The 55,924-nt window shown below is 61.8% G+C and carries 55 protein-coding genes and 1 tRNA gene (1 of these 56 cut by a window edge); 21 read left to right on the top strand and 35 right to left on the bottom strand.

Features of this window, described 5'->3' with window-relative positions; genetic code table 11:
* Positions 1-260: 260 nt before the first annotated feature.
* Both M2A_RS14250 and M2A_RS14255 read right to left on the bottom strand, forming a co-directional pair.
* Positions 261-1,634 (bottom strand): PleD family two-component system response regulator, encoded by a 1,374-nt coding sequence (locus tag M2A_RS14250; protein WP_045448860.1) that lies wholly within the window; start codon positions 1,632-1,634, stop codon positions 261-263.
* A 3-nt stretch (positions 1,635-1,637) separates the two neighbouring features.
* Positions 1,638-2,003 carry a response regulator gene (locus tag M2A_RS14255; RefSeq protein ID WP_045448862.1) on the bottom strand — a complete coding sequence of 122 codons (366 nt, stop codon included), beginning with the start codon at positions 2,001-2,003 and terminating at the stop codon, positions 1,638-1,640.
* 181 nt (positions 2,004-2,184) lie between these two features.
* Between M2A_RS14255 and M2A_RS14260 the strand changes: the two genes are divergently transcribed.
* Genes M2A_RS14260 through M2A_RS14275 form a run of 4 tightly spaced genes read left to right on the top strand, consistent with a single transcriptional unit; the run spans position 2,185 to position 5,437 of the window.
* On the top strand, positions 2,185-2,463 hold the full coding sequence (locus M2A_RS14260; RefSeq protein WP_045448864.1) for a DUF3572 domain-containing protein: 279 nt from the start codon (positions 2,185-2,187) through the stop codon (positions 2,461-2,463).
* Positions 2,464-2,490: 27 nt separating this feature from the next.
* Positions 2,491-3,183: a hypothetical protein gene (locus M2A_RS14265; RefSeq protein ID WP_052379517.1), complete on the top strand. Its 693-nt coding sequence runs from the start codon at positions 2,491-2,493 to the stop codon at positions 3,181-3,183.
* 12 nt (positions 3,184-3,195) lie between these two features.
* The gene (locus M2A_RS14270; protein WP_045448867.1) at positions 3,196-4,110 is read left to right on the top strand and encodes an ROK family protein; all 915 of its coding nucleotides are present in this window, start codon (positions 3,196-3,198) and stop codon (positions 4,108-4,110) included.
* A 34-nt stretch (positions 4,111-4,144) separates the two neighbouring features.
* A complete protein-coding gene (locus M2A_RS14275; RefSeq protein WP_045448869.1) occupies positions 4,145-5,437 on the top strand; it encodes a DNA polymerase IV in 1,293 nt (430 codons plus the stop codon).
* On the opposite strand, the gene M2A_RS14280 is transcribed toward M2A_RS14275, so the two are convergent.
* Positions 5,407-6,183 (bottom strand): EipB family protein, encoded by a 777-nt coding sequence (locus M2A_RS14280; protein ID WP_197052957.1) that lies wholly within the window; start codon positions 6,181-6,183, stop codon positions 5,407-5,409. The genes M2A_RS14275 and M2A_RS14280 overlap by 31 nt on opposite strands.
* A 196-nt stretch (positions 6,184-6,379) precedes the next feature.
* Between M2A_RS14280 and M2A_RS14285 the strand changes: the two genes are divergently transcribed.
* Together M2A_RS14285 and M2A_RS14290 are read left to right on the top strand one after the other, a co-directional pair.
* The gene (locus M2A_RS14285) at positions 6,380-7,345 is read left to right on the top strand and encodes a 2-hydroxyacid dehydrogenase (protein ID WP_045448873.1); all 966 of its coding nucleotides are present in this window, start codon (positions 6,380-6,382) and stop codon (positions 7,343-7,345) included.
* Between the two features lie 168 nt (positions 7,346-7,513).
* Positions 7,514-8,296, top strand: coding sequence for a GGDEF domain-containing protein (locus M2A_RS14290; RefSeq protein ID WP_052379518.1), 783 nt, complete (start codon positions 7,514-7,516; stop codon positions 8,294-8,296).
* Positions 8,297-8,320: 24 nt separating this feature from the next.
* Here the strand turns inward: M2A_RS14290 and M2A_RS14295 are convergent, their stop codons facing one another.
* Complete coding sequence (locus M2A_RS14295) at positions 8,321-9,370, bottom strand: agmatine deiminase family protein (RefSeq protein WP_045448876.1); 1,050 nt, start codon at positions 9,368-9,370, stop codon at positions 8,321-8,323.
* Positions 9,371-9,486: 116 nt separating this feature from the next.
* Between M2A_RS14295 and M2A_RS14300 the strand changes: the two genes are divergently transcribed.
* The 4 genes from M2A_RS14300 to M2A_RS14315 all read left to right on the top strand — a co-directional run bounded on the left by M2A_RS14300 (position 9,487) and on the right by M2A_RS14315 (position 13,405).
* Positions 9,487-9,969 (top strand): RidA family protein, encoded by a 483-nt coding sequence (locus tag M2A_RS14300; protein ID WP_045448879.1) that lies wholly within the window; start codon positions 9,487-9,489, stop codon positions 9,967-9,969.
* A gap of 75 nt (positions 9,970-10,044) precedes the next feature.
* A complete protein-coding gene (locus M2A_RS14305) occupies positions 10,045-11,229 on the top strand; it encodes a GNAT family N-acetyltransferase (RefSeq protein ID WP_045448883.1) in 1,185 nt (394 codons plus the stop codon).
* A 28-nt stretch (positions 11,230-11,257) separates the two neighbouring features.
* Complete coding sequence (locus M2A_RS14310) at positions 11,258-11,677, top strand: HIT family protein (RefSeq protein ID WP_045448885.1); 420 nt, start codon at positions 11,258-11,260, stop codon at positions 11,675-11,677.
* Between the two features lie 33 nt (positions 11,678-11,710).
* Positions 11,711-13,405, top strand: coding sequence for a hypothetical protein (locus tag M2A_RS14315; RefSeq protein WP_052379519.1), 1,695 nt, complete (start codon positions 11,711-11,713; stop codon positions 13,403-13,405).
* A 77-nt stretch (positions 13,406-13,482) separates the two neighbouring features.
* On the opposite strand, the gene M2A_RS14320 is transcribed toward M2A_RS14315, so the two are convergent.
* The gene (locus M2A_RS14320; RefSeq protein ID WP_045448887.1) at positions 13,483-13,851 is read right to left on the bottom strand and encodes a VOC family protein; all 369 of its coding nucleotides are present in this window, start codon (positions 13,849-13,851) and stop codon (positions 13,483-13,485) included.
* Between the two features lie 209 nt (positions 13,852-14,060).
* On the opposite strand from M2A_RS14320, the gene M2A_RS14325 reads away from it, so the two are divergent.
* On the top strand, positions 14,061-14,267 hold the full coding sequence (locus M2A_RS14325) for a hypothetical protein (RefSeq protein ID WP_045448889.1): 207 nt from the start codon (positions 14,061-14,063) through the stop codon (positions 14,265-14,267).
* 52 nt (positions 14,268-14,319) lie between these two features.
* On the opposite strand, the gene clpA is transcribed toward M2A_RS14325, so the two are convergent.
* Together clpA and clpS are read right to left on the bottom strand one after the other, a co-directional pair.
* Positions 14,320-16,707 (bottom strand): ATP-dependent Clp protease ATP-binding subunit ClpA, encoded by a 2,388-nt coding sequence (clpA, locus tag M2A_RS14330; protein ID WP_045448891.1) that lies wholly within the window; start codon positions 16,705-16,707, stop codon positions 14,320-14,322.
* Positions 16,708-16,782: 75 nt separating this feature from the next.
* Positions 16,783-17,160 carry an ATP-dependent Clp protease adapter ClpS gene (gene clpS / locus M2A_RS14335; RefSeq protein ID WP_081875654.1) on the bottom strand — a complete coding sequence of 126 codons (378 nt, stop codon included), beginning with the start codon at positions 17,158-17,160 and terminating at the stop codon, positions 16,783-16,785.
* 531 nt (positions 17,161-17,691) lie between these two features.
* Here clpS and M2A_RS14340 point away from each other — a divergent pair.
* Positions 17,692-19,242 (top strand): D-alanyl-D-alanine carboxypeptidase, encoded by a 1,551-nt coding sequence (locus M2A_RS14340; RefSeq protein ID WP_052379520.1) that lies wholly within the window; start codon positions 17,692-17,694, stop codon positions 19,240-19,242.
* Between the two features lie 8 nt (positions 19,243-19,250).
* Here the strand turns inward: M2A_RS14340 and M2A_RS14345 are convergent, their stop codons facing one another.
* Both M2A_RS14345 and M2A_RS14350 read right to left on the bottom strand, forming a co-directional pair.
* Entirely contained in the window at positions 19,251-19,721 is a 471-nt protein-coding gene (locus M2A_RS14345; protein WP_045448893.1) for a DnaJ domain-containing protein, read from the bottom strand.
* A gap of 51 nt (positions 19,722-19,772) precedes the next feature.
* Positions 19,773-20,729, bottom strand: a complete 957-nt coding sequence (locus M2A_RS14350) for a division plane positioning ATPase MipZ (RefSeq protein ID WP_280113608.1) — start codon at positions 20,727-20,729, stop codon at positions 19,773-19,775.
* 268 nt (positions 20,730-20,997) lie between these two features.
* On the opposite strand from M2A_RS14350, the gene M2A_RS17555 reads away from it, so the two are divergent.
* From M2A_RS17555 to M2A_RS14365, 3 genes are read left to right on the top strand one after another with little or no spacing between them, the layout of a single operon-like run.
* A complete protein-coding gene (locus M2A_RS17555) occupies positions 20,998-21,735 on the top strand; it encodes a hypothetical protein (protein ID WP_147446287.1) in 738 nt (245 codons plus the stop codon).
* 35 nt (positions 21,736-21,770) lie between these two features.
* Entirely contained in the window at positions 21,771-23,132 is a 1,362-nt protein-coding gene (locus M2A_RS14360) for a glutamine synthetase family protein (protein WP_045448897.1), read from the top strand.
* On the top strand, positions 23,129-24,520 hold the full coding sequence (locus M2A_RS14365; RefSeq protein ID WP_045448898.1) for an aldehyde dehydrogenase family protein: 1,392 nt from the start codon (positions 23,129-23,131) through the stop codon (positions 24,518-24,520). Before M2A_RS14360 ends, M2A_RS14365 begins: the two co-directional genes overlap by 4 nt.
* Before the next feature lie 8 nt (positions 24,521-24,528).
* Here M2A_RS14365 and M2A_RS14370 read toward each other — a convergent pair whose 3' ends face one another.
* Complete coding sequence (locus M2A_RS14370) at positions 24,529-24,942, bottom strand: hypothetical protein (RefSeq protein ID WP_045448899.1); 414 nt, start codon at positions 24,940-24,942, stop codon at positions 24,529-24,531.
* A gap of 127 nt (positions 24,943-25,069) precedes the next feature.
* Between M2A_RS14370 and M2A_RS14375 the strand changes: the two genes are divergently transcribed.
* Positions 25,070-26,233: an iron-containing alcohol dehydrogenase gene (locus tag M2A_RS14375; RefSeq protein WP_045449010.1), complete on the top strand. Its 1,164-nt coding sequence runs from the start codon at positions 25,070-25,072 to the stop codon at positions 26,231-26,233.
* Positions 26,234-26,319: 86 nt separating this feature from the next.
* On the top strand, positions 26,320-27,186 hold the full coding sequence (gene panC, locus M2A_RS14380) for a pantoate--beta-alanine ligase (protein WP_197052958.1): 867 nt from the start codon (positions 26,320-26,322) through the stop codon (positions 27,184-27,186).
* A 72-nt stretch (positions 27,187-27,258) separates the two neighbouring features.
* On the opposite strand, the gene M2A_RS14385 is transcribed toward panC, so the two are convergent.
* From M2A_RS14385 to M2A_RS14395, 3 genes are read right to left on the bottom strand one after another with little or no spacing between them, the layout of a single operon-like run.
* Positions 27,259-27,693, bottom strand: coding sequence for a DUF1489 family protein (locus tag M2A_RS14385; protein ID WP_045448901.1), 435 nt, complete (start codon positions 27,691-27,693; stop codon positions 27,259-27,261).
* Positions 27,690-29,705 carry an acetyl/propionyl/methylcrotonyl-CoA carboxylase subunit alpha gene (locus tag M2A_RS14390; protein WP_045448903.1) on the bottom strand — a complete coding sequence of 672 codons (2,016 nt, stop codon included), beginning with the start codon at positions 29,703-29,705 and terminating at the stop codon, positions 27,690-27,692. The genes M2A_RS14385 and M2A_RS14390 overlap by 4 nt, the downstream gene beginning before the upstream one ends.
* A gap of 6 nt (positions 29,706-29,711) precedes the next feature.
* Positions 29,712-31,319 carry a carboxyl transferase domain-containing protein gene (locus M2A_RS14395; RefSeq protein ID WP_045449014.1) on the bottom strand — a complete coding sequence of 536 codons (1,608 nt, stop codon included), beginning with the start codon at positions 31,317-31,319 and terminating at the stop codon, positions 29,712-29,714.
* An 84-nt stretch (positions 31,320-31,403) separates the two neighbouring features.
* Here M2A_RS14395 and M2A_RS14400 point away from each other — a divergent pair, with 84 nt between their 5' ends.
* Both M2A_RS14400 and M2A_RS14405 read left to right on the top strand, forming a co-directional pair.
* Complete coding sequence (locus M2A_RS14400; protein ID WP_045448906.1) at positions 31,404-31,799, top strand: hypothetical protein; 396 nt, start codon at positions 31,404-31,406, stop codon at positions 31,797-31,799.
* 3 nt (positions 31,800-31,802) lie between these two features.
* Complete coding sequence (locus tag M2A_RS14405) at positions 31,803-32,774, top strand: CE1 family esterase (RefSeq protein WP_045448908.1); 972 nt, start codon at positions 31,803-31,805, stop codon at positions 32,772-32,774.
* Between the two features lie 3 nt (positions 32,775-32,777).
* Here the strand turns inward: M2A_RS14405 and M2A_RS14410 are convergent, their stop codons facing one another.
* Positions 32,778-33,971, bottom strand: a complete 1,194-nt coding sequence (locus M2A_RS14410; protein ID WP_045448910.1) for an acetyl-CoA C-acyltransferase — start codon at positions 33,969-33,971, stop codon at positions 32,778-32,780.
* Positions 33,972-34,049: 78 nt separating this feature from the next.
* Here M2A_RS14410 and M2A_RS17560 point away from each other — a divergent pair, with 78 nt between their 5' ends.
* On the top strand, positions 34,050-34,940 hold the full coding sequence (locus tag M2A_RS17560) for a phosphatase PAP2 family protein (RefSeq protein WP_052379522.1): 891 nt from the start codon (positions 34,050-34,052) through the stop codon (positions 34,938-34,940).
* Here M2A_RS17560 and M2A_RS14420 read toward each other — a convergent pair.
* The 8 genes from M2A_RS14420 to M2A_RS14455 all read right to left on the bottom strand — a co-directional run bounded on the left by M2A_RS14420 (position 34,937) and on the right by M2A_RS14455 (position 41,683).
* On the bottom strand, positions 34,937-35,713 hold the full coding sequence (locus M2A_RS14420) for a thioesterase family protein (protein WP_045449018.1): 777 nt from the start codon (positions 35,711-35,713) through the stop codon (positions 34,937-34,939). The two genes, M2A_RS17560 and M2A_RS14420, sit on opposite strands and share 4 nt — an antisense overlap.
* 248 nt (positions 35,714-35,961) lie before the next feature.
* Positions 35,962-37,131: an isovaleryl-CoA dehydrogenase gene (locus M2A_RS14425; RefSeq protein WP_045448911.1), complete on the bottom strand. Its 1,170-nt coding sequence runs from the start codon at positions 37,129-37,131 to the stop codon at positions 35,962-35,964.
* Positions 37,132-37,186: 55 nt separating this feature from the next.
* Positions 37,187-38,131, bottom strand: coding sequence for a Kelch repeat-containing protein (locus M2A_RS17565; RefSeq protein WP_052379523.1), 945 nt, complete (start codon positions 38,129-38,131; stop codon positions 37,187-37,189).
* A 23-nt stretch (positions 38,132-38,154) separates the two neighbouring features.
* Complete coding sequence (mgtE, locus tag M2A_RS14435) at positions 38,155-39,537, bottom strand: magnesium transporter (protein ID WP_045448912.1); 1,383 nt, start codon at positions 39,535-39,537, stop codon at positions 38,155-38,157.
* Between the two features lie 177 nt (positions 39,538-39,714).
* Positions 39,715-39,801 (bottom strand) — tRNA-Leu (locus M2A_RS14440).
* 91 nt (positions 39,802-39,892) lie between these two features.
* On the bottom strand, positions 39,893-40,684 hold the full coding sequence (locus M2A_RS14445) for a phosphoadenylyl-sulfate reductase (protein ID WP_244444465.1): 792 nt from the start codon (positions 40,682-40,684) through the stop codon (positions 39,893-39,895).
* Entirely contained in the window at positions 40,681-41,229 is a 549-nt protein-coding gene (locus M2A_RS14450) for a precorrin-2 dehydrogenase/sirohydrochlorin ferrochelatase family protein (RefSeq protein ID WP_045448914.1), read from the bottom strand. Before M2A_RS14450 ends, M2A_RS14445 begins: the two co-directional genes overlap by 4 nt.
* A gap of 184 nt (positions 41,230-41,413) precedes the next feature.
* Positions 41,414-41,683 carry a FliM/FliN family flagellar motor switch protein gene (locus M2A_RS14455; RefSeq protein WP_045448916.1) on the bottom strand — a complete coding sequence of 90 codons (270 nt, stop codon included), beginning with the start codon at positions 41,681-41,683 and terminating at the stop codon, positions 41,414-41,416.
* A gap of 47 nt (positions 41,684-41,730) precedes the next feature.
* On the opposite strand from M2A_RS14455, the gene lipB reads away from it, so the two are divergent.
* Positions 41,731-42,453, top strand: a complete 723-nt coding sequence (gene lipB / locus M2A_RS14460; protein ID WP_045448918.1) for a lipoyl(octanoyl) transferase LipB — start codon at positions 41,731-41,733, stop codon at positions 42,451-42,453.
* Between the two features lie 4 nt (positions 42,454-42,457).
* Here the strand turns inward: lipB and M2A_RS14465 are convergent, their stop codons facing one another.
* The 13 genes from M2A_RS14465 to rpsK all read right to left on the bottom strand — a co-directional run.
* Complete coding sequence (locus tag M2A_RS14465; protein WP_045448920.1) at positions 42,458-43,426, bottom strand: bactofilin family protein; 969 nt, start codon at positions 43,424-43,426, stop codon at positions 42,458-42,460.
* 58 nt (positions 43,427-43,484) lie between these two features.
* Positions 43,485-44,552 (bottom strand): beta-N-acetylglucosaminidase domain-containing protein, encoded by a 1,068-nt coding sequence (locus M2A_RS14470; RefSeq protein ID WP_197052959.1) that lies wholly within the window; start codon positions 44,550-44,552, stop codon positions 43,485-43,487.
* Between the two features lie 22 nt (positions 44,553-44,574).
* Entirely contained in the window at positions 44,575-46,596 is a 2,022-nt protein-coding gene (locus tag M2A_RS14475; RefSeq protein WP_045448923.1) for an acetyl-CoA carboxylase biotin carboxylase subunit, read from the bottom strand.
* 9 nt (positions 46,597-46,605) lie between these two features.
* On the bottom strand, positions 46,606-48,138 hold the full coding sequence (locus tag M2A_RS14480; RefSeq protein WP_045448925.1) for an acyl-CoA carboxylase subunit beta: 1,533 nt from the start codon (positions 48,136-48,138) through the stop codon (positions 46,606-46,608).
* Between the two features lie 214 nt (positions 48,139-48,352).
* Entirely contained in the window at positions 48,353-49,132 is a 780-nt protein-coding gene (locus tag M2A_RS14485; protein WP_081875652.1) for an ATP12 family chaperone protein, read from the bottom strand.
* The gene (locus M2A_RS14490; protein WP_244444466.1) at positions 49,129-49,845 is read right to left on the bottom strand and encodes an HAD-IA family hydrolase; all 717 of its coding nucleotides are present in this window, start codon (positions 49,843-49,845) and stop codon (positions 49,129-49,131) included. The genes M2A_RS14485 and M2A_RS14490 overlap by 4 nt, the downstream gene beginning before the upstream one ends.
* Positions 49,842-50,834: an RluA family pseudouridine synthase gene (locus M2A_RS14495; protein WP_045448927.1), complete on the bottom strand. Its 993-nt coding sequence runs from the start codon at positions 50,832-50,834 to the stop codon at positions 49,842-49,844. The genes M2A_RS14490 and M2A_RS14495 overlap by 4 nt, the downstream gene beginning before the upstream one ends.
* Positions 50,831-51,211 (bottom strand): fluoride efflux transporter CrcB, encoded by a 381-nt coding sequence (gene crcB / locus M2A_RS14500; protein WP_197052960.1) that lies wholly within the window; start codon positions 51,209-51,211, stop codon positions 50,831-50,833. The genes M2A_RS14495 and crcB overlap by 4 nt, the downstream gene beginning before the upstream one ends.
* Complete coding sequence (locus M2A_RS14505) at positions 51,208-52,512, bottom strand: replication-associated recombination protein A (protein WP_045448929.1); 1,305 nt, start codon at positions 52,510-52,512, stop codon at positions 51,208-51,210. Before M2A_RS14505 ends, crcB begins: the two co-directional genes overlap by 4 nt.
* A gap of 56 nt (positions 52,513-52,568) precedes the next feature.
* Positions 52,569-54,005, bottom strand: coding sequence for a DegQ family serine endoprotease (locus M2A_RS14510; RefSeq protein WP_244444467.1), 1,437 nt, complete (start codon positions 54,003-54,005; stop codon positions 52,569-52,571).
* Between the two features lie 206 nt (positions 54,006-54,211).
* Positions 54,212-54,631 (bottom strand): 50S ribosomal protein L17, encoded by a 420-nt coding sequence (gene rplQ, locus M2A_RS14515; protein WP_045448932.1) that lies wholly within the window; start codon positions 54,629-54,631, stop codon positions 54,212-54,214.
* Between the two features lie 52 nt (positions 54,632-54,683).
* The gene (locus tag M2A_RS14520) at positions 54,684-55,700 is read right to left on the bottom strand and encodes a DNA-directed RNA polymerase subunit alpha (protein ID WP_045448934.1); all 1,017 of its coding nucleotides are present in this window, start codon (positions 55,698-55,700) and stop codon (positions 54,684-54,686) included.
* 103 nt (positions 55,701-55,803) lie between these two features.
* Positions 55,804-55,924, bottom strand: the 3' portion of a protein-coding gene (gene rpsK / locus M2A_RS14525; protein WP_045448939.1) for a 30S ribosomal protein S11. The gene runs 269 nt beyond the window's last position; only the last 121 of its 390 coding nucleotides appear in the window; its start codon lies off the right edge, out of view; it ends in the stop codon at positions 55,804-55,806.

A 55,924-nucleotide genomic window follows, 5' to 3' on the forward strand; every position in this document is an offset into this window, starting at 1 on the left:
GGATATAGGGATAGCACGAAGCCACCGGGGAATGAAGCGAGATAATAGCTAGGCTTAATATGTCATTGTTTTATAATAAAAAATTAAGGTTAACGAACGGCTTTAAGCCGCAGAAAACAGCCATTTCTCAAGATGAATACCAGCCGGCCCCGCTCCCCGCCCCAAAATGGGACGGCGGCGGGATGGCCTGATTACAAGAGAAATTTGAGACTGGAACAGGCCCCTGAAAGGCCGCCCCCAGGAGCGCTTCAAGGACCGCTTCAAGCGGCCTCGGCGACCACCCGGTTACGGCCTTCGCGCTTGGCGCGGTAAAGCGCCTGGTCGGCCCGTTCGAGCAATGCGGAGGCATCGTCGGCAATGCCGAGCGTCGCGGCGACACCGATGCTGACGGTGATCTTCAACTCCACCGCACCTTGCGCTGCAGCAAAAGCCCGGTCGGCAATTTGCTGGCGCAGCCGTTCGGCAATCGAATAGGCAAGCGCCACATCCGTGTCGGGCATGACGACGACGAACTCTTCCCCGCCCAGCCGGCAGGCAAGATCGACGCCGCGCACATTGGCCTGCATGCGCCGGGCAAATTCCTTCAGCACATCATCGCCCACCGCATGGCCGTGCGTGTCGTTGACCGGCTTGAAATAGTCGATATCGAGCACAAGCAGCGAGACGGGTTTGCCGGTCTCGTTATGCTGCGCCACCAGCGTGCCCAGATGGTGGGTCATGTAACGGCGGTTATAAAGCCCGGTCAGCGGGTCCGTGATGGCCGCCTCGAGGCTTTCCTGCACCGTCTGGCGCAGCTGATCCTGATAGCGCTTGTGGCGCAGCTGCGTCTTGCAGCGGGCCAGAAGCTCGCTGCGGTCCAGCGGACGCAGCAGATAATCGTTCACGCCGATGTCGAGCGCGCGCACGAGGCGGGGCATGTCCCCCTCTTCCACGAGTGCCAGCACGGGAATATTACGGGTCGCATCGAGCGATTTGAGCTGCGAGCAGAGCCGCAACCCGTCCACTTCCTGCAGCGACAGGCTGATGACGATGAGGTCGTAGTGATTGTCCTGCACGACGGACAAAAGCCGGTTCGGATCGCCGAGCACGGCCACATCATGCACTTCCGCTAGCGTTTCGGCGATGCGGCGGCAGGAAATTTCACGGTCGTCGAGAAGCAGCACGCGGCCTTTGATTTCGCAGCTCGGCCCCTCCGGCTCGCCCGGTTCCACAAGGCCGATGCGCTGGCCCGTGCTCTCGCGCATGCGCAGCTCGTCCATAAGCATTTTCAGCCGCACCAGGCTTTTCACGCGGGCGAACAGCGCCACGTCGTTCACCGGTTTGGTGAGAAAATCGTCGGCGCCGGCTTCCAGCCCCTGCACGCGGTCGCTTTGTTGATCGAGCGCCGTCACCATGATCACGGGAATATGCTTGGTGTGCGCGTCGGCGCGCAGACGACGGCAGACTTCAAAGCCGTCCATACCGGGCATCATGACGTCGAGCAGAACGATGTCGGGCAGCTCTTTCTGCGCAACTTCCAATGCTTCCGGTCCGGAAGCCGCCTGCAGCACCTCGAAATACTCAGCCGATAACTTAGCGTCGAGTAGCTTTAGGTTGGCCGGGACGTCGTCGACAATGAGAACTCTGGCCGTCACCTCTTACCCCAAAAAACGCTGAACGGTTTCCAGAAATTGCGTGACCGAAATCGGCTTGGCGATATAGGCCTCGCACCCCCCTTCACGGATCTTTTCCTCGTCGCCCTTCATGGCGAATGCCGTCACGGCAACCACCGGGATGGAGCGCAAATTATCGTCTTCCTTCAACCACTTGGTGACTTCCAGCCCAGACACTTCCGGCAGCTGGATATCCATGAGAATGAGGTCGGGATGATTGGCGCGGGCGATTTCCAGAGCTTCGATACCGTCCCGCGTCTGCAAGGTGGTATACCCGTGGGCATCCAGCAGGTCGTGGAACAGCTTCATATTGAGCTCGTTGTCTTCCACGATAAGAACCGTTTTCGACATTGCGTTCGAAGCTCCCCTGGGAAAAACATCCGGTTGCCAGGCGGATTAGGTTCCGGCTGGCTTGTTACAGTTGAACTCAATATCGTTAACTAAGTCTTTAAAGACAGACTGGAAGAAGCAGTTCTTTGCCGAAACCCGCCGGATACTTAAAATTGTCTTTCGCAGGAAAAAGGGCCCGTAAATGCAGAAAGATACCGCCGAAACCATCGCCCTGCAGGGCCTTGCCTTTATCGCGGAAAATGAAAGTGAACTCACTGCTTTCCTGGAGGCGACCGGCGTCGATATTAAGACTTTAAGGGCCAATGCCTCCAGCCCCCATATCCTGGCCGGCGTCATCGACTTTTTGATGATGGACGACAAGCGCCTCCTTGCATTTTGCGAAGAGGCGGGCCTGCCTCCCGAAACACCGGGCGAGGCCCGCCAGGCCCTGCCCGGCGGCGACCTGCCTCACTGGACTTGAGGCCCCGCCCGGGCGATAAAACCTCCCATGAAAGCTCCTGAACCAGACTTCCTCGCCCTGGATGCAGCGGTGCGGGCCCAGATCGACGCGCTGGACCTTGCCCCCGGACGCCCCCTCATCATTTCCGATGCCGATGAAGTGCTTTTGCAATTCGTGCAAGGGCTCGAAATCTATCTGGAGCGCCAGGGCCTCTGGCTCGATCTGCAGAGCTTCGCGCTCACCGGCAATGTGCGCCGCATCGGCACGAATGAGCGCATTCCCGCTTCCCGGATGCCGGATATCCTCGGCGGCTTCTTTGCCTCCGAAACCGCCTCGCTGAAAGCGGTGCCGGATGCCGCCGAAACCCTCGCCGCCCTTTCCAAACGCGCGCAGATCGTGGTGCTCACCAATGTGCCGCAGGATCAGCGCGCGGCGCGCGCCGCCTGCCTGGCGGGCCAAGGGCTCGATTATCCGGTCATCGCCAATACGGGCCTGAAAGGCGGCGCGGTGCGCTATCTGGCCGAGGCGGCGGGCCGCGCGCCGGTCTTCTTCCTCGATGATATCCCGCATAACATCTCGGCCGTCGCCAAGGCGCATGAGGAAAGCCAGCGCATTCATTTCATCGCCGATGAGCGCCTCGCCAAACTGCTCCCGCCTTGCGCCGACAGCCATTTCCACACGACAAAATGGCAACTGGCAGGCGATTTCATCCATTCCCGGCTGGACGAAACCGGCTTTTAAACGGCACGCCCCATGCGCATCGGCATCGATCTTGGCGGCACGAAAATCGAAGGCATTCTGCTTGCCCCGGATGGCCGGGTGCTGGCCCGCGAGCGGCGTGAGACACCGCGCGGGGATTATCCTGCCACGCTGGAGGCCGTTGCCGCGCTCTGCGCCGCGCTGAAGAAACAAGCCGGCGGCAAAGCCACGATCGGCATCGGCATGCCCGGCGCGCCCTCGCCCGCCACGGGCCTCATCAAAAACGCCAACTCCACCTGGTTGATCGGCAAGCCCTTGCAGACCGACCTTGAAGCAAGCCTCGGCCAGCCCGTGCGCCTTGCCAATGATGCCGACTGCTTTGCCCTGTCGGAAGCCGCCGATGGCGCGGGCGCAGGTGCCCGCTCCCTCTTCGGCGTCATTCTGGGCACCGGTGTGGGCGGCGGCCTCGTCTATGAAGGCCGCCTCATCAATGGCCCCAATGCCATTGCCGGTGAATGGGGCCACAATCCCCTGCCTGCGCCGCAGGAGGCAGAATTGCCCGGTCCCGGCTGTTATTGCGGGCGGCAAGGCTGCATCGAAACCTGGCTTTCGGGCCCCGGCCTTGCGGAAGACCATTTCCGCCTCACCGGGGAGAAGGCGGAACCCCATGAGCTGGCATCGCGCGCCGCTTCAGGCGATCCGGCAGCCGAAGCCACGCTGGCGCGCTATGCCGATAGGCTCGCCCGCGCGCTGGCCGGGGTGATCAATATTTTCGATCCGGAAGTCATCGTGCTCGGCGGCGGGCTTTCCAACCTCACCTTCCTTTATGAGGCTGTGCCCGCCCGCTGGGCGCGGTATATTTTCTCCGATCAGGTAGCAACGCGCCTCAAGCCCAATCTGCATGGCGATTCCAGCGGTGTGCGCGGGGCGGCCTGGCTATGGAGCGAAGCGGAAGCTGCCGCGCTTTAAGGCGCTTGCCGCAAAAAAGCATCAAGGGAGCCGAATGGAAACCGGGCTGTGCCGGGACTGTTTCACGGTGCTGCCGGAGGGCGCGAAACGCTGCGCCTCCTGCGGGCGGCCCCGGCTTGTCTTCCACCCGGAGCTTTTCTCCCTCTCCATCGCCCATCTCGATTGCGACGCTTTTTATGCGGCGATCGAAAAGCGCGACAATCCGGAGCTGCGGGACAAGCCGCTGATCATCGGCGGCGGCAGGCGCGGCGTCGTCAGCACCGCCTGTTATATCGCCCGCACGAAGGGCGTCGGCTCCGCCATGCCCATGTTCAAGGCCCTGGCCAAATGCCCGGAGGCAGTGGTCCTCACCCCCAACATGGAAAAATACGCCAAGGCGGGCAAAGAAGTGCGCCAGCTCATGCGCGAGCTGACACCGCTTGTCGAACCGCTTTCCATCGACGAAGCCTTTCTCGATCTCACCGGCACCGAGCGCCTGCACAAAGCCCCGCCCGCCGTTTCCATGGCCAAGCTTGCCAAACGCATCGAGGCGGAAATCGGCATCACCGTGTCGGTCGGTCTCAGCTACAACAAGTTTCTGGCCAAGATCGCCTCCGACCTCGACAAGCCGCGCGGCTTTTCGGTCATCGGTGAAGCCGAGGCGCTGGACTTCCTCGCGGATAAACCCGTCTCGCTTATCTGGGGCGTCGGCAAGGCCTTGCAGGCAAAGCTCGAGCGGGACGGCATTACCCGCATCAAGCAACTGCGCAATTACGAAGAGAACGATCTCCTTGCCCGCTACGGCGTGATGGGGCGGCGGCTTTTCCGTCTTGCCCATGGCCAGGACGCGCGCATCGTCAGCGCCGAGCGGGAAGCGAAAAGCATTTCATCCGAAACGACTTTCTCGAATGACATTTCCTCTTTTGCCGAACTCGACAAACGTCTTTGGCCGCTTTGTGAAAAACTGTCCGCACGCATGAAAGCCGCCGGCCTTGCCGGACAGACCGTGGTGCTGAAACTGAAGACGAAAGACTTTAAAACCCGCACCCGCAATCAGCGCCTGTCCGACCCGAGCCAGCTTGCCGAAGTTCTGTACCGCACCGCCTCGCCGCTGCTTAAGAAAGAATGCGACGGCAAAACCACTTTCCGCCTGCTCGGCGTCGGCTTTGCAACGCTCACCGATGGCGATCTTGCCGACCCGCCGGACCTGCTCGATCCCGCAGCGGCGCGGCGCGCAGCGGCTGAACGCGCGATGGATGCAATGCGCACAAAATTCGGCAAAGACATCATCACGATGGGGCGTGGCTTCAAGGCGCCTCAGCGCTCGCAGGGCTCCGACGGCAAATAGTCGAGGCTGCTCAGCCCCGCATCCACTTTGAAATCGATGTAATCCATCTTCAAGGCGCTGGAAATCCCGTTCGCGTAAAGATGATAGGCCACCTGGTATTCCGGCACGCCGTCAACGCGGGAGGGATGGTGATAAGAAAGCTGAACGCGCCACCATTCCTGCGACGCCATATCTTTCGCCGCTTCCTCACTCATTTCCACGCTTTCAAGCGTCGCGTCATCTCCCCGGCTCTTGCCGATAAAGGCCGAGGCGAGAAAGGCCGTATCAACCTCCGCTCCCTCATAGATCGGCCGGCTATAGGTCGTATCGCCCGCTTCCGCCGTTTCCACCAGGGCAAGGGAAAAGGCGCTCGGGAAAACGGTTTCCGGCGCAAGCGCCAGATCCGGCGCATTCGGCTCCTCGAAATGCACCGCAGGCGTCCCCTCTTTCGAGGCATGGCCCTTGATGCGTTCGATTTCCTCACCGTTCATGAAACGCTGAAAGTCGAATTCGAAATTCTGCCCATCCGCCGCCTCAGAGCTTCTGAAACGCAGATCGCGCACCACTTGAATGTCGTCCATCGTCGCGACACGCATGACGAGACGCTGGGCGAGCTTGTAGCCGGTGCAGGCATTGCCCGTCCATTCCAGCACCATGCGCCCGGAAAGGTCGGCAATGTCCGCCGACATTTGGGAACTGTCGAGCTTAAGCTCATAAACGGCCCGGTGCGGTTGAAACTCCCCTGCCAGGGCTGTGGAAGCCAGCATGACCGATGCAGCACACGAAGCCAGAGCCGCTTGCCGCAAATGCCGTCCAAACAATCTCATCTTACATCCTCTCCCGTAAGGAGCTCTCCCGTAAGGGGCTCTCCCTTAAGCAGCCTTGCGAAGCGGCGGGTTTTTGCCGATCTTGTCATTGGCCTGTCCGAACCGCCGAATTATGCCAGAAAGAAAGCCTGCTTGCATGTCCTTGCCGCGCGTCCTCGTCACCCGCAAATTGCCCGCCGATGTGGAAGCGCGGCTGAAACGGGATTACGCCCCGCTTTTGAATGAAGAGGACCGGCTTTTCAGCGCCGGGGAGCTTGCCGCCCGCGCTAAGGATATGGACGCGGTCCTGGCGACGGTGACGGACAAGCTCGATGCCGCCGCGATAAACGCCCTGCCCGAAAGCGTGCGCATCATCGCCACCTTCTCGGTCGGCTATGACCATATCGACGTCGCTGCAGCGGCACAGCGCGGCATTACCGTGACGAACACGCCGGGCGTGCTCACCCATGCCACCGCCGATATCACGCTCCTCCTCATTTTAGGCGCAGCGCGCGGCGCAGGCTGGGGCGAAGCGATGATCCGCCAAAAGACATGGCAGAACTGGGCGCCGAGCGGCCCGCTCGGCACGGATGTGACGGGCAAAAGGCTCGGGATACTCGGCATGGGCCGCATCGGCCAGGCCGTGGCCGCACGGGCGCGCGCCTTCGGTATGGAGATCCATTACCACAACCGCACCCGCCTTTCCGAAGCCGGGGAGCAAGGCGCGCATTACCATGAAAGCCCGGAGGCGCTATTCGCCCAATCGGACATTCTTTCCGTCAATTGCGCCTCCACCCCGCAGACACGCGGCCTCGTCAATGCCCGCACGCTCGCCCTTCTGCCCGAGGGCGCGATTGTCGTGAACAGCGCACGCGGCGACATTGTCGAGGACGAGGCGCTGATCGCGGCCTTAAAAAGCGGCAAAGTGGCCGCCGCCGGGCTCGACGTTTATGCGGGCGAGCCCGACATTCACCCCGGCTATCGCGGCCTTTCCAACACGTTTCTTCTGCCACATCTGGGCAGCGCGACGCGCGAGACACGCAATGCCATGGGCTTTTGCGCCCTCGACAATCTCGACGCCTTTTTCGCCGGAAAAGAGCCGCCGAACCCCGTCACGCCGTGAGGCATTTTGCCCTGCCAACCTTGCCCACCGGCAGCAAAGGGGGAACTTTTTGCCTATTTCCACATAAAGAAGAGCTTCTAAACCCTTGGATTTATGGGGATTCGCATTTGGCACATGGCTTGCGCTGGCATTGGCGGGGATGACAAAGGGCAATGCCAGGAGAAAACGATGGGGCTCGCCAAGGCAGATAAGACAACCACGCTCGATACAAAACGAGCGGCTCCCGCAACCGGGCAAAGCATTCACCCGGTGATCGATACGCTGGAAATGCGGATGCGCTGCGCATTGCTGCGCGATGCCGGGCGCGCGGAGACGCCCGAAGAAGTGATCCGCCGGGCGCTGGATTATGCCTCCGAGGCCGAGCAGCGCATCAGCGAGCTATCGGCCCGCGTCAAACTGCTGGAATCGCTCACCGTCACGGATGAGCTGACCGGCCTTTTGAACCGGCGCGGCTTCCAGGACATACTCTACCGCAACCTTGCCAGCGCCACGCGGCATAATGAGACGGGCGTCCTGGCTTTTATCGATCTCGACGACTTCAAACTCATCAACGACACCTATGGCCACGCGGCTGGCGATGCGGTGCTGCGCAAGATCGGCCAGTTCCTGCGCCGGAATATCCGCACCACCGATTATGCGGCGCGGCTTGGCGGCGATGAATTCGCGCTGCTTTACGTACGCGGCGAACATGCCCGCGCAAGAGAGCGCGCGCGCGAGCTGAACGAAAAGCTCAACGGGCTCATCGTGCCCTGGGAAGGCCAGGCGATCGAGGTGCATGCCAGCATCGGTATGGCAAGTTACGACAAGGATTCCACGGCGATGGAACTGCTGGAGCTTGCCGACCGGGCAATGTACCGGGACAAGAGCCGCGCGCGCAAGAAAACGCCCGCCCGCCGCAAAAACGCTGTCACGCGGACCCGCGCTGCATCACGGAAAAAGGCCAGCGCATAAGCCTGGCCTTATCCATCCACCCTTTTATCCGTCTGCCAAAGCTGCAGGCTGCGCCAGCACCGCCGCGTGCAAGGAGCGGCCTGCCCAGGCGAGATCGCCCGCCGGAACACTGACGGCTTTGCGGCCCGGAAATAGCTCCGCTAGAATATCGCGCGCCCGCGCATCATGCGCATCGCCATATGCGGGCACCAGCAGCCCGCCATTTACCGGATAGAACCCGACATAAGAAAACTGCGCGCCGCGCCCTTCCGTTCCGGCAAAAAGATCGCGGGTGAGCGGCACATCGACGATCTCCAGTGCCCTGCCCCGCGCATCCTTTGCCGCTGAAAGCTGGGCGCGCGCATCGGCCAGCACTTCGGCTTGGACCGGGTCCGCCTCACTTCCGCATGCAACCGCAACACGGGCCGGGCCGGTGAACGCGGCAACCTGGTCCACATGACCGCCCGCTTCATCCTGCGCCATGCCGCCGCCCAACCAGATGATACGCCGGGCACCGCAGAACATGGCCAGCGCTTCTTCGATTTCGCGGTGCGAATGTTCGCGGTTGCGGTTGCTGTCGAGCAGCACCGCCTCCGTCGCGATCAACGTGCCCGACCCATCCGCGCAAACCGCGCCGCCTTCCAGCACAAGCTCGCCTTCATAGCGTTTCAGACCGATCTCATCGAGCAGCTTGCCCGCCAGACGCCGGTCATTGTCGATATGGCGGAAATGCCCGCCCAGCCCGTCATATTGCCAGTCGATACCGGCAACACCGCCCATCCCGTCGATCACGAACATCGGCCCGTTATCGCGGATGCGCCCATCGTCCTGCGCCATGACATGCAATTCGACCGCGCTGTCGCGCCCGCAGGCAAAACGCGCGGTGGCCTCATCTTCTGGCCGCACGATGAGGCTCACGGGCTCGAACTCGGCAACGGCCCGCACGAGCCCTGCATAAGCGGCATGGGCCTGCGGCAGGCTTTCACCCCAGACATCCGCGCGGGCCGGCCACTCGACCCAGGTGCGCTCATGCGGTTCCCATTCGGCGGGAAGAAAAAATCCATCGGTGAGCGGGCTTTGATAAATGGGCTCCATGATGCTCCGGAACTGTTGCGAATGAGAATTACGGTGTAGGTTGAAGCGAGCACAGAGGCAGCCTTTAACGCAATGAAAAAAGCCCCAGATAAGGGCAAACACTATCGGGAAAGATCATGGCAGGACCGGCAACGTCAGACGAAATCGAAAAACGCTTGAGCAATCTTGGTATCGCACTGCCTGCGCCGTCGGGCGCGGCGGGCAATTATGTGCCCTATGTGATCAGCGGCCAGCAGCTCTTCATTTCCGGTCAGGTGCCGCTTTCCCCCGAGGGGCTGAAGTTTCAAGGCAAGGTCGGAGACGCCTTCAGCCTGGAAGAGGGTCAGGAAGCGGCCCGGCTCTGCGCCATCAATATTCTGGCCCAAGCCAAAGCGGCCTGCGGGGGCGATCTTGCGCGCCTTCGCCGCTGCGTCAAACTCAGCGGCTTCGTCAATTCCACCCCGGATTTCGACCAGCAGCCCGCCGTGATCAACGGCGCCTCGGACCTCATGGTCGCGGTGCTCGGCGAGGCGGGCCGCCATGCGCGCACGGCGGTGAGCGCGGCGAACCTGCCCTTCAATGTCGCCGTTGAAATCGACGCCATCTTCGAAATCGCGTGAACGCCCCCGCCCGTCATTTGCCTTGCCGCGCGGCAGCGCTAGACTCCTTTGCCGGAGGACCCCCCGGAGGACCTTATGGGCGATGAAGAACAAGTCGTGATCCGCGTTGTACACGCCATCGGCGAGGTGAAAGCGGAAGAATGGGATGCCTGCGCCAACCCACCGGGCGAGCCGCGCAATCCCTTTATCTCCCATGCCTTTTTGAAAGCGCTGGAAGAAAGCGGCTCGGCCACCCGCTCAACCGGCTGGGCGCCCTATCATCTCGTGATCGAGGAGCCGGGCGGCAGGCTGGCAGGCTGCCTGCCCATGTATCTGAAGAACCATAGCCGGGGCGAATATGTCTTCGATTACGGCTGGGCCGATGCTTTTGAGCGCGCGGGCGGGCGCTATTATCCGAAGCTCCAGGTCTCGGTGCCCTTTACGCCCGCCAGCGGCAGGCGGCTTCTTGCCCGCCCCGGCCCGGCGCGCGCCCATATCGAAAAAGAGCTTCTGGCAGGCGCCATGGAAGTCTGCCGCCAGCTCGAGGCCTCTTCCATCCACTTTACTTTTCTCCCCAAAGAGCAATGGGACGAGCTTGGCAAGATCGGTCTTCTGCAGCGCACCGATCAACAGTTCCACTGGACGAACAGGGATTACGCGGCCTTCGACGATTTCCTCGCCGATCTTGCCTCGCGCAAACGCAAGAACCTGAAAAAGGAGCGCGCACGCGCTTTGGAAAACGATATCGAAATCGAATGGGTGACGGGCGCGGAACTCACCGAAGATCACTGGGACGCGTTCTTCATGTTCTACATGGACACCGGCGCGCGCAAATGGGGCACGCCCTACCTCACCCGCGAGTTTTTCAGCCTGATCAACGAGACCATGGCCGACGACACGCTGCTCATCATGGCAAAGCGCGAGGGGCGCTATATTGCCGGGGCCTTGAACTTCATCGGCTCGGAGACGCTCTTCGGGCGCAATTGGGGCTGCATCGAGGATCATCCCTTCCTGCATTTCGAATGCTGCTACTATCAGGCCATCGATTTTGCAATCTCGCGGGGCCTCAAAAAGGTCGAAGCCGGGGCGCAGGGCGCGCATAAGCTGGCGCGCGGCTATCTGCCCGAACATACCTATTCCGCCCATTACATCGCCAATCCGGGCCTGCGCGAGGCGGTGGGCGATTATCTGGAGCGCGAGCGCGCCTATATCGATCAGGATATCGAGATGCTTGGCGCGCACTCCCCCTTCAGGCACGATACGGGAAACGAAGAAATCTAATCTGACGCCAGAACAAGGGAGAAACCCGATGGCCTATGATGACAGCAATGTCTTCGCGAAAATCCTTCGCGGGGAAATGCCCTCCATCGCGCTTTACGATGACGAGATGACCTATGCCTTCATGGATGTCATGCCGCAGGCGCCGGGGCACTGCCTTGTCATTCCGAAATTTCCCGCCGAAAACCTTTTCGATCTCGACGCCGACTATGCCGCCGCCATGGCGCGCACGGTGAAAAAACTCGCGCCCGCCGTGAAAAAAGCCATGGACGCGCCGGGCATCATGATCGCGCAGCTGAACGGGGCCGAGGCCGGTCAGACCGTCTTTCACATCCACACCCATATCATTCCGCGCTGGAACGGCATCGACCTGAAACTCCATGCCCGCGAGATGGCGGATATGGACGAGCTGAAAGCGCAGGCGGAAAAAATCAAAGCCGCGCTGAACTGAACGCCGCCGGCTTCGGCATCAAAGGGGGAGAGAATGGACAAGAAGAACAATCTGAAGATCGCGGCAGGCTTTGCCGCCGCGCTCGCTCTGGCAGCCTGCGACGACCAAAAAGCGGCGGAAGATACTGCGCCGGAGGAAATGCAGGCTCCTGCCGCGCAAGAAGAAAGCGCCGCGCCCGCCTCTTATAAACTTGAAAATGTCGTGCCGGGTTCCGCCTTCCACGGCATTCACGGCATCACCGAAACCTCCGACGGCAAATTGCTTGCGGGCAGTGTGCTCGGCCGCGCGATCTACGAGATCGACAAGGAGACGGGCACCGTCAGCATCTATGAAGCCCCGCCCACCGGCATGGCCGACGATCTGGAAGAAGGCCCGGACGGTGCACTCGGCTGGACCGCGTTTCTCGACGGCAAATATTATCTGCGCACCAAAGACGGCGAACTGCGCACCCTTGCCGAAGACCTGCCGGGGCTCAACTCCACCGCCTGGAACATGGAAGGCCGGCTCTTTGCAACGCAGGTCTTTCTCGGCGATGCGCTTTATGAGCTCGACCCGCAAGGCGTCGCTCCGCCGCGCAAGATCATGGAAGGCATGGGCGGCCTCAACGGCTTCGATTTCGGCCCGGACGGCAAACTTTACGGCCCGCTATGGTTCAAGGGCGAGATCGTCCGCGTCGATGTGGATGAAGCCACGCTCGAAACCGTGGCAACGGGCTTTAAGACACCCGCTGCCGTTAATTTCGATTCCAGAGGCAATCTCTGGGCCGTCGATACGGCGGAAGGCGCGGTCTATAAAGTCGATATCGACGATGGCGCCCGCGTGAAAGTCGCCGATGTCGATGCCGCCATCGACAATCTGGCGATCACGGCGGACAACCGGCTCTTCATCACCAATATGGCGGATAATGCCATCATCGAAATCGACACCGAAACGGGGGAAAGCACCCCGCTCGTCAAAGGTAAGCTGGCCGTCGCCGCCGATCTTGCGCTTGTGGAGGAAGACGGCCGCGAAGTGCTTTATGTCGGCGACGTTTTCGCGCTGCGCAAGGTCGACATTGCCGATGGCAGCGTCAGCGAAGTGGGCCGCGTCTTCGGTTCCAATATCGATTATCCGATTTCCGTTGCCGCGGCGCACGGGCGCATAGCGGTTGCCGGCTGGTCGGCCGGCGCCGTGCAGGCATTCGAGATCGGCGCGGCGGAGCTACCCGGTCCCCATCACGGTTTCAATGCGCCGACCGACGCCCTGCCCCTCGCGGATGGCAGCCTTCTCGTTGCCGAATATGGCCGCGGCGCGCTGGTGAAAGTCGCGGCGGATGATTGGAAAAACCGCACGGATTTCGTCACCGGCCTCAAAGGCCCCGCCAATCTCATGCAAGGCCCCGATGGGCGGATCTACCTGAGCGAGCAGCTTGCCGGACGCATCTCCACGCTCGATCTTGAAACCGGCACATTGACCCCCGTGGCAGAAGGGCTCGAAGGGCCGGAAGGGTTCGACATCGATACGGCAGGCAATCTCTATGTCGCCGAAGTCGGCGCGCGCCGGATCGCCCGCATCGACCTGTCCACATCTCAGAAAACCGTCATCGCCGAAGACCTGCCTATCGGCTTCGGCTTTGAAGGCGATGTCCTGCCGCTCAACGTGCCGACCGGCGTTGCCGTTGCCAAGGACGGGTCGGTCTATTTCACCTCCGACATCGAAGCGGCGCTCTATAAACTCACGCCGCAATAAGCGCGTTTTCCAGGCACCAAAAAAAGGCGGGACCCGGTAAGGGACCCGCCTTTCTTTTCAGCTTCCCGCCTCATGGCTTAGCCGAGATGGAACACCACCAGCTTGTTGCCGTCGAGATCGCGGAAATAACCGCCATAGAAATTATCCGTGCGCGGGCCGGGATCGCCTTCATTCGTCGCGCCAAGCTCCAGCGCTTTAGCGTGGAACTGGTCCACCACTTCGCGTGACGGCGCGGCGATGGCCGGCATCACGCCGTTGCCGACCGTGGCGGGGCTGCCGTCATGCGGCTTCGTCACAGCCAGCATCGCGCCATTGCCATTGCCCCACATTACGAAACGGCCCGGATCCGTCGCGGCCTGTTTGGCGCCCACCAGCGGCACAAGCTGCTCGTAGAAAGCCACCGCTTTATCCAGGTCGTTCGTCCCGATCATCAAGTAACCCAGCATCCCTGTTCTCCTTCATTGTCGCGGCGGTTCTATGCCCGCCTTCAGGTGGCATCACTTAACAGCATCCACGCTCGCCCCTGCAAGCGGTCAGGCCAATTCCCCGGCAGATAAAATAACGTGGCGGCGGGGCCAATTCATCACAATTGCGTGTTGTCAATTTGGCCTGGAAAAGTCCATGCAGCGTCTTTTGTCAAAGAGGGGGATGAGACATGTGGGCGATCGTCGCCGTTACCTTGCACCTGCTCGCCGGGCCGGATGTATATGTCATTACGGATGCAGGCACATTTGAAACGAAGGAAGCCTGCGAGGCGGAAATCGCAAAATCCGTTCCGGCAAAACTCGAAGGCGCGGCGCTGGAAGAATACAAAGCCGGCAGCCGGGGCTATATGTGCATCAAGGCCATCGAGCCGAAATAAGCAGCCCATCTGCTGAAAAGAAAAGGCCGCCCTCACCGGGGCGGCCTTTCGTTTATTCGACCATGAGCGGCACTTTGGGGACGGAAGACCCGCCGCCCGGCGAATTGCCGCCGTCGCCGCCCGGCTTTTTCGGACCCGAGCCCTTGCCGTTCTTCTGCGAACGTTTTTTAGGCGGCGGGGCCGGCTCGAATTCGAAGCTGAGCGCATCGTTCTTGACGATGACGCGCACCACGCCGCCATGCTTCAACTCACCGAAGAGCACTTCATCGGCGAGCGGCTTCTTGATGTGCTCCTGAATGACGCGGGACATGGGCCGCGCGCCCATCTGCTGGTCATAGCCATGACCGACAAGCCATTGCGTCGCCTCCGGCGTCAGCTCGATGGTGATGTGACGGTCGGCAAGCTGCGCTTCGAGCTGCATGACGAATTTCTCGACCACGCGGGCAATGACCTCTTCGGGCAGATTGCCGAAGGGGATTACCGCATCGAGGCGGTTGCGGAATTCGGGCGTGAAGAGCTTCTTCACCGCTTCCTCGTCTTCCCCTTCCCGCTTGGTGCGGCCGAAACCGATCGGCTCTTTCGCCATATCGCTGGCGCCCGCATTGGTGGTCATGATCAGCACCACATTGCGGAAGTCGATCTGCTTGCCGTTATGGTCGGTCAGCTTGCCGTGATCCATCACCTGCAAGAGGATGTTGAAGAGATCCGGATGCGCCTTCTCGATCTCGTCGAGCAAGAGCACGCAGTGCGGATGCTGGTCGACACCGTCGGTCAGAAGTCCGCCCTGGTCGAAGCCGACATAGCCGGGCGGCGCGCCGATGAGACGCGACACCGTGTGCCGCTCCATATATTCGGACATGTCGAAACGTAAGAGCTCGACGCCCATGATGCTGGCGAGCTGACGGGCAACCTCGGTCTTGCCGACGCCGGTCGGACCGGAGAAGAGATAGGACCCGATCGGCTTTTCCGGCTCGCGCAGGCCCGCCCGCGACAGTTTGATCGCGGAGGCAAGCGCATCGATCGCTTCGTTCTGGCCGAAGACCACGCGCTTGAGCTCGTTGCCCAGATCGCGCAGCTTTTCCGTGTCGCTCTTGGAAACGGATTTCGGCGGAATGCGCGCCATCGTGGCGATGACTTCCTCGATCTCCTTCACACCGATGGTTTTCTTGCGCCGCGATTCCGGCAGGATCATCTGCCGCGCGCCCGCCTCGTCGATCACATCGATGGCTTTGTCCGGCAATTTGCGGTCCGCCATATATTTCGACGACAGCTCCACCGCCGACTTCACCGCTTCATTGGTGTAGCGCAGCCCGTGGAACTCCTCGAAATAGGGCTTGAGGCCTTTGAGAATCTTGATCGTGTCGGGCACCGACGGCTCGGTCACGTCGATCTTCTGGAAGCGGCGCACCAGCGCACGGTCCTTTTCGAAGTGCTGACGGTATTCCTTATAAGTGGTCGAGCCGATGCAGCGCAGCGTGCCGCTGGCAAGCGCGGGCTTGAGCAGGTTGGAGGCATCCATCGCCCCGCCGCTCGTCGCGCCAGCGCCGATGACGGTGTGAATCTCGTCGATGAACATCACCGCGCCCGGATAATCCTCAAGTTCCTTGATGACCGCCTTGATGCGCTCTTCGAAATCGCCGCGATAGCGCGTACCGGCCAGCAGCGTGCCCATATCGAGGGAGAAGATCGTGGCGTCTTTGAGAACTTCCGGCACCTCGCCATTGACGATCTTGCGGGCAAGGCCTTCGGCAATCGCCGTCTTGCCGACGCCGGGATCGCCGACGAAAAGCGGGTTGTTCTTCTGGCGGCGGCAGAGAATCTGGATTGTGCGTTCGACTTCCTTGTCGCGCCCGATCAAGGGGTCGATCTTGCCCTTCGACGCTTTCTCGTTGAGATTGACGCAATAAGCTTCCAGCGCTTCCGTCGTGCCTTTCGCGCCGCCTTCTTCCGTCACAGCCTCTTCCTCGACGCCGCGCACGGGGCGGGCCTCGTTCATATCGGCGCGCTTGGCGATGCCGTGGCTGATATAGTTCACCGCGTCATAGCGCGTCATATCCTGCTCTTGCAGGAAGTAAGCGGCATGGCTCTCGCGCTCGGCGAACATGGCGACCAGCACATTGGCGCCCGTCACTTCTTCGCGGCCGGAGGATTGAACGTGAATGACGGCGCGCTGAATGACGCGCTGGAAGCCTGCCGTCGGCTTGGCTTCCTCGCCATCGTCGATGATGAGGCTCTGCAATTCGTTGTCCACATATTGGACAAGCTGCTGGCGCAAATGTTCCAGATCGACATTGCAGGCGCGCATGACCGCTGCCGAGTCCCGATCGTCGATCAAGGCCAGCAACAGGTGTTCAAGCGTGGCGTATTCGTGCTTTCGCTCATTAGCCAAAGCCAACGCTCTGTGAAGACCTTCTTCGAGACTACGGGACAATGATGGCACGTGTTTGTTCCTGCTATCTGAATGTTACCGTTTGAAAGCGCGTCCCTCTCTCCTCAACCTTTTGTCTCGGCAGCGCTAATCCCGTTCCATCGTACACTGTAACGGGTGTTGATGTTGGCGTGAAAAATCCACGACTTGAGTCACTTTGGTTTCGGCGACTTCATATGTGTAGACACCGCAGATGCCGACCCCGTGCTGATGCACATGCAGCATGATCTGCGCGGCCTCTTCCGGGCCCTTGTTGAAAAACCGCTCCAAAATATGAACGACAAACTCCATGGGCGTGTAATCGTCGTTGAGCAGCAGCACCTTGTACATGGACGGCTTCTGGGTCTTGGGCTTCGTCTTGGTTATGACGCCCGTCCCCGTGCCGCCCTGCCCGCCGATATCCTCGTCGCCGTCTTCCGAAAGGCGCCAAGGCGAAAAAGACGGGAAAACAGGTTGAAGAGCCATGCCATGCGGCGCCTGCCCGCCGGTGGCGAGCCCCGCCGAACGCTCCGACATTTCAGAAATATCCAGCTTAATCAACATCTTAGCGTGTCGTTCCCGCATAACTTCCCGTAAAATCACCGAAACGGAATTCCCCGTGCTCATATTACATAGGAAAAATTCAAACTAATGAAAGAGCCGCATTCAAGGTGCGCCTCTCCGAAAGCCGCGCAAATCCTGCGAATTCACGCAGCAAGCCTGCCATGAACCGCCCGGTCCGGACAAGCAGCCCGCCCGGCTTGCCCGCGTTCGAGGCCGATTTCGCGCCGCGCGTGCCCAGATTGCAAATAAAGTTAAAGACAAATTTTTACCTTAACGAAGGGGTAATTACGCCTCCCCTAATGTGGATCCCTGAAAACGGTGCAGAAATTGCAGGATTTTTCCTGCGGCATCTTGGATTTTACACAAACTGACAGTACTGTGATGCAGGGATCAGGGGTTTTTGTAACTGAGCGGGTTTCCATGTGGGGGAAAGCGCGAATCGGTGCGTCTAGGGTGTCTTTTTGGGGGATTGTCAGCGCAGCCATTCTGGCGCTGAGCCTGTTCTTCGCGCCTGCCGCGCACGCCAATAGTAAATATGCGGCCATCGTCATCGATGGCTACACGGGGAAAGTCGTGTTCTCCCGGAACGCGGATAATGCCCGTTACCCTGCCTCCCTGACCAAAATCATGACCCTTTATATGGTGTTCGAGGAGCTGGAAGCCGGGCGCCTGTCGCTCGACACGCGCATGAAAGTGTCGCGCCGCGCCCAGGGCCAGGCCCCCTCCAAGCTGGGGTTGAAAGCGGGCCAGTACATTCGCGTCGATGACGCCATCAAGGCGCTGGTGACGAAATCCGCCAATGACGTGGCAACCGTGGTGGCCGAGCATATCGGCGGCACCGAAAGCGCCTTTGCCCGGAAAATGACGGCAAAGGCGCGCGAGCTCGGCATGCGCCGCACCCGTTTCATGAACGCCTCGGGCCTGCCCAATACGCGCCAGAAAACCACGGCCCGCGACATGGCCAAACTCGGCCAGCGAATCCGCGAGGATTTTCCCGAGTATTATGATTATTTCCAGACCGAGCGCTTTTCCTGGCGCGGGCGGACCTATTCCAACCACAACAATCTGCTGGGCAAATATGGCGGCACGGTCGGCATCAAGACGGGCTATACCCGCGCTTCCGGCTTCAACCTGACCGCCGCCGTCGAGCGGGACGGCAAATATCTGATCGGTGTCGTCATGGGCGGGCGCAAGGCGCGCAGCCGCGACAACCACATGGTGAAGATTCTCGATGATGCCTGGAACCGGGTGCAGCCGGGCAATCCGGGCACCTTGATGGTGAAGGCGCCGCTGCCGATCGAAAAGCCGCCGGTGACCTTCGCCGCCAATTTGCCCGACACGTCCGATCCGGCCTTGATGGCCTCGCTCGACCTGCCGGGCGGCGCTTCTGCCCGCAGCGCGCAGCGGGCCAACACCGAATTCCTGCCGCTCGAGCCGCCAGCCGAAGAAGAATTGCCGCTGCGCCGCGCCTCACTGAGCGAGCCGGCCGTTCAGCCGCAACCACAGAACTCCGCCGCACGCATCGCCAAAGCGGCCCTGCGCGAGGCGGCCGAGCCGCTTGAAAAAGTCGGCAATCTGATCGCCCCTGCCGCCCATGCGCATACGGGCAACGCCCATGGCGCCGCAGGGAGCACGCGCACAGGCAGCACACGCAATGTCGCCCTGCCGCCGCCGCCCAAGCAGCAGCCCTCGCTTGTCGGCTCGCTCTTCCCGCCGGAAAGCTGGGTCATCCAGATCGGGGCTTACCGTGACCCGGCGCAGGCCGTGGACCGTATCCGCGAGGCCATGCAAGCCGCGCCCGGCGAGCTTTCCAACGCCGTGCCGGTAACGGTGCCGGTGATGACGGGCGATACCACGCTTTACCGCTCGCGCTTCGGCGGCTTTGATGAGCTGACCGCGCGCAACGCCTGCGGCCAACTTGCCCGCGTGAACATCAGCTGCATCGCACTGCCGCCATCCGGCTGGTCGGCCGCCTCCGCCCGCCGCGCGCCCAATAACGGCTGAGCCTAAGCCTATTTCTTGAGAAGCACGTCTTTCGCCTCGTTGATTTTCGAGGCGAGATAGGTCGTCCCTTCCCTGTCGGGATGGACCTTGCCGAGCAATTTGCGGTGCGCCTGTTTGATCTCTTCTGCCGAAGCGCCTTCTTGAAGGCCTAGCACCTCCAGCGCCTCCGCCCGGCTCATCTGCCCCTGCCGCGGAGGCCTGCCGCCCGCCCCGCCTGCAGCCCCGCCGGAGGCATTGCCTCCGAGCTGGCCGAAGGGCCCGAAACCGCCGAACCCCAAAAGCCCCGCCGCCGCGCCGAACAGCACGACAGCCAGGCCGATCCGGCCGGTCAGCGCAAGGCCGAGCCCGACGATAATGGCCGCAGCCGCGCCAAGCGTGCGCGCCCGGCTGACGACCCGCGCGCTATCGGCATAGGCCACGCGGTAAAGCAGCCAAAGCACCCCCGCCAGCAACACCCCGCCCAGAACGAACCAGATCATCCAGTGTCCTTTCGCATCATGGCGGCCCGGTGCCTCTTCTTTCAGGGCCTGCTAGCCTTCTCCCGCCATTTCGGCCAGAGGCAGGTCCAGCGTCTCGATAAGCTGGCGCACTTCGGCCCGCGCCGCCACATGCGACATGGACCAGGCGCCGCCCTCTTTCAAGTCGAGCAAGGTAAGGCCCGAGGGAAACATCTCACGGAAGATCACCCGTTCCCCGAAACCGGGCGCGAGGCGGAAGCCGATCCGGTCCGCCAGTGCTTCGAGCACGCCTTCAAGGCGGCGCTTGTTCTTGGCGTCCAGCATGGACAGCCGGTTGCGCATCACCACCCAATCGATGCTGCCGCCATCGGCCATGGCGCGGCGCTTGCGGCTTTCCCAGACCATTTCCGAATAAACGCTGGGCCCCTTGATCTCATAGGTTTGCGGATCGACGCGGGCCAGCAGATCGAAATCGACGAAACTGTCATTCATCGGCGTGATCAGCGTGTCGGCAACCGCATGGCCGAGCCGGGAGAGAAAAGAGTCCGACCCCGGACAATCGATCACCACGAAATCATGCGCGGCGGAGGCGCGGGCAAGGCCGGCCTGAAAACGCTCGCGCTCATCTTCCTGGCGCTCGGCGACCGTCTCCTTATCGGAAAGCTCGATCACCTGATGATCCGGCATGGCAAGGCGCACGCCGTTCGACTGCGACCAGGCCGCGCGGTTTTCCACATAGCGGGTCAAGGAGCGCTGACGGCTGTCGAGATCCATGGAGGCGACGCGGAAACCTTCTTGAAGCAGAACGGCGATGACATGCATGGCGCTCGTCGTCTTGCCCGAGCCGCCCTTTTCATTGCCGAGCACGATCACATGCGCCCGGCGGCCGCCGCTGCCCGCCTTTTGAGGTTCTTCCGGTCTCTGCCCGCCTTCCATGCGGCCACTCTCCCCGGTTCTCCCGGATATACCGCCCCGCGCCGTTTCCAGCGCGCCGCTTTGCCCGTCCACCATGCCCTTACCCCGACTCATAACCCCGATACTGCCACGGGCGGCGGAGTTTGTTGTGCCCCTTTTGGCAAGTCAACCGGCATTGCGCCTGCCCTTCATTGCGCGCCAAGGGCGCATAAGCGGCGGGAAACCCCGTTTACAGCTTCGGCCCGGCACTTATCCCCGCCTCCACCTGCATGGGCGATACTGGAGCCTCAACGGTGAAACGCAGGCGCGGCTTGCTGGCCGCCTGCCAGCCGTTAAACTGATTCAACGCGGAGACTCACCGCGCACCCGAAAGGAGCCGGATTTGTTCGTTATCCCCATGCGCCGCCCCATCGCATTCCTTTTTGCAGGATTACTCCTCGCGCTTTGCGCCGGGTTTGCCGGTGACAAAGCCCAGGCAGCGGAAACAGACACGCAAAAAGCCCATTTCCGCGTCGTGCGGGTGGACAGCAACGACGTCTTGAACATGCGCATCGTGCCCGATCCTTATGCGGCAAAAGTCGGCGCCATTCCGCCGGATGCGCGCGGCATCGAGGCGACGGGCCGCACGGCCAAGCGCGGCGATTACATCTGGCGGGAAATCATGTACCGGGACGTGACGGGCTGGGTGAACAGTCACTTCCTCGTGCGCGACCGGGCGCAAAGCGCCGGTGCCCCGCCCCAGATCGATCCCGAAGCCGAGATCACCGGCAGCACATCCGGCACCAGCGTTTTTCTGGAACCTTTGAGCTGCGCGGGAACGGAACCCTTTTGGGGCATGCTTTTGAAAGGCCGTGAGACCGTGCTGGACTCGCTGGCCGATGGTCCCTTGCAGATCGATCTTTCGCCTGCCCGCCAGTCGCCGCAAATGTCCACCGCCTGGGCAATCGATGCGCGCACGAAGGCTGAGAACAAACCGGTCTCCATCATCATCCGCCGCACCAACCAATGCTCGGACGGGATGTCGGACATCATCTTTCCATACGAAACATTCATCACCATCAGCGGCGGGCCGTTTTATGCTGGTTGCTGCAACACCGCATCGGGTAGCGGCAAGAATTAGCGCCGCCTCCCAAAAGAGGCGGATCAGGAGGGGTTATGCGGGGAATGCTCAGTGTCGATCAATTGTCCGATCTCGTTGCCGCAGGAGAGATCGACACGGTCATTACCTGCATGCCGGATATGCAGGGCCGGCTTGTCGGCAAACGCATGACGGGCAGCTTCTTTCTCGATAGCGCCATCAAGGAATCCCATAGCTGCAATTATCTTCTCACCGTCGACATGGATATGGAACCGGTGCCCGGTTACCGCTCGGCAAGCTGGGAGAAAGGCTACGGCGATTTCGCGCTGAAGCCGGACCTTTCCACCTTGCGGCGCATTCCCTGGCTGCCCGGCACGGCGCTGGTGATCTGCGATACGCAAGACCACAATGGCGAGGACATTCCCACCGCCCCGCGCGCCATCCTGAAAAAGCAGCTCAAACGCCTGGCCGGAAAAGGCATTACGGCGAAGATGGCCTCGGAGCTGGAGTTTTTTCTCTTCGACGACAGCTACCGCGAGGCGCATGAAAAGCGCTACCACGACCTGCAAACCGCCTCCTGGTATATCGAGGATTATCACGTCTTCCAGACCTCGAAGGAAGAAGGCGTGATGCGCGCCATCCGCAACGGGCTGGAAGGCGCGGGCATTCCGGTTGAAAACTCGAAAGGCGAATGGGGGCCGGGCCAGGAAGAAGTCAATGTGCGCTATGCCGAAGCGCTCGACATGGCGGACCGGCATGTGATCTTGAAAAACGGCATCAAGGAAATCGCCCATCTGCATGGCAAGTCCGTCACCTTCATGGCGAAGTGGCATTATGATCTTGCAGGCAATTCCTGCCACATCCATTCCTCGCTTTGGGATGCGAAGAAAGACACGCCGCTTTTCAAGCCTGAAAACGACGGCGAGATGACGCCGCTCTTCAAGCATTTCATTGCAGGCCAGCTCAGCGCGCTGCAGGAGATCAGCTATTTCCTCGCCCCTTACGTCAATTCCTATAAGCGCTTTGCCAATCTCTCCTTCGCGCCGACCAATGCCGTTTGGAGCCGGGACAACAGAACGGCGGCGCTGCGCGTTCTAGGAGATGGGGCCGGCACGCGGGTGGAAACCCGTGTGGGCGGCGCGGACCTTAACCCCTATCTTGCCTATGCGGCCATTCTTGCCGCCGGGCTGGGCGGGATCGAGCGGGAACTTGAACTGGGCGAGGAATTTCAGGGCGATGCCTATACGAAGGAAGGCATTCCCTCCCTCCCCCGTAACTTACGCGATGCGCTAAGCGCGCTGGAGGGCTCGGAAATGCTGCGCGCCGCCTTCGGCGAGGAGGTGATCGAGCATTACCTGCACACCGGACGCTGGGAACAATATGAGTATGAGCGCCGTATTACAGATTGGGAATTGATGCGGGGGTTCGAACGGGGATGACGAAGAAGCTCGAAGTTATATCGCCGGTCGACGGCTCGCTCTATGCCGAGCGGGAGCTGGCGGATGAGCGCGCCGCCGGGGCACTGCTTCAATCGGCGAAAAAGGCGCAAAAAGCCTGGTCGAAAGTGCCGCTGGAAGAGCGCGCTCATCTCTGCACCCGTTTCGTCGATGCCTTTTGCGCGATGAAAGACGAGATCGTGCCCGAACTTGCCTGGCAGATGGGCCGGCCCGTTGCCTTTGGCGCGGGCGAGGTCGCAGGCTTCGAAGAGCGCGCGCGGGCGATGATCGGGCTGGCCGAGGAGGCGCTTGCCCCTTATGTACCGCCCGCCAAAGACGGCTTTACCCGTTACATCCAGCGCGCGCCGCTGGGCGTCGTGCTCACCATTTCCGCCTGGAACTATCCTTATCTCATCGCGGTCAATTCCATTGTCCCCGCACTCATGGCCGGCAATAGCGTGGTGCTGAAAATGTCCCACCAGACGCCGCTTTGCGCCGAGCGCCTGGCGCTTGCTATGGAAAAGGCGGGCGCGCCGGACGGCATTTTCCAGATCGTTCATATGGACCATGTGACGACGGCGAAGGCCATCGCCCATCCGGAGGTGAATTACGTCGCCTTTACCGGCTCGGTAAGCGGGGGTGCGGCCATCGAGCGGGCCGCAACGGGCCGCTTCATCGGTGTAGGGCTTGAGCTTGGCGGCAAGGACCCCGCCTATGTGCGCGCCGATGCAAACCTTACCCACGCGGTGGAAGGACTGGTGGACGGCGCCTTCTTCAATTCCGGCCAATCCTGCTGCGGCATCGAGCGCATTTATGTTCATGAAAAAGTCTATGGCGATTTCATCGAGGCCTTCGAAAACCTGACCCGCCAATATGTGCTGGGCGATCCGCTGGACCCGGAAACGACGCTCGGCCCCATGGTGCGGCCGGGCGCGGCGGAATTCGTGCGCGGGCAGATTTCGGATGCGGTCCGCGCCGGTGCGCGCTCGCTGATCGATGAGGCGGAGTTTCCCGCCTCCCGCCCCGGCACCGCCTATCTTTCCCCCCATGTGCTGACGGATGTGACGCACAAGATGAGCCTGATGCGGGACGAGACCTTCGGGCCCGCCGTGGGCATCATGAAAGTCACCTCTGATGAAGACGCGCTGCAGCTGATGAATGACAGCCCTTACGGGCTCACCGCCTCGATCTGGACGGAAGATGAAGAAGCCGCCATCCGGCTCGGCGACGGTATCGATACCGGCACGGTTTTCATGAACCGCTGCGATTATCTCGATCCTTATCTCGCCTGGACGGGCGTCAAGGATTCAGGCCATGGCTGCACGCTCTCGCCCTTCGGCTATGAGGCGCTGACGCGGCCGAAATCCTATCACCTGCGCACGAAAACCTGAGGCGTATCTTAGGTGTTTGCCGTCCGCCCGAAATAATCCCGCATCGCGGCCGAGCCGAAGAGAAAGAACGTGATTGCGATATAGGCGGCATATTCCAGCGCCATGGCAAGCCAGCGCCCATCATGAACGAGGAATTGCGTCGTCTCGATCAGGCAGACCAGCGCCATGGCGCCGTAGCCTGCAACGACGGCGGGCGGCGTAAGCGGCCAGCGATAGAGAGTGCCGAGTAGAAAGACGATGGATGTATAAAGCACGGAAAGCCAATGCCCGGCCAGCATGAGCGGCGGGAAAAGCGGATTGGTGACGGGGGTCCACGGCACCTCGCCGAGCAGAAGCTCCGCCGTGCCCAGCGCCCAAATGAGCAGCCCTGCATGCAGGAGCACAAGCCCTGCAAGAACCGCCTTTGCGGGTTTTTGTCCCATGCCCCTCTCCTCCCTTTTCAGTTCAGCTCCCGGCTGCGATACTCCTCCCATGCATCACCTTGCAGCTTAGCACGCGGCTCCGCGCGGCATTCAACCTTCCAGGCAGTGACAGATGGACGATCCTTATATTTCCCTTCAAGCGGCCTGGTCCTACCCCACGGCAACGCGTTTCGGTGCCGGGCGGATCAAGGAACTGGCCGCTGTGTGCACGGCGCATGGCCTGCGCCATCCCCTCCTCGTCACCGATCCGGGCCTTGCCGGTCATGAGATGATCGCCGCCGCGCTGAACGATCTGGAAGAAGCCGGGCTTTCCCCGGCGCTCTTCGCAGACATTCAGGGCAACCCGGTGGGCGCGAATGTGGAAGCGGGGCTCGCCGCTTACCGCGCAGGCCGCCATGACGGAGTGATCGCGTTCGGGGGCGGCAGCGCGCTCGATGCGGGCAAGGCCATTGCATTCATGAGCGGGCAAACGCGCCCGCTCTGGGATTTCGAGGACCGGGAAGATTGGTGGACCCGCGCCGATGCGGCCGGGATCGCCCCCGTCATCGCCGTGCCGACCACGGCGGGCACAGGCTCTGAAATGGGCCGCGCCGCCGTCATCACAGACGAGCGCGACCACACGAAGAAAATCATCTTCCATCCCAAAATGCTGCCCGTGGAAGTGATCTGCGATCCGCAGCTCACTTGCGGCCTGCCCGCTACTATTACGGCGGCAACGGGCATGGACGCGCTCTCCCATTCCCTCGAGGCTTATTCGAGCCGCATCTGGCACCCGATGAGCCAGGGCATTGCGCTCGAAGCAATGCGCCTTGTGCATCGCTGGCTGCCCGAAGCGGTGAAGGACGGGGAGAACGTCGCCGCCCGCGCCCGCATGATGGCCGCCTCTTCCATGGGCGCGGTTGCCTTTCAAAAAGGGCTCGGCGCGATGCATGCGATGAGCCATCCTTGCTCTTCCCTTTGCGGCACCCATCACGGGCTCACCAATGCCGTCGTCATGCCATATGTGCTGCTCCATAACCGGCGCGCCATTGCCTATAAGATCGATGCGCTGGCGCGGTATCTCGATCTGCCGCGCCAGGATTTCGCGGGCTTCCTCGACTGGGTGGTGGAGCTGCGCCAGAAGATCGGCATTCCGGCGACGCTCGCCGAAATCGGCGTGACAAGCGATCTTATTCCCCGCCTTGCCGCCATGGCGCTGGAGGACCCGTCTAACGGGGGCAATCCGGTGGAGATGGATCAAGGCGCTTATGAAACGCTCTTTCAAAAGGCAATCGAGGGCGACCTGAGCTGAACTTGCTCAGTGTTCAAGCTCAATTGTCCCGCGCGCGGCGATTATGTATGGTCCGGCCCGGTTGAACGGCCTTTGGGGAGAGAGTAATGGCGCTCGACATGCAGTATAAAATTCCGGTGGCCCGCACCATCGCGGATTTGCGCGAGACGGTGAGCGCCTGGCGCAAGGAGAACCTGCGCGTCGGTTTCGTGCCCACCATGGGCGCACTGCATGAGGGTCATCTTTCGCTGGTCGACCTGGCAGGCGCGGATACGGACCGGGTTGTCGTGTCGATCTTCGTCAATCCGACGCAGTTCGCCCCCGGGGAAGATTTCGAGGCCTATCCGCGCACGGAAGCGGCGGATGCGGAAAAGCTTTCCTCCCGCGCCCATCTCATCTTTGCGCCCAGCGCGGCGGAAATGTATTCACCCGATTTTTCGACAAGCGTGCATGTCATGGGCGTGACGGAAGATCTCGACGGCGCGGCGCGGCCCACCCATTTTGCCGGGGTGGCGACGGTCGTCACGAAACTCCTGCTCGCGGTGCTGCCCGACAAGGCGGTCTTCGGCGAGAAAGACTATCAGCAGCTTCTCACCATCAAACGCATGGTGCGCGATCTCAATATCCCGGTGGAAATCATCGGCGGGCCGACGCACCGCGAGGAAGACGGCCTCGCCCGCTCCTCCCGCAACGCTTATCTGAGCGCCGGGGAACGCCAATCCGCCGGCAAGCTCAATGTCATCCTGCGCGAAACCGCTCATGCGGTGGCCAAAGGCGCGCCCATTGCCGCGGCAACCGAGGCGGGTATAACCGCGATCAAGGAAGCGGGCTTTCAAAGCGTCGATTATCTGGAAGTGCGCAACGCCGAGACGCTGGAGCCCTTTGCCAGCGGCAAGCCCGACGGGCCCGCGCGCATTCTCGTCGCGGCCCGGATCGGCAAGACGCGGCTGATCGACAATATGCCGGTGGAGTGAGAGGCCGCCACACCTTCACATGGCGCCGCCTTCCATGGACCCCGGGCTCGTCCCGGGGTCCACAAGAAGCGCTTAAAGCAGCCCGAGCGCACGTAATTCGGCGCGCATTTCAGGAGGCATGTCGCCTGCCGCGCCTTCTCCGCTCACATCTTCCGGCGCATCTTCCGCCTTCAAATAGCGCCAACCTTGAAAGGGGCGCCGGGCGCGCAGTTCCGTCTGCACGATCTCGGGATCGAGCACCAGACGGCAGCGGCGGATGCCTTCGTCATCGGTAAAAGTTTCGATGTCCAAAAGCCGCTGGCGGCAGCGGATAGAGCCTTTCATCACCCAGTAAAGCGAGCCGCCATCCAGAAGCTCGCCGGCGCGCTTCGGCACCATGCGGGTGATATGGACGATATCGTCGGGCAGACCCGCCTCGCGCTTTTGCTGGCGGCGCATGGCCTGCCATTTCACCAGTTCGTCCGGCTCCTCGACGCCGACGCATAATTTGATCAGATGCAGTGTCACGCATTCTCCTCGAAGGTCAGCAAGACGGCGCCCCCTTCGACCTGATCCCCCGCCTCGACATTCACCGCGCCGACCACGCTTTCGCCCGCCGCCTGCAGCGTCTGTTCCATCTTCATGGCTTCCAGCACGATGAGCGCATCGCCCTTGCGCACCTTCTGGCCGGCTTTGGCAAGCACCTGAACGATCTTGCCCGGCATGGGCGCGGTGAGCGCGCCGCTGCCCGCCTCATCGGCAAGATCCACATCGAGTGGATTGGGACGCGCGAACTCAAAGGCCGCGCCGCGCCACATCAGGGTAAAGCCGTCTTTGAGCTCGATTACACCGGCAGAAAGCCGTTTGCCATCCACAAGCGCGTGAAGCGTACCGTCTTCATCGAGGCTGCCTTCCACATAAAGATGCTGGTCTTCCACAATCACCTGCCAGCCATGGCCGTGCGCGCGCAGCTGATGCTCGAGCGTCTCCCCGCCGAAAAGCAGCCTCAAGTGCTCGGTGCGCGACCCGCCCAGCACCCAGCCGTCTTTGAGCGCCCAGGGGGAATGATAATCCTCCCCGAGAAGGGCAAGCTCGTCGGGCCCTTCCTCGCGCGCCAAAACCTCATGCAGCGCGGCAAGCGCGAGGACATCGGCGCCGGGGCGCATGTCCGCAGGCACCAGCGCGTCCAGATGCCGGTCGATAAAGCCCGTGTCGATCTCCCCGTCCCCGAAAGCCTTGTTGCCCGCAATGGCGGCAAGGAAAGAGACATTGCTTTTCAGTCCGGCGATCTGTGTTTCCTCAAGCGCGGTTTTAAGGCGGCGCAGCGCCCCTTCGCGCGTTTCATCCCAAACGATGAGCTTGGCGATCATGGGATCGTAGAACATCGAGACCGCATCGCCCTCGCGCACGCCCGTGTCGATGCGCACGAAGTCCGTCTCCTCGGCAAGGCGCAGCCGGTGCAGCGTGCCGGTGGAGGGGAAGAATTTCTTCGCCGGGTCTTCGGCGTAAATCCGCGCCTCGATGGCATGGCCCTGAATTTCAAGATCATTCTGGAGAGCAGGCAAGGGCTCGCCCGCAGCAACGCGCAGCTGCCACTCGACAAGGTCCTCGCCGGTGATCATCTCGGTAACGGGATGTTCCACCTGCAGGCGGGTATTCATTTCCATGAAGAAGAATTTATCCGCACTGAGCCCGCCCGAGGCATCGGCGATGAACTCGATCGTACCCGCCCCTTCATAGCCAATGGCCTTGGCCGCGGCGATCGCCGCCTCGCCCATGGCCCGGCGCATGTCTTCAGGCATGCCGGGCGCCGGCGCTTCTTCCAGCACCTTCTGGTGGCGGCGCTGCAAGGAACAGTCGCGCTCGAACAGATAAACCGCCTCGCCATGGCTATCGGCAAAGACCTGAATTTCGATATGGCGGGGCTGCGTGACGAATTTTTCGATCAGCACGCGTTCATCGCCGAACGCGGAGGCAGCTTCGCGCTGCGCCGATTGCAGCGCTTTATCGAATTCCGCCGCCGCCTCGACCTTGCGCATGCCCTTGCCGCCGCCGCCGGCCACCGCCTTGATGAGAACGGGATAACCGATCTTCTCTGCTTCCCCTTTCAGGAAAGCGGGGTCCTGATTGTCGCCGTGATAGCCGGGCACAACGGGCACACCCGCCTTTTCCATCAAGGCCTTGGCGGCATCTTTCAACCCCATCGCCTTGATGGCGCTGGCGGGCGGGCCGACGAAGATAATGCCCGCCTTGGCGCAGGCGTCCGCAAAGGCGGCGTTTTCGGAGAGAAAACCGTAACCCGGGTGAATAGCCTCCGCGCCCGATTTCCTGGCGACATCCAGAATCTTCTCGGCGACGAGATAGCTTTCATTCGCAGGTGACGGACCGATGTAATAGGCCTCATCCGCCAGCGCCACATGCAGCGCGTCGCGGTCGGCATCGGAGAAAACGGCGATCGTGCGCAGCCCCATGGCTTTGGCGGTGCGCATGACACGCACGGCAATTTCGCCCCGGTTGGCTATGAGCAGGGAATTGAACATGAAACCTCACATCCTGAAGACGCCGAAGCGGGTTTCGGGAATGGGCGCGTTGAGCGAAGCGGAAAGGGAGAGCGCCATGACGCGGCGGGTTTCCTCCGGCGTGATAATGCCGTCATCCCAAAGCCGTGAGGTGGCGAAGTATGGATGCCCCTCTTCCTCATATTGCCCGCGAATGGGCGCCTTGAAGGCTTCTTCGTCTTCCGCGCTCCAGCTTTCCCCGCGCGCTTCCATGCCGTCCCGCTTGACCGTGGCAAGGACGCTCGCCGCCTGCTCCCCGCCCATGACGGAGATGCGCGAATTCGGCCAGGCATAAAGGAAGCGCGGCGAGTAAGCCCGCCCGCACATGCCATAATTGCCTGCGCCGTAGGAGCCGCCGACAAGCACGGTGAATTTCGGCACCTGGGCGGAGGCGACCGCCGTCACCATCTTCGCCCCGTCCTTGGCGATGCCGCCCGTTTCATATTGGCGGCCCACCATGAAGCCGGAAATGTTCTGCAGGAAGAGCAGCGGAATGCGCCGCTGGCAGCACAGCTCGATGAAATGCGCGGCTTTGAGCGCGGACTCCGAAAAGAGAATGCCGTTATTGGCGATGATACCCACGGGATAGCCGTGAATATGAGCAAAGCCCGTCACCAGCGTCGTGCCGTAAAGCTTCTTGAATTCGTCGAATTCCGAGCCGTCCACCAGCCGGGCAATAACTTCGCGAATGTCATATTGAATAGAAAGCGAATAAGGCACGATGCCGTTAAGCTCCGCCGGGTCGTAAAGCGGCTCGCGCGGCGCGCTGAGCGGAATGGCGATGTTCTTCTTCCGGTTCAAGGTCGCAACGATGCGCCGCGTAATGGCAAGCGCATGGGTGTCGTCATGGGCGTAATGGTCCGTCACCCCGCTTTTACGCGAATGAACGTCGGCCCCGCCCAGATCCTCGGCGCTCACCACCTCGCCGGTCGCCGCTTTGACGAGCGGCGGGCCGCCCAGAAAGATCGTGCCTTGCTGGCGCACGATCACGGTCTCGTCCGACATGGCCGGCACATAGGCCCCGCCCGCCGTGCACGAGCCCATGACCACCGCGATTTGCGGAATGCCTTTGGCGGACATATTGGCCTGGTTGAAAAAGATCCGCCCGAAATGCTCTTTATCCGGAAAGATGTCGGCCTGGTTCGGCAGGTTCGCCCCGCCCGAATCCACCAGATAGATGCAGGGCAGATGGTTTTGCAGCGCGACTTCTTGCGCGCGCAAATGCTTCTTCACCGTTTCAGGATAATAGGTGCCGCCCTTGATCGTCGCATCGTTGCAGACGATGACGCATTCCTGCCCCGAGACACGGCCGATCCCCGTGATGATGCCTGCCGCATGAATGTCCCCGCCGTAAAGCCCGTGGGCGGCCATGGGCGACAGTTCGAGGAAAGGCGTGCCGGGATCGATCAATCCCATCACCCGCTCGCGCGGCAAAAGCTTGCCGCGTGAAACGTGGCGTTCACGCGAACGCTGATCGCCGCCGCTTGCGTGTTTTTCACGCTGGCGGGAAAGGTCTTCAAGAATTCCCTCCATGCTGGCAAGGTTTTCCTGATAACGTTCATCGCGGGTCGAGATGGAGCTTTTGAGAACGGCCATTTGCCGCATGCCTCCGTTTATCGTTCTGGCGGCGCGTGGTAGAATAGTTCGTGACGCTAACTACTTTGGGGGGAGCATAGCCACATGTTAGCTGAAGCCAAGATATTTTTGGACCGCTGGCACGGGTATATGAAAAAGCCCGACCCGGCTTTGCTGGACGGTTTGCTCGCCGAAAACGCCTCGATTTCCTCCCCCGCCTATTTCAAGCCCAAACAGTCCAAAGCCTATGTGGCGGCCATTCTAACGGCGGTGAACGAGGGCTTCGAGGATTTCCGCTACACAAAAGAGTGGGTCGATGGGCGCGAGATGATTCTCGAATTCGAGGCGCGCATCGGCGACACCCAACTCAAGGGTATCGACCGGATCACGGTGGATGGCGAGGGCCGCCTTCAGCATATCGAAGTACTGATCCGGCCTCTCAACGGCCTCATCGCCCTTGCCGACCACGTCAAAGCCTGTCTTGCAAAGGAAGCTGCCTGACCCATGCGCGCGCTTAAAATCATCGCCGTTACGCTTCTGATCGTCATCATCGCCATTGGGGTGATGTATCAATATTACCTGGGCTCCGACCTGGTAGCCGAGCCGCGCCTTGAAGGCGCGCTCACCGGCCACACGCTTGCCCATGGCGGCAAGGAGCGCAGCTACCGGCTCTATACGCCGAAGGAAGTTGCCGCCGACCCGCCGGTGGTTTTCGTGCTGCATGGCTCGGACGGAGACGGCGACCGCATCCGTGCGCTCACCGCCTATGAGTTCGACAAGATCGCCGACGCCCATGGCGCGCTTATCGTTTATCCGGACGGGTATGAGCGGCACTGGAACGATTGCCGCGCGGCGGGCCCTTATGCGGCGAATGAAGAAAATATCGACGATGTGGGCTTTCTGCTCGCCATTGCCGAAAAGCATGGGAGCCCGCATGGCACGCCCAAGCTCTTTGCCACCGGCCTTTCGAATGGCGGACACATGGCCTACCGGCTGGCGCTCGAAGTGCCCGAAGCCATGACCGGCATTGCCGCCATTGCCGCGAACCTGCCCGCAGAAAGCAATATGGACTGCACCGAACAGCCGGGCAGCACGGCGGTGCTGGTGATGAACGGCACGGCGGACCCGGTCAATCCTTACGCGGGCGGTACGGTTTCGCTTTTCGGCACCGGCAACCGGGGCATGGTGCTTTCCACCGAAGCCACGACCGAGTTCTGGGCAAAGAAAGCCGGTCAAGACACGACCATCGCCGTTCACTACGATGACACGGTGGACGATGGCACACGGGCCGCTGAAATCGCCTGGAAAGATCCCGGCAAACCGCCCGTCGCCAATCTAACGCTGATCGGCGGCGGCCACACGATCCCGCATCCGGATCAGCGCATGCCGCGCCTCCTCGGCCCCACCGCCCATGACATTAACGGGCCGGAGGAAATCTGGAAATTCTTCGAAGAGGCGATGGCCGCGCGCGGCTAGCCGTTATTGCAGCCGTTCCACCGCAAGGGCCACGGCTTCGCCGCCGCCAATGCACAAGGAGGCCACACCTTTCTTGGCATCGCGCTTTTCGAGCGCGTTGAGCAGAGTGACGAGAATGCGCGCGCCCGACGCGCCGATGGGATGGCCGAGGGCGCAGGCGCCGCCGAACACATTCACCTTGTCATGGGGCAGATCGAGCTCCTGCATCGCCGCCATGGTGACGCAGGCAAAGGCTTCGTTAATCTCGTAAAGATCGACGTCGCCCGCGCTCCAGCCCGTGCGCTCCAGAAGCTTTTTCATGGCGCCCACCGGGGCGGTGGTGAACCAGGCCGGTTCCTGCGCATGGCCGGCCTGCCCGCGAATGGCGGCAAGCGGCGTCAGCCCGCGCTTTTCTGCTTCCGACAGGCGCATGAGAACGAGCGCGGCCGCCCCGTCCGAAATGGAGCTGGAATTTGCCGCCGTCACCGTGCCGTCCTTGGCGAAGGCAGGCTTCAGATTCGGGATCTTTGAAGGATCGGCTTTCAGCGGCTGCTCATCGTCCTTCACCACGCTTTCGCCTTTGCGGGTCTTCACCGTCACTTGCGCAATTTCAGGCGCGAAGGAGCCGTCCTTCGTTGCTTTTTGCGCGCGGGCAAGCGACTCGATCGCATAAGCGTCCTGCGCCTCGCGGGTGAACTGATAATGCTGCGAGGTCGCCTCGGCGAAAACGCCCATGGCCGTGCCTTCATAAGCATCTTCCAGCCCGTCGAGGAACATATGGTCCTTCACCTCGCCGTGGCCCATGCGCATGCCGCCGCGGGCATTGGGCAGGAGGTAAGGCGCATTGGTCATGCTTTCCATGCCGCCTGCGATCATCACATCGCCCCGGCCAAGCGCGATGGCGTCATGCGCCAGCATCACCGCTTTAAGGCCCGAGCCGCAGACCTTGTTGATGGTCGAGCAGGCGGTGCCGTCCTCAAGACCGGCATTGCGGATCGCCTGGCGGCCCGGCGCCTGCTTGGCGCCTGCGGGCAGCACACAGCCCATGAACGCTTCATCCACATCGCCCGCGCCCAGCTTTGCCCGCAAGACGGCTTCCTTCACCGCGACGGTGCCAAGCTCAGGGCCCGACAGCGGCGCCAGAGCCCCCTGAAACCCGCCCATCGGCGTGCGCGCGGCGGAGACGATGACGATCGGATCGCGTTCGGACTGGGACATATGCAAACCTCACTGATATGGTCGGTACCGTTTGGGGCGAGACCCTACACCAAAAAATAAAAAAGAGGGAGAGCGGGGTTGGAGAGCTTTCTTCACGATTTAAGCTGGGTATTGCCGCTGCGCAGCGGCATGGCAACGCCGGTATTCCAGGCCTTTACCTGGGCCGGATACACCACATTTTACATCATTCTTCTGGCGCTCGGATACTGGATGCTGGGCAAGAGGGTGTTCGCCCGGCTTGCCGTGCTGGTCGGTATTTCCGCATTGATCAACGCATTTTTGAAGGACTTCTGGCAGGACCCGCGCCCGGCAGATGCCTTCCGTCTCGACCATGCGGTGGGCGAATCCTATGGCATGCCCTCGGGCCACGCCCAGGTGTCGCTGACGACCTGGGGCTTTCTGGCGCTGAGCGTCCGGCAGACCTGGGCCTGGCTCGGCGCAGGCATCATGATTGCCGGGATCGCCTTTTCCCGGCTCTATCTCGGCGTTCACGATGTGGAGGACATTCTGACGGGCTGGGCCGTCGGTATTCTGGTGCTGGGCGGTTTCGTCTGGTTCCTGCGGGCCCACGATCACCGCTGGCACGATCTGCATTGGAGCTTCCAGCTCGTGCTGCTGGCCATTCTGCATGGGGCGGCCTGGTTCTTCTGGCCGGGCGGGCCGAGCGAGGCCTTTGCCATTTGCGCACTGCTGGCCGGCTGGTGGCTGGCAATCCTTGCGGACAAGAATTTCATCGCCTTTCAGCCCCGGAGCGAATGGTGGGCGCGCGGCCTCTCGGGCCTCATCGGCATTGCCGGTCTCTTCGCGCTCTCGGCCGCTTGGGGGAAAGCGGCGGCGGCCATCGGCCTTGGCGATATTGCCGCAGGTTACGCGCGCACGCTCATCATCGCGCTCTATATCGGGGCCATCGCGCCGCCGCTCTTTCAGCTCATGCGCCTTGCCGAAAAGAAACCGGAGGCCGCCGCCTAACGCGGCCTCACCACAAGATGCTGCCTTGCCGTGCCGAAATAGCCGCTCTTATCGGCGAGCTTGCCCATGGCAAGGCAGCCCCCTTCCCCATCGAGCCAGCTTTCCGCATCGAGCAGCACCCACTCGCCTTGCGGATAGCGGATGAGATCGATGGTGAGGTCCGCATTCACGAAGGTCCATTTCGTGAAATCGAGCGCTGAGGATTGGCCGTTGCAGAAGTCCCCGCTCGCCACCGCGCGCATCAGCGGGCTGATCTCCTCGCCTTCCACCATGGCACGGTCGATCCGGTACCAGACGGCGGCAGGACCCGGCTCGCGGAACGCGCCTTTGGCCTGGCGCACGGAAAGACCGGCAACAAAAGGGCTCGTGCCGGAAAAAACGTCTGTCTCCTCGGGAATGTCATCGGCATAGGGAAGTGCCAGCGCAGGCGGCTGGCTGAGCGCGGGCGTCTCCACCTTCTGCTTGCGCACGGCAAGCACGCTGGCCCAGACCGTCTCCTTGCCGCCTTGCACGATGCGGATATCGAGCACCTTGATCTGCCGGCCCTCGCGGACCGGCGTGATGCGCAGGTCCATCGGCGCGATCGGCACCGGGCGCATCAGATCGATGGTGAGCCGCGAGACGAGAAAATCTTCATCATCGATATAGCGCTCCGCCGCCCGCGCGATCAGCGAGGACGGGGCCGAACCGTGCTGCATGCCCGGGTCCCAGGGCCCCGCCGCATCGGAGGTGGGAATGATGAGGCCGTTCTCTTCGGAAAAAATCGCGCGCATGAGCACTCCTTGCCGGTTTTTGCCGGTCTTATTTGGGCAAGCGGAGAGAAGAAACAACTATTTGCGAGGTAAGCGCAAAGTGCTTTGCGTTTTCCTGCCGTCCCTTACGCCGCCTTCTTTTCTTTTGTCATGGCCCGGTTTATCCGGGCCATCCATGGCAACTTGCTGAAACGCTCAAGAGAACCGCCCTTGGATGCCCCGCATAAAGCGGGGCATGACACATAAAGGAAAGCAGGTTCTATCGTTTCTTATGCCGTTTCGCTAAAGAGCTCCCGGCCGATCAGCATGCGGCGGATTTCGCTGGTGCCCGCGCCGATTTCATAAAGCTTGGCATCACGCAGGAGGCGGCCCGTCGGATATTCGTTGATATAACCATTCCCGCCCAGCGCCTGAATGGCTTCGAGCGCCATCCATGTCGCTTTTTCCGCCGAATAAAGAATGGCCGCCGCCGCATCCTTGCGCGTCGTCTCGCCCCGGTCGCACGCTTTTGCCACCGCATACACATAAGCGCGGGCGGCATTCATGACCGTGTACATATCCGCCACCTTGCCCTGCATGAGCTGGAACTCGCCGATCGCCTGGCCGAACTGTTTGCGCTCATGCAGATAAGGCACCACCGCATCCATGCAGGCGCGCATGATGCCGAGCGGGCCGCCGGAAAGCACCACGCGTTCGTAATCGAGCCCGCTCATCAAGACGCGCACGCCTTCATTCAGCTTACCGAGAATGTTTTCTTCCGGCACTTCGCAATCTTGAAACACAAGCTCGCAGGTGTTGGAGCCGCGCATGCCCAGCTTGTCGAGCTTCTGCGCCGTGGAAAATCCTTTAAAGCCCTTTTCGATGAGAAAGGCCGTAATGCCGCGCGGACCGGCATCCGGTTCGGTCTTGGCATAAACGACCAGCGTGTCCGCATCCGGGCCGTTGGTGATCCACATCTTGTTGCCGTTCAGCACATAGCGCTCGCCCTTTTTGTCGGCGCGCAGCTTCATGGAAACGACATCGGAGCCGGCGCCCGGCTCGCTCATGGCCAGCGCGCCGATATGTTCGCCGGAAACGAGTTTGGGCAGGTATTTCTGCTTCTGCGCTTCGGTGCCCATGCGGCGGATCTGATTGACGCAAAGATTGGAATGAGCGCCGTAGGAAAGGCCGACACTGGCCGAGCCGCGGCTGATCTCTTCCATTGCCACGACGTGCTCGAGATAGCCCATGGCCGAGCCGCCATATTCCTCTTCCACCGTCACGCCGAGAAGACCGAGCCCGCCCAGCTCGCGCCAAAGCTCTTTCGGGAATTCATTCGTGCGGTCGATCTCGGCGGCGCGCGGGGCGATCTTGGCTTGAGAAAAATTATGTGCCGTCTCGCGCAGCATGTCGGCGGTATCGCCAAGATCGAAATTGAGTGAAGGATAAGCGGCGCTCATCGGCGTTTCTCCCGTTCGTCTGAATACGTGAAGCTGTGTGCCAGCTTGCTTTTGATTAAGGGCGGTAGCGGTTCACGCTGTCCGTTTCGGTAAAGACGGTATAAAAACCGGGGCCGGACGCCCCGCCGATCGCCACGACACCGCCCCGTCCCGGCACCAGCGTGAGCCCATGGCGCGGCGTGGGCAGCGGCGCCTCTTCCCGCCAGTTTTTTCCGGTCACATCGAGCACGTAATGCGTTGCATGGGTTTGCGGCGGTGAGGCCTGCTCGCCGCCCACGACGTGAATGTTCTCCCCGAAAACAGCTGCCGCATGACCGGCCCGCGGCGCGGGAAGCGCCGGGCCTTCGCGCCAGCTTCCCGTTTCCACATCGAAAATATCAACCCGGCCCGTTATCTCGCCATTGGAAAGCCGCCCGCCGATCGCATAGAGCTTGCCCTTATGCGCCACAAGCGCCAGACCCGAGCGGGGCTGGGGCATGGGCGCGGAAAGGGCGGACCATTCTTCCGCCCCCGGATCGTAAACCAGAACGCTTGCCGCGCTGCCGCCCTCGCCGCCGACGACATAAAGCTTGCCCCCGAGCGCCGCCATGCCATGCCAGGCGCGGGGCGTGGGCATATCCGGCCCGCTGACCCAGAAGCCGAGCGAAGGATCGAGCACCCAGAGGCTGGCATTGTCCGCGCCCTTGCTTTCCTTCAGATAGCCGCCGGAAAGATAAATCAGCCCGCCAAGGCTTGCCATGGCGCCTTGCTGCACCCCTTCGGGAAGCGCGGGGCCCGAGCGCCAGATATCGCCCAGCATGTCGTAAATCTCGACACTGTTCTGAGGCGCCGTGATGCCCGCACCGCCTGCGACATAAATGTCTTCGCCGCGCACGGCGGCAGATGAGAACGCGCGGGCATTGTTCATCGGCACGCCGTCGTTCCACTCGCCCGCCGCCGCGCCATGAGCGCCCGTCAGGCTCAAGAGCAGAAAAGACGCAATCACACCTGCCAAACGCATCACACTCTCCTTCCGCCTTCCGCTCACATGAGCCAGATCGCGGCCAAGCCGAGAAAGGCAAAAAACCCGACCACATCGGTCATCGTCGTCACAAAGACACTGGACGCAACCGCCGGGTCGATATTCATGCGGTCGAGCGCCATGGGCACGAGAATACCCGAAACGGCCGCCACCACCATGTTTACAATCATGGCGGCACCAAGCACGACGCCGAGCATCGCATCCTGAAACCAGACGCCGCCGACGGCGCCGATAAGCAGGGCAAAGAGAATGCCGTTGACGACGCCGACCATTAATTCGCGGCGCATGAAGCGCAAAGCATTCAAAGGCCCGAGCTCGCGCGTTGCCAGACTGCGCACGGCAACGGTCATGGTCTGCGTGCCCGCATTGCCGCCCATGGAAGCAACGATCGGCATGAGCACGGCGAGCGCCACCATCTGCTCGATCGTGGCATCGAAGAGGCCGATCACGACCGAGGCAAGGATAGCGGTGAGAAGATTGACGAAGAGCCAGGAGAAACGGTTGCGCGCGGTCAGCGCCACGCTGTCCCCCACCGCTTCTTCGTTCACGATACCGCCCATCAGCCGGATATCTTCCGTCGCCTCTTCGGAGATCACCTCGACGATGTCGTCCACCGTCGTCACCCCGACAAGCCGGTCGTTCTCGTCGATCACGGCGGCCGAGATCAAATCGTATTTTTCAAAGAGCCGGGCGACTTCTTCCCGGTCGGTATCGACGCGGATCAGCGTCTGCTCGGTATTCATGATGTCCGAGATTTTCGTCGGACGTTTGGAGCGCATCACCCGGTAAAGCGGCACCGTGCCGATGGGCCGGTAAGCGGGATCGACGACGAAAATTTCATAGAACTCGTCGGGCAGGTCTTCCGCCTCGCGCATATAGTCGATCGTGTGGCCCACATCCCAGAAGGGCGGTACCGCCACGAGATGGCGCTGCATGAGGCGCCCGGCACTGTCCTCGGGATATTCGAGCGCCCGCTCCAAAGCCGCCCGTTCATCCGCCGGCATTTGCGAGAGGATTTCCTGCTGGCCTTGCTGGTCGAGGTCTTCGAGCAGATAGACGGCATCGTCCGAATCCATTTCGGCGAGCGCCTGAGCAATGTCGCCCGGATCGAGCAGCGCGATCACTTCATCGCGCACGCCCTCTTCAAGCTCGGAGAGCACTTCGGGCTTGAGCTCCGGGCCCAGCATCTCCACCAGCGCGCGGCGCTCATCCGTGCGCATGAGATCGAGCAGCTCGGCAATATCCGCCGGGCGCATCGGCGCGATGAGATTGCGGACCTGATCCCCGTCCCCGCGATCGAGCGCATCGATCACCTGCCGCACGAATTGCGGGGTCAAGGGATCGTCACGCTCTTCACTTTGTCTGGCGACGGCTGTTTCGCTCAATTCGTCTCACCTTGCGCAAAGAGGCACTAAAAGGCCGGACCTTGAGAAAGCCCGGCCGCATTCGAATCGTCCCGCCTAGTTTGCGACAAAGCAAGCGGCGGCGCCAGTTCCGGTTCGAAAGGATATAGGGAAAGCCGGGCATGAAAAAAGCCGGGTTTCCCCGGCTTTTTCATCGTTTGGTGCGGACGAGAAGACTCGAACTTCCACGGGTTTTACCCCACAGCGACCTCAACGCTGCGCGTCTACCAATTCCGCCACGTCCGCAGGCCATACGATTGGTGGCGGTGATGTAACAAATAGATTTGCGCTGCACAAGCCTCTTCGCACCGCCCGCCGCTTTAAATCGGGCGGCAAATCAGATGCCGTCGCCGTCCGTGTTGGCCGGCAGGTGAATGCCGCACTCGTCCTTGTCGAGCCCGGCCCAGCGCCCGTCCCGGTAGCTGCCGCCTTCCTTCACCCGGCTGGTGCAGGGCATGCACCCGATGGAGGGATAGCCGTCCTTGACCAGCGGATGGCGGGGCAGCTTGTATTTATCGAGATAGGCTTCAAGATCATCCAAGTCCCATAGGGCCAGCGGGTTGATCTTGAAGCGGGTGCCCTCGCCCATCCGCACTTTTTCTTCCTCGATGGCGTGCATGGCGGCCCGTGTCGAGGTCTGGAAGCGCTTGCGGCCCGTAATGGAAGCGCGGAAGGGTTTCAGCCCGCGCTCAAGCGGCAGCACCTTGCGGATGAAACAGCAATCGTCGGGATTGGAATTCCAGAGCACCCCGTCCGGGTCCTTGGCATTCACGTCGTCCGGATGGGGCCCGATGGCCCTGAGATCGGTCAGGCCGAGCTTGTCCTGCAACCGGTCGCGGTAGCGCAGCGTCTCACCGAAGAGCTTGCCGGTATTGAGAAAGAGCACCGGCGTCGCCGGGTCGATCTGCGAAACCATGTGCAGCAGCACAGCGGATTCCGCCCCGAAGGAGGAAACCACGGCGATCTCGCCCAGGAATTCCTCCTTGATCAGCGCCTCAAGAAGCGGCGCGCCGGTCAGGCCCTCATACTTCTCCCTGAGGCGAAGCAGTTCGGGCGAGGTAACATTCTCGCTATCCATGGCCGCGGCACGGCGGTCGACGGTCTGCGTCTGCGCTGTTGCTAGCGTCATTTGAGCCATCCTTTATCCTCAATGAAGCGTTCCGTTTTCGCGCTGACCTGGGGGAGCGAAAGTCCTTCGGCGCGCCATTTCAGGCGCTGCGCGGCCACTTCGTCCAACCGGTCCGCCCATTCCGGGCCGAAAATTCTCTCCAAATAGCGCCTGATGAAGCGGGCCATGCCAGGCGCCTTGCCGCCCGTCAGGATCGCCAGGATCAGGTCGCCCCGGCGTACCAAGGCCGGCACATGGAAGTCGCAAAGGTCGCGCTCGTCTTCCACATTGACGAGAGCGCCCGCTTCGCGCGCCACCGCGGCGAGACGCTCGCCTTCGGCGCGGGGCAGCCCCGCCACGAACACCACCCGGGCGGCCTTGACGGCCTCCAAGTCGGCCTCAGGGCCCTCAGCAGCCTCCGCCAGCGGACCATCCGCCTCGGCGCTGAAGACCCGCAGCTTGCCGGTGCCGCCCGCTTTCAAAAGCGCCAAGCGCTTTTCGCCCGCCTCGCCGGCGGCAACCAGCACGGTCGGGCATAGATCGAGGTCAAGGCTGATGGGCAGCATCGCGGCTATCCTGTGCCATCATGAAAGCCCTGTCGCTTCCATTGCACAATCAGATAAGCTGTTTTTCCAAATAATTCAATATTTGAAAGTAGAATAGAAAATATAACACTTATAACATGTTATATATAAGCCGGTGAACCCGCCATATAGACAGAGGCGTTTCAGAAAGAAATATCGGCTAGGCTCAGGCGATGGATTCGAAATTGCGGATTTTGTCGGTAATCGACACGGCAATCTTGTCGCCTTGGACCACAATCTCCCCGCGCGCGATGGGGATATTATTGGCCAGGACCCAGATTTCCTCATCCTGCTGGGCGTCGAGTTCGATCACGGCGCCGCGGCCCATTTTCAAAAGCTGGTGGATCGGCATACGGGACCGGCCAAGGACCACCGAAATCTCGATATGGACCTTGTTAATGGCTGTGACGCTTTCCATAACTTCCAATGCACTCATAAAACAGCTCCTGAACCTGCCCCAGAATTTCATGCCGCGGTTGCCACATGGTTAATCCTGCCTCTCCAAATCCGGATTCTTTTGCCCCCTCCCCCCTTCCCGAAGGGCCGGAATGGAAGATTTCCGACATGCCCGTCCCTTATGAGGAGGCGGTGCGCTTCATGGAGGCGCGCGCGGCGGCCATTGCCGAGGGAAAAGCCGAGGAGCTTGTCTGGCTGCTGGAGCACCCCCCGCTTTATACGGCGGGCACGAGCGCGGACCCGGCGGACCTTCTCACCCCCGAGCGCTTTCCCGTTTATGAGACGGGCCGGGGCGGCCAATACACCTATCACGGGCCCGGCCAGCGGGTGGCCTATGTGCTGCTCGATCTCAAACGGCGCAAGCCGGATGTGCGGGCTTTTGTTGAGGATCTCGAGCGTTGGCTGATCGCGGCGCTCGCCGAATTCAACGTCAAAGGCGAAGTGCGCGAAGGCCGGGTCGGTGTCTGGGTGGCGCGCCCGCATCTCGGAGCAGGCCGGGAGGACAAGATCGCGGCCATCGGCATCCGTCTGCGCAAATGGGTGTCCTTTCACGGCATCAGTCTGAATGTCGATCCCGACCTCGACCATTTCAGCGGCATCGTGCCTTGCGGCATTTCAGAACATGGCGTGACGAGCCTTGTCGATCTCGGCCTGCCCGTTTCCATGCCCGAAGTGGACGTTGTGCTGAAAAAGACCTTCGCGGAAGTCATCGGCCCGCCGCTTCTGGCCAAACGGGAACCGGATACTTGAGGCCTTAAAGCAGATAACGCGAGCGCCCGGCCATCAGCACCGCGCCGACACCGGCGCTGACCGCGGCGAACCAGAGCACCCCGCCGATCAACGGCAGACCAGCGACGCCCCACAGAATAAGCGCGCCGAGCACCACCGCCAGAATGCGCCGGTGACGGCCAAGATCGATATTGAAGGCGCCGACAACCCCTGCCCCCACAAGATGGATGGACATGACCATGCCGAGCGCGAGGCCCGCCACATAAAGCAGCAGCAGGATGAAGGCGAGCGGAATGCCGACCACGGTGAGCGCGGCGAAGATCGCAAGCAGCGGCAGGCCGAGCAGCCAGCCGACCCCGTAGGCCACCGCTTGCGCCGGGGTCGCCCGGCCGACATCCTGCACCGCGCTGGTCCAGCCCGGCGCGACCAGCGCCAGAATGGCCGCGAGGAAGCCGAGAAAGACGGCGGAGGAGAAATTGAGGCGGAAGATGTAATTCACCCCGCTCTCTCCCTCCGGCGCGCGGCGCTCGAAGGAAATGGGGCTGTCCAAAATCTGCGCGGAAATATCTCCGCCGATAAACGCTTCCGGGTCGATATCGGGCTCGGAGGTCACGAAGAAGGAAAGATCGCCGGTAATATCGGCATCCGCTGCGATTTCGAGCTTATCCGCCCAGACCGAGACATTGCCTGCAATAGGCCCGTTGATCAGCACCCGCGGCGCCCGCGCTTCCAGATTGCCGCCGATCCGCCCGTCGATCACCGCGATGCGGCCGGCGAGAAAGACATCGCCCGTCACCTCGGTGTCGTTGCCGAGCACGATCCGGTCACCGAGCGCGGTGAGCGCGCCGTCCACATCTTCCGATAGCGCGACATCCTTGCCGGTCATGTAAAGCCGCTCGCCAGAGCGCCATTCCATGCCTTCATTGGCCGCGGCAGGCGCAGCCGCCACGCTCAAGGACAGAATAAAAAGAAAAGCCGAAACCCAGCGCTGCATTTCCCAAGACCTGCAAAGAAAGCCGGTAAGACCGGAATGGAATGAACCTGCCGCCAGTCTAGTCGGTCAGGCAGGCCGGGTCGAATTCATATCGCCCGGCAAGCCAATCGAGGATTTCCCGGCCCAGCGCCGTACCCTCGAAAGGCGCATAGCGCGCGGACATGGCCGCCGCATCGAGCTTGTCCAAGCCCTGACGCTGAAAGACCTCGAGATCGTCGATGATAAGGGAACCGAGCGCCTCCCCGGCTTCTGCCAGGGCAGCCCGCTCGAAGGCGGCGCGGGGCTCATAAGCCTCCTGAAGGCGGTAGCTTTCTTCCAGCGTGCGCAGGGGAATGCGCGAGGCGGCGGGCTGGTTCATCGGGTTGACCGCGTGGCCGGCAAGCAAGGGGGCAAGCGCGCCTGGCCTGCCGGTAAACGCATCCAGATGCAAAAAGCGCGACATGCGCGCCCCGTCATTGACCGGATAATTGTCCCAGAGGAAGGGTTTGCGGGAGAAGATTTCGGTAACTTCCTCGATATGGGCCTTCGTGAACTCCGGCGTGCAGACCTTCGGCCCCGTCCAGAACACATCGAAAGCCGGATCGAGATCACGCCCCAGGTCCTGCATGTAATTTTCAGGCATGGCGCCGAAGACTTTTTCAAGGATCGGATCGAAAGAGTAATAGCTCGGGCACATGATGAAGCGGCTCGCCGTGCTCAGCGCCGCAATCTCATCCGTCAGCTTTGCCTGCAGGCCCGCAAGCCCCGGCACATCGCCCTTCATGTCGTCGAAGAGAATGCAAAGAATGTCGGGCCCGATGGCGTTGATCTCATCCATCTTGCGCTTCAGTGCCGCGCGGGCCTCTGCCGTATCATCGAGATAAAGCTCGAACGGGCTAAAGCCGATGCCGAAGGAAAGTCCTTCGGCCTTATAGGCGGCGGCAAGGCGGATAAGCGCGTCATGCCGGGCCTCCGGCCAGGGCGATTGCCAGTTCTTGCGCAGAAAGGCATCGCCCTTCGGGGCATAGATATAAAAGCAAAAGCCGCGCTCCTTCAGGAACGCGGCATATGCGTGGCGGTCTTCCCAGCTCCATTCCCGGCCGTAAAAGCCTTCGATGAGCCCGGCGGGGCAACGATCCTCGTTCATTGCGCCCGCGCTCATGAGACCCCTATTCGAATTCGAGAATGATCTCGTCAACCGCGAGACTGTCGCCCGCCGCGCAGTTGATTTCCTTCACCACCCCGTCGCGCTCGGCGCGCAGAATGTTTTCCATCTTCATCGCCTCGACAACGGCAAGGGATTCGCCCGCTTTGACTTCCTGGCCGACTTCTACATTGATGGAAACGACAAGGCCCGGCATCGGGCAGAGCAGAAGTTTGGACGTATCCGCCTCCACCTTCTCCGGCATCAACAGCGCAAACTCATGGGCACGGCGCGTGCGCACCACGACATTGGCCGAAGAGCCGCGATAATTGAGGTGATAGCCCTGCAGGCCCTTGGCCCGCTCAAGCTGCATGACGACGGGTTGACCGTCGATCGCCCCGCGGAAGACGCTCTGGCCCGGCGTCCAATTGCTGGAGATGTGATGACGGCTCGTGACCTCGCCTTCATCACTCAGGAACGCCACATCGAGCCCGCCTGCCGCTTCCTGCGCCTTGACGCGCTGCGACCAGTCGGTGCCGAAAGAGACAACCCAATCTTCCGGCAGCTTGCGCTGGCGGTGCGGCAGCTGATGGGAAATCTGCGTCGCGCGCGCCGCATGCAGCTCGTTCACATAAGTGGCGACAAGCGCGAAGAGGTCCGCCCGCTCCGGCGTCACTTCGATACCGCTGAACCCGTCCGGGAATTCTTCGGCGATGAAGCCCGTGGTCAGCGCGCCCGAGCGGAAGCGCGGATGTTCCATGATCGCGCCGAGGAACGGAATATTGTGCTGAATGCCTTCGATCCGGAACTGGTCCAGCGCCTCGGACATGGCATCGATCGCTTCTTCGCGGGTCGGCGCATGGGTGCAGAGCTTGGCGATCATCGGGTCATAATAAAGGGAGATTTCACCGCCCTCGAAAACGCCTGTATCGTTGCGCACCGTGCGCGTGCCCGTCACCCCTTCCGCCGGCGGCTGGTAACGCACCAGGCGGCCCGTGGAAGGCAGGAAGTTACGGTAGGGATCTTCCGCATAGATACGGCTTTCGATGGCCCAGCCATTCAGCTTCACATCCGCCTGTTTGAGCGAGAGCTTTTCGCCCGCCGCGATGCGGATCATATGCTCCACAAGGTCGATGCCAGTGATGAGTTCCGTCACCGGGTGCTCCACCTGCAGGCGCGTGTTCATTTCCAGGAAGTAGAAATTCTTGTCCTTGTCGACGATGAATTCCACCGTGCCCGCGCTGCGGTAATCGACGGCCTTGGCAAGCGCCACGGCCTGCTCGCCCATCGCCTTGCGCGTGGCTTCGTCGAGGAACGGGCTCGGCGCTTCCTCGATCACTTTCTGGTTGCGGCGCTGAATGGAACATTCGCGCTCGCCCACATAGATTGCGTCTTTACCGTCGGCCAGCACCTGAATTTCGATATGGCGCGGTTCGGTCACGAATTTTTCGATGAAGACCCGGTCATCGCCGAAGCTGGACTTGGCTTCCGACATGGAGGACTTGAAGCCATCGGCAACTTCCTCTTCCGACCAGGCAATACGCATACCCTTGCCGCCGCCGCCGGCCGAGGCCTTGATCATCACCGGATAACCGATTTCATTGGCGATCTTTACCGCCTCTGCCGTGTCCGCGATCACACCGAGATAGCCCGGAACGGTGCTTACCTTGGCTTCATTAGCGAATTTCTTGGAGGCGATCTTATCGCCCATCACCTCGATGGCTTTGACGTTCGGCCCGATAAAGGCAATGCCTTCCTTTTCCAGCGCCTCGGCGAATTTGGAATTCTCCGAAAGGAAGCCGTAGCCCGGATGCACCGCTTCCGCGCCCGTCTCCTTGATGGCTTTGAGAATGTTCTCGATAATCAGGTAAGACTGATTGGACGGCGCCGGGCCGATATTCACCGCCTCGTCCGCCATTTCCACATGCAGCGCATCGCGGTCGGCGTCGGAATAAACGGCAACGGTTTGAATGCCCATGCGGCGGGCGGTCTTGATGACGCGGCAGGCAATTTCACCGCGGTTCGCGATCAGAATCTTCTTGAACATGACGCCCCCTTACAACGGCAAATTGTCGTGTTTTTTCCAGGGATTTTCGAGCTCCTTGTCGCGCAGCAGCGCCAGAGCCCGGGCCACCCTGGCCCGTGTGCCGTGAGGCATGATCACATCGTCGATATAGCCGCGCTCGGCCGCGACGAACGGGTTGAGGAAGCGGTCTTCATAGGCCTTGGTATGCGCCTCGATCTTTTCCGCATCGCCAAGGTCTTGGCGGTGAATGATCTCCACCGCCCCTTTGGCGCCCATCACCGCGATCTGCGCCGTCGGCCAGGCATAGTTGATGTCGCCGCGCAAATGCTTGGAGGACATCACGTCATAGGCCCCGCCATAGGCTTTGCGGGTGATCACCGTCACTTTGGGAACGGTTGCCTCGGTATAAGCAAAGAGCAGCTTGGCGCCGTGCTTGATCAGCCCGCCATATTCCTGCGCCGTGCCCGGCAGGAAGCCCGGCACATCGACGAAGGTGACGATCGGGATCTCGAAACAGTCGCAGAAGCGCACGAACCGCGCCGCCTTGCGGCTTGCATCGGAATCGAGCACGCCCGCCAGCACCATGGGCTGGTTAGCGACGATGCCGACCGTGCGCCCTTCGATGCGCCCGAAACCGGTAATGATGTTCTTGGCGAAGTTTTCCTGCAGCTCGAAGAAGTCGGCCTCGTCCACCGTCTTCAGCACCAGCTCCTTCATGTCATAGGGCATGTTGGGATTGTGCGGGATGAGTGTGTCGAGCGAGGGTTCCTCGCGGTTCGGATCGTCGAAGAAAGGGCGCTCCGGCACGCCGGACACATTGGAAAGCGGCAGGAAGTCGATCAGCCGGCGCAGCTGCGTCATGGCGATCACGTCATTGTCGAAAGCCCCGTCCGCAACGGAAGATTTCGTCGTGTGGATCGAAGCCCCGCCCAGCTCTTCGGCCGTCACGGTTTCATTCGTCACGGTCTTCACCACATCCGGGCCCGTCACGAACATGTAGGAGGTATCGCGCACCATGAAGATGAAGTCAGTCATGGCGGGCGAGTAAACGTCACCGCCCGCGCACGGGCCCATGATCACGGAAATCTGCGGCACGACGCCGGAGGCCATAACGTTCCGTGTAAAGACTTCCCCGTAACCGCCCAGCGCATCGACGCCTTCTTGAATGCGCGCACCGCCCGCATCGAAAAGCCCGATCACCGGCGCGCCGGTGCGGATCGCCATGTCCTGAACCTTGGTGATCTTCTTGGCATGGGTGCGGGAAAGCGAGCCGCCGAAAACGGTAAAGTCCTTGGCAAAGATATAGACCTTGCGCCCGTTCACCGTGCCCCAGCCGGTCACCACGCCATCGCCCGGAAACTTGGTCTTTTCCATCCCGAATTCGTGGCAATCATGCTCCACGAACATGTCGAACTCTTCAAAAGAGCCTTCGTCGAGGAACAGTTCGATACGCTCGCGGGCGGTCAATTTGCCCTTCGTGTGCTGCGCATCGATGCGGCGTTGCCCCCCGCCCATCTTGGCGTTCTGACGCCGCTCTTCCAACTGGCGGACGATTTCTTTCATGGCGTCCCCTCACCTTGTTACTTTGCGTTTTGAGGCCGTTTTTCAGACAGGCGGCGAACCCGCCCTCGCGATACCCTAAAAACCGGGAAAAGCTGAAAATTTGGCGCCTTGAATAGCACCCGCGCCGGGCAATGACCACCCGCTTCTTGCCTTTCTGCGCCCGCCCCGGCGCAAGCTGGCGCGGACGTTGCGGCAAGTCCTGCCGCAGAAAGGCTCAGCCGCGCAAAAGCGCCAGGAATCGCCCTGCCGCCTCGATCGCCTCGCGCCGGGCAGCCAGCCTGTCCCGCGCTTCCGCGTCCTCGCCCCATTGCTCGGCCTGGAAGGCTTCATCGAGATGGGCGGCCTCATAAGCAGCCTCCGGCGTGATATAACCGCGATGGACCGCCAGCGCGATGATCAACGAGCCGGTAAGCGCGGTCAGGCTGGAAAAGCCGCTCAACTCGAAATCGTCCATCCCTTCGACGGGGTCCCGAAGACACGCCAGATGCGAGGCATCCTGTTCGAGAGGCAGTACGCTCGCAGTTATGGCAAGCCGCGCGCCAAAACTTTCCTCCGCCCAATCGAGCAGCGGCTGCCACTGCGCCGCCTGCCGTTCGGCCAGGATCTCGGGAAAATCCGCCCGGTAGCAAAGGAGGTCCGTGCCCGCGAAATTCATCACTTCATCGATCACCGCCGCCCGCTGCGCCGAAATCCGGTCGATCGCGGTATTGGCAAGCTTGGTGAGCGGCATGGAGAAGGTGTCGATATGTCCCTTCTGCGCGTCCCATTCACCGGCAATCGCCCGGCCAAGCGCTTCGGCAGGCACGCGTAGCACGGCTTTGGCCGGCGTCTTCACCGCCCGCCCGTCAAGAGTGATGGCGAAGCCGCCTTCCTCTTTACGGATATCCACATCCTTGTAGAAGCGTTTGGGCTTCGGCGCCTTCGCCTCCTTGCCCGGATGCGGCTTGAAACGGTCCGCGGCAAGGTTCCGGCCCAATTCATCATCGATGCTCATTCCGCCGCCTCTTTCCTGCTCTGCGCCTTGCCCTGCCATTCGCTCCAAAGCGTGCCGAGCGCCTCTTGCGTTTCGCCGAAATGCTGCAGGATGCGCCGCGCGCCGCTGGCACTGAGCGCTGCCGGTTCATGATAGCCCCAGGCAACGCCAAGCCCGTGCGCGCCCGCGCTCTGCGCCATCAGCATATCATAGCTGGTATCGCCAATAATGACCGTGTGGTCCGCCCGCGCGCCGGTTTCGCCGAGCGCCCGCTCGATCATGCCCGGATGGGGTTTGGACGGCGCATCATCGGCGGTTTGCAGCGTGATGAAATAGTCGGAGAGCCCATGCAGCGCCAGAATATTGCGCAGGCCCTTTTGCGACTTGCCCGTCACGATACCGAGCAGCACATCTTCTTCGTTCCGCAGCCAGTCCAGCGCTTCCTGCGCGCCCTCGAACAAGGGCTCATGCAGATCGGGCCGCCCACGCAAAGTGGTAAAAGCATCGCGGTAGGCCTCCGTCACCCGCGCCAAGGTGACGGGGTCCTGTGCCGGCAAGAGGGCGGCAATGGCATTTTCAAGCGAGAGGCCCACAATGGAAAGCACTTCCCCGCGGGGCAGAAGTTCCAGCCCGTTTTGCGTAAAGGCCTCGTTCATCGCCGCCACGATCATATGCTGACTGTCGACAAGCGTGCCGTCGCAGTCAAAGAGCACGAGTTTCAGCTCCCCGCTCATGCCAAAAGCTCCGCAAACGGATCGCCGTCGTCATTGGGATCGAAGCCGAAAAGCTTCCAGGCTTTGAGCATATGCTCGGGCAAAGGCGCCGTGCATTTCAGCCGCCCGCCTTCCGGATGCGCAATATCGAGCGCGCGGGCATGAAGATGCAGCTTGCGCTCGATCTCCCCGCCGGGATGCGCCTCCGCCCCGCCATATTTGCCGTCCCCGGCAATCGGCGTTTTCAGCGCATAGGCGGCATGGGCGCGGATCTGATGCGTGCGCCCCGTCACCGGCATGAAGGCCACCCAGGCAAGGCGCTGGCCCGCCTGTGCCACCACGGCGAAATGGGTCGTGGCGTTTTTTGCCTCTTCATCCTCGAACTCGGCGGCATGCACCCGCTCGCGCCCCGGCCCGCCGAGCTTGGCAAGCGGCATGCGGATCGTGCCCCGCGCCGGGCGCGGCACGCCGACGGTCAGCGCCCAGTAAATCTTATGCGCATCCTTCTTTTTGAACGCCCGCCCGAGATAGGCCGCCGCCTTGCTGTTCCGTGCCAGCACCAGCACACCGCTCGTATCCCGGTCGAGCCGGTGCACGAGTTTCGGGCGCTCAGGCGCATCGAATTTCAGCCCCTCCAGCATCCCGTCGAGATGGCGCTCGGTTTTCGAGCCGCCCTGCACCGCAAGACCCGCCGGTTTGTTGATCACGATGAGAGAGCTGTCCTTATGGCGCACCAGCTCCTGCACATAAGCGCGGTCCTGCGGCGTGGTTTTGGGTTTGGGCTTGGCAGGCGGCGGGCTGAGATCGCCCAGCGGCGGCACGCGCACCATCTGCCCCGCCTCAAGACGGGCATTGCTTTTCACGCGCCCGCCATCCACCCGCACCTGCCCCGTGCGCAGCAGCTTTTCGACGCGCCCTTGAGTGAGGCCCGGATAGCGTTTCTTCAGCCACTTATCGAGGCGCACGCCATCATCCTCGGCGCGGATATCCACTTGTTCGACATTACTCACGTCAGCACCGCCCTTACGGCATAAAGTCCCGCGAAGACCGCGGCGATGGAAAGACCCATGGACCCGAACGCATAAAGCAGCGCCAGGCCGGCTTGTTTTTTCTCTATCAAGTTCGCCACATCGAGCGAGTAGGCAGAGAAGGTCGTAAAGCCGCCGAGGACGCCCGTGACGAGAAAAGCGCGCATCTCAGGGGTAAGCGAAAGCCGCAAAGCGCCCGCTTCCACCAGCGCGCCGATGAGAAACGAGCCGATGACATTCACCCCGAACGTCCCCCAGGGGAAATTCGGCCCGAATAGGCGCAGCGCCTGCGCGGCGAAGAGATAACGGGCGGACGCGCCCAGCGCTCCGCCCAGCGCCACGGATAGCAGCATTTTCACGTCGTCTTCTCCTGCCTCAGCTTTGCCCAATAGGCGAGCCGCTTGGCAATCTCCCGCTCGAACCCGCGTTCGGGCGGCTTATAAAACTGCCGGCGGGCCATTTCATCGGGAAAGTAATTCTGTCCCGAAAAAGCTTCCGGCGTATCGTGGTCATAAACATAGCCTTCCCCGTAGCCAAGCTCCTTCATCAGCTTGGTGGGGGCATTGAGGATATGGGCAGGCGGCGCCACGGAGCCCGTCTCCTTGGCCGCGCGCATGGCCTGACCGTAAGCCTTGTAAGCCGCGTTCGATTTCGGCGCGCTCGCCATATAAAGCACGGCCTGGGCAAGCGCCAGCTCGCCTTCCGGGCTGCCGAGAAAGTCATAGGCTTCCTTCGCATCGAGCGCGACGCGCAGCGCCTGGGGGTCGGCAAGGCCGATATCCTCGACCGCCATGCGCACCACCCGGCGGATGATGTAAAGCGGATCTTCCCCTCCCGTCAGCATCCGCGCCAGCCAATAAAGCGCCGCATCCACATCCGAGCCGCGCACGGATTTATGCAGCGCACTGATGAGATTGTAATGCCCTTCCCGGCCTTTGTCGTAAAGCGGCGCACGGCGCTGGACGAGGCGGATCAGCTCGTCCGTCTCCACGGTTTCAGGCAAATCAAGAGCGAAAAGCTCCTCGGCCATATTGAGCAGAAACCGCCCGTCCCCATCCGCCATGGCGCGCAGCGAGGCCCGCGCTTCCTCGGTAAGCGGAAGGCTGCGGCCTTCATAGGCCTCGGCCCGCTTCAGCAGCTCTTCGAGAGCGGGATCATCGAGCCGGTTCAGCACCAGCACCTGCGCGCGAGAGAGCAAAGCGGCATTCAGCTCGAAGGAGGGATTTTCCGTCGTCGCCCCGATCAGCGTCACCGTGCCGTCTTCCATCACGGGCAGAAAACTGTCCTGCTGGGTACGGTTGAAGCGGTGGATCTCATCGATGAAAAGCAGCGTGCCCTTGCCCGTTTCCCGCCGCGCGCGGGCCGCCTCGAAGGCTTTTTTCAGGTCCGCAACGCCGGAAAAGATCGCCGACATCTGGTGGAACTCGAGCCCCACATGCCCGGCCAGGAGCCTGGCCATGGTGGTCTTGCCGGTGCCGGGCGGCCCCCAGAGAATGATCGAGGAAAGATGCCCGGAGGCGACCATCCGCCCGATGGGCCCTTCCGGGCCGATCAGGTGGCTTTGGCCCACCACTTCCTGAAGCGATTTCGGGCGCAAACGGTCCGCCAGGGGCCGCGGCGCCTCATCGCCCATTCCGGCTGCATCGAAAAGCGTGTTCATCCGCTATGCCTAGCACGGAACGGCGCGCGTCTCACCCCATCCGGCCTGCTTGTCATCTAACCGCGCACGCTGGCCGAGAAAATCTCGTCCCCGCGCTTGATCTTGAATTCCCATTGCCCGCGCGGTGCGGCGATCAGCTTTTGCAACCCGTCCGTATCGCGCACTTCCGTGCCGCCGACGGAAATAATGATATCGCCCGGACGCACACCGATGCGCTGCGCCGGGCTGCCCCGCTGGACCCGCAAGACCACAACGCCGGTCGCCAGCGTGTCGATGCGCAGCTCGTCGGCAAAGGCGGGCGAGAGATTGCCCACCGTCGCCCCGGAGAAGGGATTGCGGCCGGAAAGCTCCGTCACATTGCGGGGCGGGTCTTCGGGGGGCAATTTCAGAGCGATGCGCGCCGTCCGCGTGCTGCCGCCGCGCACATAGGAAACCTCCATGCGCGCGCCCTCCGCCTTCGTCGCCACCCGGTAACGCACGCTTTGCGGATCGAAGACATCGCGCCCATCGACCGCGCGAATGACATCCCCCGTGCGCAGCCCGGCCTTGTCCGCAGGTCCCCCAGGATAAACGTTCTGCACCAAGGCCCCGCCCGGCCTATCAAGGCCCAAGCTTTCGGCAAGGTCGGAGGTGACGGGCTGCAAGCTCGCCCCGAGCCAAGGCCGCTTCACCGTGCCGCCATCGACGGCGAATTCCACTACCGAGCGCACCATATTGGCCGGGATGGCAAAGCCGATCCCGATGGAGCCGCCCGAGCGGGAAAAGATCGCCGTGTTGATGCCGATGAGCTGACCGTCCATCGTCACCAGCGCGCCGCCTGAATTACCAGGATTGACGGCGGCATCGGTCTGAATGAAGAACTGGTAATCGGAGACGCCGACTTGCGTTCGCGCCAGCGCCGAGACGATGCCGCTTGTCACCGTCTGCCCGACGCCGAAGGGATTGCCGATGGCCAGCACCAGATCGCCCACTTCGACCGCATCTGAATCCTTGAATTTGATCGCCGGCAGCGTCTCGCCCTTCGGGTCGATGCGCAGGACAGCAAGGTCCGTGCGCTCATCGGCCAGCACGAGCTCGGCGTCGAATTCGCGCCGGTCCGCCAGCGCCACGGTGAAGCTGTCGCCATCCGCCACCACGTGATTATTGGTGACGATGATCCCGTCGCCCCGCACGATGACGCCGGAGCCGAGCGATTGCTGCACCCGCTCGCGCGGCACCCCGAAGCTGAACCGGTCGCCGAAAAAGCGCTGGAAGAAGGGATCGTTCGAGAACGGAGACGGGCTCTCCTTCACCACCCGCTTGGAATAGACATTGACGACGGCGGGCGCGGCTTTTTGCACGACAGGCGCATAGGAGAGCTGCACCTCGGCCCGCGAGCCCGGCACCACGCGCGTGGCTTCGGCCCGCGCGGAAAGCGGTGTGAAAAGCAAAGCGGCGATTAGAAGGACGGCAGCAACCGCCATCCAGAACAGCGCATACGCGGAATCAGACATTACTTCCCCTACCATCACTCACTGCCCCGGCTATGGGCGGCCCCCTCGTCGAGGGTATTTTGGCCCACGCCGGTATTTTCGCAAGAGCCGGGCCGCGCGCAAGTTTCGATCCGGCCGGATTGCTAAAATCTCCCGTTTATCCAAAACAAAAGGGCAGAAGCCGAAGCTCTGCCCTTGTGTCTGCGGAGATAAGGCCTGCCTGCTCTTTAAGCGGCGGCGTCCTCGTCATCCATGATCACCGGACCGGAGTCCTGCCCGCGGGCGGTCTCGTCGCGGTCGACGAATTCGATGACGGCCATCGGCGCATTGTCGCCATGACGGAAACCGGCTTTCAGAACACGCGTATAGCCGCCCTGGCGCTCTTTGTAGCGCGGGCCCAGTTCGTCGAAAAGCTTGGCGGCCCATTTCTGGTCCGGGAGCTGCGAATAGGCCTGACGGCGCGCATGCAAATCGCCGCGCTTGCCCAGCGTCACCAGCTTCTCCACATAGGGGCGAAGCTCCTTGGCTTTCGGCAACGTGGTCACGATCTGCTCGTGCTTGATCAGCGCAACGGCCATATTGGCGAGCAACGCCTTGCGGTGGCTGGCTGTTCTATTGAGCTTGCGGCCGGCTTTCCCGTGGCGCATGACTGTCTCCTGCTCTTCAATCTACGGCGCCTCACGGCGCGGCATGTCAAACTTAATACTGGTCTTCGAAACGCTTGGCCAGATCGTCGATATTTTCCGGCGGCCAGTTCGGCACTTCCATGCCGAGATGCAGGCCCATCTGCGCCAGCACTTCCTTGATCTCGTTCAAGGATTTGCGGCCGAAGTTCGGCGTGCGGAGCATTTCCGCTTCCGTCTTCTGAATGAGATCGCCGATATAAACGATGTTGTCGTTCTTCAGGCAATTGGCCGAACGGACCGAAAGTTCCAGCTCGTCCACTTTCTTCAGAAGCGCCGGGTTGAATTCCAGCTCCGGACGGCGGTCTTCGACGACGGCTTCCTTCGGCTCTTCGAAATTCACGAAGATCTGCAGCTGGTCCTGGAGAATGCGGGCGGCATAGGCCAGCGCATCGTCCGGCGTCAGCGAGCCGTCGGTTTCGATCTGCATGGTCAGCTTGTCATAGTCAAGCACCTGGCCTTCGCGGGTGTTCTCGACCTTGTAGGAAACGCGCTGCACGGGGCTGTAGAGGCTGTCGACCGGGATCAGGCCGATCGGCGCATCTTCCGGGCGGTTGCGCTCGGCGGCGACATAGCCCTTGCCCGTGTTGACCGTGAATTCCATGCGGATTTCCGCGCCCTCGTCGAGGGTCAGCAGCGCATGGTTCGGGTCCAGAATGTCGATATCGGCGCCTGCCTCGATGTCGCCGGCCGTCACGATGCCGGGACCCGTTTTCACCAGGCTCATGCGCTTCGGGCCTTCCGCATGCAGCTTGAGCGCCATCTTCTTGATGTTCAAGATCACATCGGTGACGTCTTCGCGCACACCGGCGATCGAGGAGAACTCATGCAGCACGCCGTCGATGTGCACCGCCGTCACCGCAGAGCCCTGCAGCGAGGACATCAGCACCCGGCGCAGCGAGTTGCCAAGGGTCATGCCGAAGCCGCGCTCGAGCGGTTCTGCAACCACCGTTGCCTGGCGCTTCGGGTCGTGGCCCGGCTGAACTTCAAGCTTGGCCGGCTTGATCAATTCTTCCCAATTCTTCTGGATCACTTGTGCAACCTCGTGCCGTTTTCGGGGGTTCGATCAAACACCCTGGGCAGCATTCCCTGCCCGTTCGATCCAGCACTGCAGCCCGCGGCCGCAGCGCTTCATATTAAACGCGCCGGCGCTTGGGCGGACGGCAGCCATTATGCGGGATCGGCGTCACATCGCGGATCGACGTGATCACGAAACCGGCTGCCTGCAGCGCGCGCAGAGCGGACTCGCGCCCGCCG

Origin of the sequence: Tepidicaulis marinus (genome assembly GCF_000739695.1) — a bacterium.
Classification (GTDB): domain Bacteria; phylum Pseudomonadota; class Alphaproteobacteria; order Parvibaculales; family Parvibaculaceae; genus Tepidicaulis; species Tepidicaulis marinus.

Bases quoted from the DNA above. Each gene is read 5' to 3' on its own strand.
- M2A_RS14255 (WP_045448862.1), bottom strand. From the start codon at position 2,003: ATGTCGAAAACGGTTCTTATCGTGGAAGACAACGAGCTCAATATGAAG.
- M2A_RS14260 (WP_045448864.1), top strand. From the start codon at position 2,185: ATGCAGAAAGATACCGCCGAAACCATCGCCCTGCAGGGCCTTGCCTTT.
- M2A_RS14265 (WP_052379517.1), top strand. From the start codon at position 2,491: ATGAAAGCTCCTGAACCAGACTTCCTCGCCCTGGATGCAGCGGTGCGG.
- M2A_RS14270 (WP_045448867.1), top strand. From the start codon at position 3,196: ATGCGCATCGGCATCGATCTTGGCGGCACGAAAATCGAAGGCATTCTG.
- M2A_RS14275 (WP_045448869.1), top strand. From the start codon at position 4,145: ATGGAAACCGGGCTGTGCCGGGACTGTTTCACGGTGCTGCCGGAGGGC.
- M2A_RS14280 (WP_197052957.1), bottom strand. From the start codon at position 6,183: ATGCTGGCTTCCACAGCCCTGGCAGGGGAGTTTCAACCGCACCGGGCC.
- M2A_RS14285 (WP_045448873.1), top strand. From the start codon at position 6,380: ATGTCCTTGCCGCGCGTCCTCGTCACCCGCAAATTGCCCGCCGATGTG.
- M2A_RS14290 (WP_052379518.1), top strand. From the start codon at position 7,514: ATGGGGCTCGCCAAGGCAGATAAGACAACCACGCTCGATACAAAACGA.
- M2A_RS14295 (WP_045448876.1), bottom strand. From the start codon at position 9,370: ATGGAGCCCATTTATCAAAGCCCGCTCACCGATGGATTTTTTCTTCCC.
- M2A_RS14300 (WP_045448879.1), top strand. From the start codon at position 9,487: ATGGCAGGACCGGCAACGTCAGACGAAATCGAAAAACGCTTGAGCAAT.
- M2A_RS14305 (WP_045448883.1), top strand. From the start codon at position 10,045: ATGGGCGATGAAGAACAAGTCGTGATCCGCGTTGTACACGCCATCGGC.
- M2A_RS14310 (WP_045448885.1), top strand. From the start codon at position 11,258: ATGGCCTATGATGACAGCAATGTCTTCGCGAAAATCCTTCGCGGGGAA.
- M2A_RS14315 (WP_052379519.1), top strand. From the start codon at position 11,711: ATGGACAAGAAGAACAATCTGAAGATCGCGGCAGGCTTTGCCGCCGCG.
- M2A_RS14320 (WP_045448887.1), bottom strand. From the start codon at position 13,851: ATGCTGGGTTACTTGATGATCGGGACGAACGACCTGGATAAAGCGGTG.
- M2A_RS14325 (WP_045448889.1), top strand. From the start codon at position 14,061: ATGTGGGCGATCGTCGCCGTTACCTTGCACCTGCTCGCCGGGCCGGAT.
- clpS (WP_081875654.1), bottom strand. From the start codon at position 17,160: ATGGCTCTTCAACCTGTTTTCCCGTCTTTTTCGCCTTGGCGCCTTTCG.
- M2A_RS14345 (WP_045448893.1), bottom strand. From the start codon at position 19,721: ATGATCTGGTTCGTTCTGGGCGGGGTGTTGCTGGCGGGGGTGCTTTGG.
- M2A_RS14350 (WP_280113608.1), bottom strand. From the start codon at position 20,729: ATGAGTCGGGGTAAGGGCATGGTGGACGGGCAAAGCGGCGCGCTGGAA.
- M2A_RS14360 (WP_045448897.1), top strand. From the start codon at position 21,771: ATGCGGGGAATGCTCAGTGTCGATCAATTGTCCGATCTCGTTGCCGCA.
- M2A_RS14365 (WP_045448898.1), top strand. From the start codon at position 23,129: ATGACGAAGAAGCTCGAAGTTATATCGCCGGTCGACGGCTCGCTCTAT.
- M2A_RS14370 (WP_045448899.1), bottom strand. From the start codon at position 24,942: ATGGGACAAAAACCCGCAAAGGCGGTTCTTGCAGGGCTTGTGCTCCTG.
- panC (WP_197052958.1), top strand. From the start codon at position 26,320: ATGGCGCTCGACATGCAGTATAAAATTCCGGTGGCCCGCACCATCGCG.
- M2A_RS14390 (WP_045448903.1), bottom strand. From the start codon at position 29,705: ATGTTCAATTCCCTGCTCATAGCCAACCGGGGCGAAATTGCCGTGCGT.
- M2A_RS14395 (WP_045449014.1), bottom strand. From the start codon at position 31,319: ATGGCCGTTCTCAAAAGCTCCATCTCGACCCGCGATGAACGTTATCAG.
- M2A_RS14400 (WP_045448906.1), top strand. From the start codon at position 31,404: ATGTTAGCTGAAGCCAAGATATTTTTGGACCGCTGGCACGGGTATATG.
- M2A_RS14405 (WP_045448908.1), top strand. From the start codon at position 31,803: ATGCGCGCGCTTAAAATCATCGCCGTTACGCTTCTGATCGTCATCATC.
- M2A_RS14410 (WP_045448910.1), bottom strand. From the start codon at position 33,971: ATGTCCCAGTCCGAACGCGATCCGATCGTCATCGTCTCCGCCGCGCGC.
- M2A_RS14420 (WP_045449018.1), bottom strand. From the start codon at position 35,713: ATGCGCGCGATTTTTTCCGAAGAGAACGGCCTCATCATTCCCACCTCC.
- M2A_RS14425 (WP_045448911.1), bottom strand. From the start codon at position 37,131: ATGAGCGCCGCTTATCCTTCACTCAATTTCGATCTTGGCGATACCGCC.
- M2A_RS17565 (WP_052379523.1), bottom strand. From the start codon at position 38,131: ATGCGTTTGGCAGGTGTGATTGCGTCTTTTCTGCTCTTGAGCCTGACG.
- M2A_RS14445 (WP_244444465.1), bottom strand. From the start codon at position 40,684: ATGACGCTAGCAACAGCGCAGACGCAGACCGTCGACCGCCGTGCCGCG.
- M2A_RS14450 (WP_045448914.1), bottom strand. From the start codon at position 41,229: ATGCTGCCCATCAGCCTTGACCTCGATCTATGCCCGACCGTGCTGGTT.
- M2A_RS14455 (WP_045448916.1), bottom strand. From the start codon at position 41,683: ATGAGTGCATTGGAAGTTATGGAAAGCGTCACAGCCATTAACAAGGTC.
- lipB (WP_045448918.1), top strand. From the start codon at position 41,731: ATGGTTAATCCTGCCTCTCCAAATCCGGATTCTTTTGCCCCCTCCCCC.
- M2A_RS14465 (WP_045448920.1), bottom strand. From the start codon at position 43,426: ATGCAGCGCTGGGTTTCGGCTTTTCTTTTTATTCTGTCCTTGAGCGTG.
- M2A_RS14470 (WP_197052959.1), bottom strand. From the start codon at position 44,552: ATGAACGAGGATCGTTGCCCCGCCGGGCTCATCGAAGGCTTTTACGGC.
- M2A_RS14475 (WP_045448923.1), bottom strand. From the start codon at position 46,596: ATGTTCAAGAAGATTCTGATCGCGAACCGCGGTGAAATTGCCTGCCGC.
- M2A_RS14480 (WP_045448925.1), bottom strand. From the start codon at position 48,138: ATGAAAGAAATCGTCCGCCAGTTGGAAGAGCGGCGTCAGAACGCCAAG.
- M2A_RS14485 (WP_081875652.1), bottom strand. From the start codon at position 49,132: ATGAGCATCGATGATGAATTGGGCCGGAACCTTGCCGCGGACCGTTTC.
- M2A_RS14490 (WP_244444466.1), bottom strand. From the start codon at position 49,845: ATGAGCGGGGAGCTGAAACTCGTGCTCTTTGACTGCGACGGCACGCTT.
- M2A_RS14505 (WP_045448929.1), bottom strand. From the start codon at position 52,512: ATGAACACGCTTTTCGATGCAGCCGGAATGGGCGATGAGGCGCCGCGG.
- M2A_RS14510 (WP_244444467.1), bottom strand. From the start codon at position 54,005: ATGTCTGATTCCGCGTATGCGCTGTTCTGGATGGCGGTTGCTGCCGTC.
- rplQ (WP_045448932.1), bottom strand. From the start codon at position 54,631: ATGCGCCACGGGAAAGCCGGCCGCAAGCTCAATAGAACAGCCAGCCAC.